This is a genomic window from Rhizobium sp. Rhizsp82, from assembly GCF_047325115.1.
GTDB lineage: Bacteria > Pseudomonadota > Alphaproteobacteria > Rhizobiales > Rhizobiaceae > Rhizobium.
The window spans coordinates 1,565,789-1,621,520 of sequence record NZ_CP168571.1 but is presented as its reverse complement, the minus strand read 5'-3'; the positions used below and the strand labels follow the sequence as shown (position 1 = coordinate 1,621,520).

Annotated in this window: 57 protein-coding genes (1 of these 57 only partly in view); 31 read left to right on the top strand and 26 right to left on the bottom strand. The window is 62.0% G+C overall.

Annotation, left to right across the window (positions count from 1 at the left end; all coding sequences use genetic code 11):
• The 4 genes in view from ACEN84_RS31735 to ACEN84_RS31720 are tightly spaced (at most 2 nt apart) and all read right to left on the bottom strand, a layout consistent with a single transcriptional unit that may run on beyond the window.
• Positions 1–176, bottom strand: the 5' portion of a protein-coding gene (locus ACEN84_RS31735; RefSeq protein ID WP_413711900.1) for an N-formylglutamate amidohydrolase. 571 nt of this gene lie to the left of the window's left edge; the window shows 176 of its 747 coding nt (coding positions 1–176); the start codon lies at positions 174–176; its stop codon lies off the left edge, out of view.
• Positions 177–178: 2 nt separating this feature from the next.
• Positions 179–1,498: a glutamine synthetase family protein gene (locus ACEN84_RS31730; protein WP_413711899.1), complete on the bottom strand. Its 1,320-nt coding sequence runs from the start codon at positions 1,496–1,498 to the stop codon at positions 179–181.
• Positions 1,495–2,139: an isochorismatase family cysteine hydrolase gene (locus ACEN84_RS31725; protein WP_130280084.1), complete on the bottom strand. Its 645-nt coding sequence runs from the start codon at positions 2,137–2,139 to the stop codon at positions 1,495–1,497. Before ACEN84_RS31725 ends, ACEN84_RS31730 begins: the two co-directional genes overlap by 4 nt.
• Complete coding sequence (locus ACEN84_RS31720) at positions 2,132–3,052, bottom strand: MurR/RpiR family transcriptional regulator (protein ID WP_130280082.1); 921 nt, start codon at positions 3,050–3,052, stop codon at positions 2,132–2,134. The genes ACEN84_RS31725 and ACEN84_RS31720 overlap by 8 nt, the downstream gene beginning before the upstream one ends.
• Positions 3,053–3,441: 389 nt before the next feature.
• Here ACEN84_RS31720 and ACEN84_RS31715 point away from each other — a divergent pair, with 389 nt between their 5' ends.
• From ACEN84_RS31715 to ACEN84_RS31685, 7 genes are all read left to right on the top strand, one after another.
• The gene (locus ACEN84_RS31715) at positions 3,442–4,425 is read left to right on the top strand and encodes an ABC transporter permease (protein WP_112712476.1); all 984 of its coding nucleotides are present in this window, start codon (positions 3,442–3,444) and stop codon (positions 4,423–4,425) included.
• 48 nt (positions 4,426–4,473) lie between these two features.
• Positions 4,474–5,490: a sugar ABC transporter substrate-binding protein gene (locus tag ACEN84_RS31710; protein ID WP_112712474.1), complete on the top strand. Its 1,017-nt coding sequence runs from the start codon at positions 4,474–4,476 to the stop codon at positions 5,488–5,490.
• Between the two features lie 73 nt (positions 5,491–5,563).
• Positions 5,564–7,687 (top strand): ABC transporter permease, encoded by a 2,124-nt coding sequence (locus ACEN84_RS31705; RefSeq protein ID WP_413711898.1) that lies wholly within the window; start codon positions 5,564–5,566, stop codon positions 7,685–7,687.
• Positions 7,684–8,730, top strand: coding sequence for a hypothetical protein (locus ACEN84_RS31700; protein ID WP_413711897.1), 1,047 nt, complete (start codon positions 7,684–7,686; stop codon positions 8,728–8,730). The genes ACEN84_RS31705 and ACEN84_RS31700 overlap by 4 nt, the downstream gene beginning before the upstream one ends.
• Before the next feature lies 1 nt (position 8,731).
• Positions 8,732–10,240, top strand: coding sequence for a sugar ABC transporter ATP-binding protein (locus ACEN84_RS31695; RefSeq protein WP_413711896.1), 1,509 nt, complete (start codon positions 8,732–8,734; stop codon positions 10,238–10,240).
• 17 nt (positions 10,241–10,257) lie between these two features.
• Positions 10,258–10,662 (top strand): carboxymuconolactone decarboxylase family protein, encoded by a 405-nt coding sequence (locus tag ACEN84_RS31690; protein ID WP_413711895.1) that lies wholly within the window; start codon positions 10,258–10,260, stop codon positions 10,660–10,662.
• A 147-nt stretch (positions 10,663–10,809) separates the two neighbouring features.
• Positions 10,810–12,108: an MFS transporter gene (locus ACEN84_RS31685; protein ID WP_413711894.1), complete on the top strand. Its 1,299-nt coding sequence runs from the start codon at positions 10,810–10,812 to the stop codon at positions 12,106–12,108.
• Here ACEN84_RS31685 and ACEN84_RS31680 read toward each other — a convergent pair.
• The 8 genes from ACEN84_RS31680 to ACEN84_RS31645 form a co-directional block, all read right to left on the bottom strand.
• A complete protein-coding gene (locus ACEN84_RS31680; protein ID WP_413711893.1) occupies positions 12,098–13,135 on the bottom strand; it encodes a LacI family DNA-binding transcriptional regulator in 1,038 nt (345 codons plus the stop codon). The two genes, ACEN84_RS31685 and ACEN84_RS31680, sit on opposite strands and share 11 nt — an antisense overlap.
• Before the next feature lie 81 nt (positions 13,136–13,216).
• Entirely contained in the window at positions 13,217–13,972 is a 756-nt protein-coding gene (locus ACEN84_RS31675) for a phosphodiesterase (protein WP_413711892.1), read from the bottom strand.
• Positions 13,969–14,790 (bottom strand): inositol monophosphatase family protein, encoded by an 822-nt coding sequence (locus tag ACEN84_RS31670; protein ID WP_413711891.1) that lies wholly within the window; start codon positions 14,788–14,790, stop codon positions 13,969–13,971. The genes ACEN84_RS31675 and ACEN84_RS31670 overlap by 4 nt, the downstream gene beginning before the upstream one ends.
• A gap of 15 nt (positions 14,791–14,805) precedes the next feature.
• A complete protein-coding gene (locus tag ACEN84_RS31665) occupies positions 14,806–15,849 on the bottom strand; it encodes a LacI family DNA-binding transcriptional regulator (protein ID WP_413711890.1) in 1,044 nt (347 codons plus the stop codon).
• Between the two features lie 9 nt (positions 15,850–15,858).
• The gene (locus tag ACEN84_RS31660) at positions 15,859–16,617 is read right to left on the bottom strand and encodes an ABC transporter permease (RefSeq protein WP_413712530.1); all 759 of its coding nucleotides are present in this window, start codon (positions 16,615–16,617) and stop codon (positions 15,859–15,861) included.
• Positions 16,618–16,697: 80 nt separating this feature from the next.
• Positions 16,698–17,522, bottom strand: coding sequence for an ABC transporter permease (locus ACEN84_RS31655; RefSeq protein WP_112712454.1), 825 nt, complete (start codon positions 17,520–17,522; stop codon positions 16,698–16,700).
• 58 nt (positions 17,523–17,580) lie between these two features.
• Entirely contained in the window at positions 17,581–18,714 is a 1,134-nt protein-coding gene (locus ACEN84_RS31650) for an extracellular solute-binding protein (RefSeq protein ID WP_413711889.1), read from the bottom strand.
• Between the two features lie 30 nt (positions 18,715–18,744).
• Entirely contained in the window at positions 18,745–19,875 is a 1,131-nt protein-coding gene (locus ACEN84_RS31645) for an ABC transporter ATP-binding protein (protein WP_413711888.1), read from the bottom strand.
• Positions 19,876–20,139: 264 nt separating this feature from the next.
• Between ACEN84_RS31645 and ACEN84_RS31640 the strand changes: the two genes are divergently transcribed.
• The 6 genes from ACEN84_RS31640 (at position 20,140) to ACEN84_RS31615 (ending at position 26,420) form a co-directional block, all read left to right on the top strand.
• Positions 20,140–21,174 (top strand): Gfo/Idh/MocA family protein, encoded by a 1,035-nt coding sequence (locus ACEN84_RS31640; RefSeq protein ID WP_413711887.1) that lies wholly within the window; start codon positions 20,140–20,142, stop codon positions 21,172–21,174.
• Positions 21,175–21,185: 11 nt separating this feature from the next.
• A complete protein-coding gene (locus tag ACEN84_RS31635) occupies positions 21,186–22,088 on the top strand; it encodes a sugar phosphate isomerase/epimerase family protein (RefSeq protein ID WP_413711886.1) in 903 nt (300 codons plus the stop codon).
• Positions 22,089–22,178: 90 nt separating this feature from the next.
• On the top strand, positions 22,179–23,438 hold the full coding sequence (locus ACEN84_RS31630; RefSeq protein WP_130280051.1) for an extracellular solute-binding protein: 1,260 nt from the start codon (positions 22,179–22,181) through the stop codon (positions 23,436–23,438).
• A gap of 66 nt (positions 23,439–23,504) precedes the next feature.
• Complete coding sequence (locus ACEN84_RS31625; RefSeq protein WP_112712442.1) at positions 23,505–24,413, top strand: carbohydrate ABC transporter permease; 909 nt, start codon at positions 23,505–23,507, stop codon at positions 24,411–24,413.
• On the top strand, positions 24,410–25,297 hold the full coding sequence (locus tag ACEN84_RS31620; RefSeq protein WP_413711885.1) for a carbohydrate ABC transporter permease: 888 nt from the start codon (positions 24,410–24,412) through the stop codon (positions 25,295–25,297). Before ACEN84_RS31625 ends, ACEN84_RS31620 begins: the two co-directional genes overlap by 4 nt.
• A 46-nt stretch (positions 25,298–25,343) precedes the next feature.
• Positions 25,344–26,420 carry an ABC transporter ATP-binding protein gene (locus ACEN84_RS31615; RefSeq protein ID WP_413711884.1) on the top strand — a complete coding sequence of 359 codons (1,077 nt, stop codon included), beginning with the start codon at positions 25,344–25,346 and terminating at the stop codon, positions 26,418–26,420.
• Positions 26,421–26,450: 30 nt separating this feature from the next.
• Here ACEN84_RS31615 and ACEN84_RS31610 read toward each other — a convergent pair whose 3' ends face one another.
• Together ACEN84_RS31610 and ACEN84_RS31605 are read right to left on the bottom strand one after the other, a co-directional pair.
• A complete protein-coding gene (locus ACEN84_RS31610; protein WP_413711883.1) occupies positions 26,451–27,482 on the bottom strand; it encodes an aldo/keto reductase in 1,032 nt (343 codons plus the stop codon).
• A 97-nt stretch (positions 27,483–27,579) separates the two neighbouring features.
• Positions 27,580–28,725: an alpha-hydroxy acid oxidase gene (locus tag ACEN84_RS31605; RefSeq protein WP_413711882.1), complete on the bottom strand. Its 1,146-nt coding sequence runs from the start codon at positions 28,723–28,725 to the stop codon at positions 27,580–27,582.
• Between the two features lie 322 nt (positions 28,726–29,047).
• Between ACEN84_RS31605 and ACEN84_RS31600 the strand changes: the two genes are divergently transcribed.
• From ACEN84_RS31600 to ACEN84_RS31590, 3 genes are read left to right on the top strand one after another with little or no spacing between them, the layout of a single operon-like run.
• On the top strand, positions 29,048–29,602 hold the full coding sequence (locus tag ACEN84_RS31600) for a MaoC family dehydratase (protein ID WP_112712434.1): 555 nt from the start codon (positions 29,048–29,050) through the stop codon (positions 29,600–29,602).
• Positions 29,603–29,608: 6 nt separating this feature from the next.
• On the top strand, positions 29,609–30,769 hold the full coding sequence (locus ACEN84_RS31595) for a CaiB/BaiF CoA transferase family protein (protein WP_413711881.1): 1,161 nt from the start codon (positions 29,609–29,611) through the stop codon (positions 30,767–30,769).
• Positions 30,766–31,896 carry an extracellular solute-binding protein gene (locus tag ACEN84_RS31590; protein ID WP_413711880.1) on the top strand — a complete coding sequence of 377 codons (1,131 nt, stop codon included), beginning with the start codon at positions 30,766–30,768 and terminating at the stop codon, positions 31,894–31,896. Before ACEN84_RS31595 ends, ACEN84_RS31590 begins: the two co-directional genes overlap by 4 nt.
• 54 nt (positions 31,897–31,950) lie before the next feature.
• Here ACEN84_RS31590 and ACEN84_RS31585 read toward each other — a convergent pair whose 3' ends face one another.
• Both ACEN84_RS31585 and ACEN84_RS31580 read right to left on the bottom strand, forming a co-directional pair.
• Positions 31,951–32,790: an amidohydrolase family protein gene (locus tag ACEN84_RS31585; protein ID WP_413711879.1), complete on the bottom strand. Its 840-nt coding sequence runs from the start codon at positions 32,788–32,790 to the stop codon at positions 31,951–31,953.
• A gap of 54 nt (positions 32,791–32,844) precedes the next feature.
• On the bottom strand, positions 32,845–33,630 hold the full coding sequence (locus ACEN84_RS31580) for an IclR family transcriptional regulator (protein WP_112712426.1): 786 nt from the start codon (positions 33,628–33,630) through the stop codon (positions 32,845–32,847).
• A 167-nt stretch (positions 33,631–33,797) separates the two neighbouring features.
• Here ACEN84_RS31580 and ACEN84_RS31575 point away from each other — a divergent pair, with 167 nt between their 5' ends.
• The 10 genes from ACEN84_RS31575 (at position 33,798) to ACEN84_RS31530 (ending at position 42,714) form a co-directional block, all read left to right on the top strand.
• A complete protein-coding gene (locus ACEN84_RS31575; RefSeq protein WP_413711878.1) occupies positions 33,798–35,108 on the top strand; it encodes a sugar ABC transporter substrate-binding protein in 1,311 nt (436 codons plus the stop codon).
• 122 nt (positions 35,109–35,230) lie between these two features.
• A complete protein-coding gene (locus ACEN84_RS31570) occupies positions 35,231–36,124 on the top strand; it encodes a carbohydrate ABC transporter permease (RefSeq protein ID WP_130280031.1) in 894 nt (297 codons plus the stop codon).
• Positions 36,125–36,127: 3 nt separating this feature from the next.
• A complete protein-coding gene (locus ACEN84_RS31565) occupies positions 36,128–36,994 on the top strand; it encodes a carbohydrate ABC transporter permease (protein ID WP_413711877.1) in 867 nt (288 codons plus the stop codon).
• A 6-nt stretch (positions 36,995–37,000) separates the two neighbouring features.
• A complete protein-coding gene (locus tag ACEN84_RS31560) occupies positions 37,001–38,098 on the top strand; it encodes an ABC transporter ATP-binding protein (RefSeq protein ID WP_413711876.1) in 1,098 nt (365 codons plus the stop codon).
• A gap of 16 nt (positions 38,099–38,114) precedes the next feature.
• Positions 38,115–39,227, top strand: coding sequence for a mandelate racemase/muconate lactonizing enzyme family protein (locus tag ACEN84_RS31555; protein WP_413711875.1), 1,113 nt, complete (start codon positions 38,115–38,117; stop codon positions 39,225–39,227).
• Between the two features lie 11 nt (positions 39,228–39,238).
• Positions 39,239–39,568: an L-rhamnose mutarotase gene (locus ACEN84_RS31550; RefSeq protein ID WP_130280023.1), complete on the top strand. Its 330-nt coding sequence runs from the start codon at positions 39,239–39,241 to the stop codon at positions 39,566–39,568.
• Complete coding sequence (locus tag ACEN84_RS31545) at positions 39,561–40,640, top strand: Gfo/Idh/MocA family protein (RefSeq protein ID WP_413711874.1); 1,080 nt, start codon at positions 39,561–39,563, stop codon at positions 40,638–40,640. Before ACEN84_RS31550 ends, ACEN84_RS31545 begins: the two co-directional genes overlap by 8 nt.
• A 4-nt stretch (positions 40,641–40,644) precedes the next feature.
• A complete protein-coding gene (locus ACEN84_RS31540; protein WP_112712410.1) occupies positions 40,645–41,100 on the top strand; it encodes a MaoC family dehydratase in 456 nt (151 codons plus the stop codon).
• Positions 41,101–41,104: 4 nt separating this feature from the next.
• On the top strand, positions 41,105–41,839 hold the full coding sequence (locus ACEN84_RS31535; protein ID WP_413711873.1) for an SDR family oxidoreductase: 735 nt from the start codon (positions 41,105–41,107) through the stop codon (positions 41,837–41,839).
• Positions 41,840–41,868: 29 nt separating this feature from the next.
• Positions 41,869–42,714 carry a fumarylacetoacetate hydrolase family protein gene (locus ACEN84_RS31530; RefSeq protein ID WP_413711872.1) on the top strand — a complete coding sequence of 282 codons (846 nt, stop codon included), beginning with the start codon at positions 41,869–41,871 and terminating at the stop codon, positions 42,712–42,714.
• 66 nt (positions 42,715–42,780) lie between these two features.
• Here the strand turns inward: ACEN84_RS31530 and ACEN84_RS31525 are convergent, their stop codons facing one another.
• Positions 42,781–44,682 (bottom strand): potassium transporter Kup, encoded by a 1,902-nt coding sequence (locus ACEN84_RS31525; protein ID WP_413711871.1) that lies wholly within the window; start codon positions 44,680–44,682, stop codon positions 42,781–42,783.
• Positions 44,683–44,979: 297 nt separating this feature from the next.
• Here ACEN84_RS31525 and ACEN84_RS31520 point away from each other — a divergent pair, with 297 nt between their 5' ends.
• Positions 44,980–46,119: a sensor histidine kinase gene (locus ACEN84_RS31520; protein WP_413711870.1), complete on the top strand. Its 1,140-nt coding sequence runs from the start codon at positions 44,980–44,982 to the stop codon at positions 46,117–46,119.
• A 3-nt stretch (positions 46,120–46,122) separates the two neighbouring features.
• Here the strand turns inward: ACEN84_RS31520 and ACEN84_RS31515 are convergent, their stop codons facing one another.
• Entirely contained in the window at positions 46,123–47,772 is a 1,650-nt protein-coding gene (locus ACEN84_RS31515) for an acyltransferase (protein ID WP_413711869.1), read from the bottom strand.
• A 17-nt stretch (positions 47,773–47,789) separates the two neighbouring features.
• The gene (locus tag ACEN84_RS31510; protein ID WP_413711868.1) at positions 47,790–49,058 is read right to left on the bottom strand and encodes an ABC transporter substrate-binding protein; all 1,269 of its coding nucleotides are present in this window, start codon (positions 49,056–49,058) and stop codon (positions 47,790–47,792) included.
• A 159-nt stretch (positions 49,059–49,217) separates the two neighbouring features.
• Between ACEN84_RS31510 and ACEN84_RS31505 the strand changes: the two genes are divergently transcribed.
• Entirely contained in the window at positions 49,218–50,270 is a 1,053-nt protein-coding gene (locus ACEN84_RS31505; protein WP_162708626.1) for a LacI family DNA-binding transcriptional regulator, read from the top strand.
• 41 nt (positions 50,271–50,311) lie between these two features.
• On the top strand, positions 50,312–51,610 hold the full coding sequence (locus ACEN84_RS31500) for a hypothetical protein (protein WP_413711867.1): 1,299 nt from the start codon (positions 50,312–50,314) through the stop codon (positions 51,608–51,610).
• Here the strand turns inward: ACEN84_RS31500 and ACEN84_RS31495 are convergent.
• The 5 genes from ACEN84_RS31495 to ACEN84_RS31475 are packed head-to-tail and all read right to left on the bottom strand — an operon-like array spanning position 51,607 to position 54,292.
• A complete protein-coding gene (locus ACEN84_RS31495; RefSeq protein ID WP_413711866.1) occupies positions 51,607–52,185 on the bottom strand; it encodes a hypothetical protein in 579 nt (192 codons plus the stop codon). The genes ACEN84_RS31500 and ACEN84_RS31495 overlap by 4 nt on opposite strands.
• Positions 52,175–52,738: a hypothetical protein gene (locus ACEN84_RS31490; protein ID WP_413711865.1), complete on the bottom strand. Its 564-nt coding sequence runs from the start codon at positions 52,736–52,738 to the stop codon at positions 52,175–52,177. The genes ACEN84_RS31495 and ACEN84_RS31490 overlap by 11 nt, the downstream gene beginning before the upstream one ends.
• Positions 52,735–53,322 carry a hypothetical protein gene (locus ACEN84_RS31485; RefSeq protein WP_413711864.1) on the bottom strand — a complete coding sequence of 196 codons (588 nt, stop codon included), beginning with the start codon at positions 53,320–53,322 and terminating at the stop codon, positions 52,735–52,737. The genes ACEN84_RS31490 and ACEN84_RS31485 overlap by 4 nt, the downstream gene beginning before the upstream one ends.
• A 31-nt stretch (positions 53,323–53,353) precedes the next feature.
• Positions 53,354–53,911 carry a DsbA family protein gene (locus ACEN84_RS31480; protein ID WP_413711863.1) on the bottom strand — a complete coding sequence of 186 codons (558 nt, stop codon included), beginning with the start codon at positions 53,909–53,911 and terminating at the stop codon, positions 53,354–53,356.
• 48 nt (positions 53,912–53,959) lie between these two features.
• Complete coding sequence (locus ACEN84_RS31475) at positions 53,960–54,292, bottom strand: DUF6665 family protein (RefSeq protein WP_413712529.1); 333 nt, start codon at positions 54,290–54,292, stop codon at positions 53,960–53,962.
• 161 nt (positions 54,293–54,453) lie between these two features.
• On the opposite strand from ACEN84_RS31475, the gene ACEN84_RS31470 reads away from it, so the two are divergent.
• Positions 54,454–54,705, top strand: coding sequence for a hypothetical protein (locus tag ACEN84_RS31470; RefSeq protein WP_130280004.1), 252 nt, complete (start codon positions 54,454–54,456; stop codon positions 54,703–54,705).
• Between the two features lie 15 nt (positions 54,706–54,720).
• Here the strand turns inward: ACEN84_RS31470 and ACEN84_RS31465 are convergent, their stop codons facing one another.
• Positions 54,721–54,891, bottom strand: a complete 171-nt coding sequence (locus ACEN84_RS31465; protein WP_162708622.1) for a hypothetical protein — start codon at positions 54,889–54,891, stop codon at positions 54,721–54,723.
• A 193-nt stretch (positions 54,892–55,084) separates the two neighbouring features.
• On the opposite strand from ACEN84_RS31465, the gene ACEN84_RS31460 reads away from it, so the two are divergent.
• A complete protein-coding gene (locus tag ACEN84_RS31460; RefSeq protein WP_112712372.1) occupies positions 55,085–55,291 on the top strand; it encodes a hypothetical protein in 207 nt (68 codons plus the stop codon).
• Here ACEN84_RS31460 and ACEN84_RS31455 read toward each other — a convergent pair.
• Positions 55,288–55,512 carry a hypothetical protein gene (locus ACEN84_RS31455; RefSeq protein ID WP_130280000.1) on the bottom strand — a complete coding sequence of 75 codons (225 nt, stop codon included), beginning with the start codon at positions 55,510–55,512 and terminating at the stop codon, positions 55,288–55,290. The two genes, ACEN84_RS31460 and ACEN84_RS31455, sit on opposite strands and share 4 nt — an antisense overlap.
• Positions 55,513–55,732: the final 220 nt, after the last annotated feature.

Sequence of the window (55,732 nt, the reverse complement as noted above, 5' to 3'; positions counted from 1 at the left end):
GCGCCAATATCCCAGGCGATATGTCGAACCAGCTCTTCGGATGGCAGTCCGAGATCGTTGAAAGCTTCCGGAATAAAGTTCGACGCATGCTCGCAGATCAGGACGATTTCCGACGTCCCGTCGATATTCAAGATTTCAACAGGACCGGGCCAGCCGGATTGGTCTGCGGTTCCCATCGTCAATAGGCCGCCCGATAGCTTGCGCAGATCGCCTCGTCGTCGAGCCCGTCGAGCGAGGCCATTTCAAACGCCTTCATCCCGACGAAGGTCTCCAGGAAGACCTCGGAGAACCACGATGTCACCACCGCATCGGACTTGAGAGCGTCCAATGCACCGGCAAGCGTCTCCGGCAGCCGGCGCAGACCTTTCTCGACGCGCTGTTCTTCCGAGAGCTCCTCCGGGTCGCCTGAATGGACCTGCGGGCACGGAAGGCCGGCGATCAATCCCTCAAGGCCGGCGCGCACGATTGCGGCGAGTGCGAGGTACGGATTCGAGGTCGCATCGGCCGCCCGATATTCGATGTTGAAGCTCTTCGCAGGGTCCTTTCCACCAAAAGTCACGATAGGGCAGATCCGCAAGGTAGCCTCGCGATCCTTGTCGCCGAGCCAGGTGTAGGACGAGCTCCAGTTGTGCGGCTTCAGGCGGTAGTATGATGATACGCTGGAGGCGGTCAGTGCGGTGATCGCCGGCAGATGGCGCAGCACGCCTGCACAGAAGGATCCTGCGGCCCGGGAGAGACCAGCCGGACCGGACGGGTCGTAAGTCGCCGGCTGACCATCGGCCCCGACGAGGCTGAAATGGATATGCACACCGTTGCCCACCGACGACGGTGATGTCTTCGGCACGAAGGATGCCTTCCAGCCGCGCGTGCGCGCAATTTCGCGTACAATTTCCCTGAGGACCACTGCCCTGTCCGCAGCGGCAAGCCCGTCGGACGGCGCGTTCGTTACTTCGAACTGATCCTCGCCATACTCGGAGATAATAACTTCCGGATTCAGCCCTGCTTCCTCGAGAGCAGCCATCACCTGCGAAGCGAAGCCGTCGGCGCGGCGCAATCCCGCGAATGACATCACATGTTCTTTGGGCAGTCCCGCGTCCAGCAGTTTGAACTCGTGCTCGAATGCCGCCACCAGCGTAAGGCCGGTCTTGGCTTTCAACTCGGCGAGAACATCTGCAAGCATAGTTCTTGTGCAGCAGGACCACGGGGAGCCGTCCAGCTCCACGAGATTTCCCGGCACCATATCGAACGGTGTTTGGGACCCCGTCTTGGCGGTCCGGTATCTTGCATTCGGATCAGGCAGCAATCGCAAGTCACCGGATGAACCCCATGGGTTCGGATGCGCAATCACGTTGAAAGGCGTCAGGGAAAGGTTGGCCTGCAGCCAGCCGACACCAGTCGCGATCGTCTTCTCGAACGTGTCGCTCGCGATAAACCGCCCACGCGTAACCGCGGCAATGTCTGTCGTGACGATCCCGGTCAGGTCGACATCGGTGCTCATGCCGCCCCCCTCACTGACAGGCGCTTGACCACGGTATCGGTGTCCGCAACCCAGCAGTAGCCACCGAAAGCCTTGAGCGCGGTATCGTGGCGCTCCTGCGAGGCGGCTGCGCACGCGTCGGAAACGCAGGTGACGTAATATCCGCGGTCGGCTGCATCCCGCACCGCCATGTCAACGCATTGGTCGGTCATGATGCCGGTGATGATCAGGTAGCGGATGCCGAGGTTCTTCAGGACGTAGTCGATATTGGTCGAGTTGAAGACGCCGGAGGACGTCTTCGGGATCAGAATCTCGTCATTCTTCGGGCCGAGATTTTCCGGCGGAAAGCCTTCGGGGCTGCTCGGCGGAATGTGGATCGGCGTGAGTTTGTGGTCCAGCGAGCGATCGCGGCCATCTTCCGTCAGGCTTTGGATGATCGTGTGGAGAACTTCGATCCCGTTCGCTCTTGCTGCGGCAAGCAGCCGCTCGTTGTTGGGGACCGTGACCGAGGCGGTCTGGCGGTAGAAATAGTGCTCGGGACCGCGCTCGGGGTGATCGGGGTCCAGCCCGGGCTCCAGCCAGATGCGCTGCATATCGACCAGCAACAGGGCCGTTTCACCGGCAACATAGGGTGCGTCGCGGCTCAGGAGTTTGCTAGGCATGGCTGGTTGTCCCTTTCGTGCGCTTGGGGCCGGGTTGTGACTTGGTTTCGCTTTCATCGCCGTCGACAGTCACGCCATTGCGCGCCCGGACAGCTTCGAGATTCTCGATGCGGCGGCGTGTGGAATCGTCGAGCGTCGACAGGATCTGGGCCACGAGCGCTTCGATCTGCGCGACTGCCGGAGCGAGCGTGTCGTAGGGAGATGGAACGTCCAGCGGACAGATGATCGTCACCTCCGCGTGCTCGGCGATCGGCGAGAGCCACTGATCGGTGAACAGGACGACTGTCGCGCCGCGATCGGCAGCCTGCGAGGCAAAGGCCACGACGTCGTTCTGGTAGCGTCTGTAGTCGAAGGCAATCAGCACATCGCGCTTGCCGTAATCGACCAATATGTCGAACGACGGCGCTGCGAGCGTGCCGATGTCGTGGACCCCGGGGCGGAGCTGCGACAGGTAGCCCGCCAGCATCCCGGCGATATGCCGGCTGAAGCGGCCGCCAACGAGGCCGACGCGGCCTTTGGATTCCATGATCAGCTTGGCGACTTTGTCATAGGTGTTGGCCGGCGTTGCGCCGACGGTCTTGTCTATCGTTTCCGAGACCGCGTGCAGATAGGCTTCCGCAATTCCCTGGGCCGCGTCGCTTGATCGCTTCGTCTCCATCATCAAAAGAGGCGAGTGAAGTCTTGCCTCCACTTCCGACAGGAGCCGTTTCTGGAGGTCGGGAAAGCCTTCGAACCCAAGTTTGACAGCGAGCCGAACGACGGTCGCATCGCTGACGCCCGCCTTTTTCGCCAGATTGCTTGCGGTGCTCAGTCCTGACGTCGGATAGTCCGCGAGCAGGATTTGGACGATCTTCTCTTCCGACGGCGTGAGGGTCAGTTTTTGATCGAGCAATAATGTCCTGACGTCCGTCACGTGACCTTCCCCCTATGCATTTCATTCTGCGAAATACACCAATATCTTTATATGTGAAAGATAAATTGCATCAATCCCACAGCTGGAGAGGGTGTAGGATGCCTTTCACGGTTCATCCCTTCTTTGGTCAATGAAAGCGTATTGACATAGCCGCCCGCCGCGGCCTAACGTTCTCGCAACGCAGCAAAGACTGCATGGGAACGCATCGTACTTCAATCGCTTGCCAGCTGTAGGTCCGCGTCGATTGCGGGTCTTTCGCCGGGAATTAGATTTCGCACGGCAGATGTTGCCGCCGAAAATCCTTCTCAGCTTCCGGCTGATTTAGCGATAGCGCGTTTTGACGAAGTTCCCTCGCTTCTGCAGGCTAATGGCGTTCTGAGGGATTGCATATGAAGCAGCGCGCATCGCGGAAATGGGCCTTGAGCCAAGAGATTATCGTGGCGGTTATTGCCGTGGTGATCTTCGCTGTCGCTTCCGTCGCTCTCCCGGGTTTCTTCACGACCGAGAACGTCGTTTCGATCATCCGCTCGATCTCCGTCCTCGGCATATTGGCGCTCGGCATGGCCGTGGTCATCATCGGCCGCGGGATCGATCTGTCGGCCGTTGCGGTCATGGCGATGTCGGTGGCGTGGTATCTGCAGATGCTCAACGACGGAACCTCCGGGTGGCTGGCCTTCGTCATCGTCTTGGGTGGCGTGATCGGCATCGGCTTGATCAACGGTTTTCTGGTCGCCTATGCGGATGTTCCCGCAATTTTCGTGACGCTGGCCAGTGGCTCGTTCGTCTTCGGCTTCGTGCGCTCGCAGTTGATCGCCCAGGATGCGGTTCCGGTGCCGGCGGAGAACTGGCTGCAGCTTTTCGGCGGCCTTCGCTTCTTCGATGTGCCGATCGAAGTTTTCATTTTTGCGGCGCTGGCTTTCCTTATCTTTCTTATTCTGCGCTACACCAAGTGGGGACGGTATGTTTACTACGCCGGCGACAACCCGATTGCCGCGCGCAATGCCGGCATGCCGGTCAGGCCGATGCTGGTCTTCCGATATGTGCTTTCGGCCCTCATCGCCTTTGTCGCAGGGCTGCTGACAGCCGCGAGCCTCCATTCGATCAATACGCGCGTCGTCAACTCGACCCTGCTCTACGACATCGTCCTGGTCGCCGTGATCGGCGGCATCGGACTGTCGGGAGGGAAGGGAAGTGTCCGCAACGTGCTGTTCGGGGCAGCCCTTATCGGCATCATGTTGAACGCGATGACCATCATCGACATCCCGCTGATCTACCAGAATCTGATCAAGTCCACGATCCTGCTCGTCGCCATCCTTATCGACGGGCTCCTCAATCCGAGAGACGAACAAACCGCCCAACAGGGAGATATCTGACGTCTCGAGGAAATTTCGAATTTTCCGTCAACACATCGGGGGACACCCATGAGGTACATGAAGGCACTTTTTGCGGCGGCGACCATCTCGCTATCCGTTTTCGCCACGGCAGCACCTGCGCAGGAAGATCCAGGCCCAGCCGCCTATTCGCAGGCGCTCAAAGGCAAGCGCGTCATGCTGGTCCCGATGGCGATGGGTTTCGATCTTGCACAAGGATGGTCGCACTACATCCAGAAGGAAGTTGAAGCCTTCGGCGGCGTGTTCGAGACACGCGATCCCAACTGGAGCGTCGAAGCCGGAGCTCAGGCGATCACCGAGGCCATCTCCTCCGACACCCGGCCGGACGTCCTCATCGTGCATTCGCCCGATCTCAATTCCTATGCCAGGCTGCTGAAGAAGGCGCAGGCTGCCGGAACCTATGTCGTGCTGATCGATAACCCTGCCAACTTCGCGGCGGATGCCTTCGTCGGAAGCGATTGGGATCGTCTCGGACAGCTGGAGGCCGAGGCCGTCATCAAGGGTTGCGGTCCGAATTCGTCGAAGAAAATCGGTCTGGTGCAGGGTGATCAGGTCAATGCCTCCAGCCTCTATCAGTACGCAGGCATCATGAAGGTGCTGGAAAAGAACCCCGACTTCCAGGTGGTCGCAAAACCGGACTCGAATTGGGACGCGACGACTTCGCGCAACGTGACCACGACGATGCTGCAGCAGCATCCGGACATTTGCGGCATCGTTGATTTCTGGGACGGCGATGCGACGGGTGCTGCCGCCGCAATCCGCGATGCCAAGCTTCAGGACAAGGTCTTTCTCGTCACGACCGGTGGCGGCGAAAAGGCGGCCGATTGCGACAACCTCGAAAACGGTACCTATGGCGCGGTGGTCATGACCGAGCTTCACAATCAGTCGCGCGATATCAACGCGATCATCAAGTTCCTGTTGCAGAGCGGTCAGCCGGCAGGAACCTCAAAGGCCTACATCTACACACTCGAGAAGGCGACAACCAAGGCGGATCTGAAGCCCGACAGTTGCTGGGATCTCAAAGCCCTCAAGGCGGCTGCGAACTAAACTCCTTCCGATGACGCGGCGAGGCCCCGGCCCGGGGCTTCGCATGATCTCTCCCTGACATCCCGGTCACATCATGACATTCAGAGAACGCCTGCAGGCGTGGCGCTACAACCTGATCCCGGATCATCTCGCCGGCGAAATTCTCAGCAAACGATGGACCGACAATGCGATACCTTTCATCGCGCTGGTTATCGTCGTCGCAGGTTTCGGCTCCGCGATTCCGGGCTTCTTCAAGATTAATTCGCTTCAGGATTCCACCCGCCAGCTCGGCGAGTTCTCGATTGTCGTCACCGGCTTGACGGTGGTGATGCTCGGGGGCGGCATCGATCTCTCGGTGGGCTCGATCTTCGCGCTGTCGTGCTTCGCCGCGGTCTCCGCGTTCTTCATCTTCGAGCAGCCCGTTTGGGTCGCCTTGCTGGCGTCGCTCGCAACCGGCGTCGCTTTCGGTGCGATCAATGGATATCTCGTCGGCTTCCTCAGATTGCGTGCATTCCTCACGACTCTCGTCACCTTCATTATTGGTCGAGCGGTCTACGATATCCTCGTCGTCAATTTCGCAGCCCAGATTCAAATGTCGATGGCGATGTCCGACGTTTGGGATTTCGTCGGCGATGGGACTGTGCTCGGGATTTCCGTATCGGTGCTGACGGCGATAATCTTCATCGCGATCACCCACATTGCGCTGACCCGGTCCAGGCCGGGATGGCATATCCTGGCTGTCGGCGGCTCGCGCCGCTCGGCGCATAATGCCGGTATCAAGGTCAAGCGCACGGTGTTTCTCACCTACGTCTTCTCCGGCTTATGTTCGTCGCTGGCCGGCTTCCTGATTGCCTGCCGGCTGAGCGGTGCGGGGCCGGGCACCGGGCTCAACCTCGAAATTCTTGCGCTCACGGCGGCGGTCGTCGGCGGCAATAGCCTTGGCGGCGGGCGAGGGTCCGTCATCAAGGGACTGATGGGCGCGATTATCGTGCTCGTCATGACGAACGGCCTGATCCGCCTCGGATACGGGACGGGCACGAACCAGATGGTGCTGGGCCTGATGCTCGCCGTTGCGGTGACGATCGATATCCGATGGCTGAAGAACCGTCACAAGGTCCTCAATGAGGTCTATGTCGCGCCTGTCTACCTGCGCATGGGCGAGGCTCAATCCGCGGTTCCCGGATCAGGCACGCCCTATGAAATGGATAATCGGCTGGCGCAGACGCAATATATCGGCCTCGGCGAGCTGGAGGGGCCGGAAGACGTCATCCTCGACGACGACGACAACCTCTATTGCGGAACGCGCCATGGCGAGATCGTCCGCTTCCTGGCGCCGGACTACGAACGATCGGAAGTCTTCGCTCACGTCGGCGGCTTCCCGCTCGGGCTCGCCTTCGACAAGGATCGCAACCTCATCAGCTGCGTGGGCGCGATGGGTCTTTACTCCATCGCTCCGGACCGGACCGTGCGCAAATTGACCGCGGAGACATCGCGGTCCTGGACTTCTGTCGTCGACGACGCCCGTCTGAGAGACCCCAACGACTGCGACATTGCTCCGGATGGCCGCATCTACTTTACCGACTCGACCAAGCGGTATGATGCGCACGACTGGGCACTGGACTCGATCGAGAACCGCGCCACGGGGCGCCTGCTTGTCTACGATCCGAAGAACGGCACGACCAAGACCCTGCTCGATGGGTATCGCTACACCAACGGCGTTTGCGTCGCCCACGACGGCAAATCGATCTTCTTTGCCGAAAGTTGGGCCTGCCGTGTTCATCGCTATTGGCTGGAAGGCCCCAAAGCGGGGACCGCGGAGTGCGTTATCGCAGACATGCCCGGCTATCCCGACAATATCAACCGTGCGTCCGACGGTACCTACTGGATGGCCTGGCTCGGGATGCGAACGCCGAGCTTTGATCTTGCGCTTCGTCACCCCGGCATGCGCAAGCGAATGACCCGCCGGCTCCCCCAGGACGACTGGTTGTTTCCGAACATCAACACCGGCGGCATCGTCAAATTCGATGAAACCGGTCAAATCCGGGATGCGATGGCGGACCTTTCCGGCGTCTCCCACCCGATGGTCACGTCCATGAGGGAGCACAAGGGCTACCTCTATGTCGGCGGCATCCTCAATAATCGCGTCGGCCGCCACAAGCTTGCCCAGGCGAGCTCCGACTGGACCGGACCGTCGTCCTATTGGGGGAGAGAGCCATGATGTTCGATCCCATCCTCGACTGGTTTCGCGGCAAGGCGGTGACAATTCCGCCGCTGGACGGCGCCTTCCGGCCGAACCAGGTTCTCGACGAAGCTCAGGTGGTCGCCACCTTGCCGTCAGCGGATAATGTTGCCGTCCACAATGGAGAGATCATCGTCTCTTCCGGGCGCTCACTCTTCTCGGTCGGCCATGGACGAGAGCCGCAACAGGTTCACGAGTATGACTCCGAGATCACTGCCACCTCCGTGTCCCCCGAGGCCGGTCTCGCCGTCGCCCTCGCATCCGGCAAGCTGATCCTCGACGGCAAGCAGCTGCGGCTGCCGGGCGAGATTTCTTGTATCACGGCACTCGCCTTTGCGCCCGACGGTTCGCTCTGGATTGCCAATGGAGCCGCAGGGATCGCGCCCACCGAATGGGTTCGGGATCTCATGGCGAAAGGCAGTTCGGGAAGCATCTGGACCATCGAGCCCGGCAACAACAAGGCGCGCAAACTGCTGGCCGGTCTGGCATTCCCGCTTGGCCTGCTGCCGGTATCCGGCGGCGTCGCGGTCTCGGAAGCATGGAACCACAGGATCCTTCGCGTCTCCAAGCATGGCGACACGGCAACCGTCATCGACAATCTGCCGGGCTATCCGGCGCGGCTTTCTTCGGCGCGCGACGGCGCGTGGCTGTCGATATTTGCTCCGCGCAATCGCCTGATCGAGTTCGTTCTGCAAGAGAAGAGGTATCGCGAGGACATGATCGCGACCGTTCCGCCGGAGTTCTGGATCGCTCCATCGCTTGCGTCCGGCGAGAGCTTTCTCGAGCCGCTGCAGTGCGGTGGCATCAAGACGATGGGGATCCACAAGCCGTGGTCGCCCAGCCGGTCGTATGGCCTGGTCGCCAAACTCGACGCCGCTCTTCGCCCCGTCGGGAGCTTTCATAGCCGGGCAAACGGCGTAAGGCATGGGACGACAAGCGCTGTCGAACACGAGGGGAGGCTGCTGGTCGCGTCAAAGGGCGGCGGCGTGCTTGTCTCCGTGGATGCAATGGAGATCGGATGAGATGAGTACAGCCGAAGACATCATCGTCCATCTTGAAAACGTCACCAAGGAATATCGCGGTGTTCCCGCGGTCAGGAATGTCAGTTTCGACCTTCGCCGCGGTGAAATCCACGCCTTGCTCGGCGAGAACGGTGCGGGAAAATCGACGCTGACCAAGATCATCGCCGGCGTGGTGGAGCGTACCGCCGGCGTCATGATCCATCGCGGCAAGGAGGTGAGCTACGGTTCGCCGAACGCTGCGTTGGATGCCGGTATCGCAATGGTGTTCCAGGAAACGAGCCTGGTGCCGTCCATGACTGTGGCGCAGAATCTCTATCTCGGGACGGAAGCGTTTCTCAATCGCCTTCGGGGGATCTATATCTCCGCCCAGCAGTTTCTCCAGTCGCTGAACTTCCCTGTCGATCCGACGGCGATGGTCGAGACGCTCGGGGCGGCCAAGAAGCAGATGGTGGAGATCGCGCGCGCGGTTCACCACAATGCCGAAGTGATCATCTTCGACGAGCCTACCGCGACACTCACGCCCGAGGAGAAAAGGCATTTCTTCGCCTTGGTGAGACGGCTGAAAGCGAGAGGCGTGTCGATCGTCTTCATCAGCCATGCGCTCGAGGAAGCCTTGATGACCGCCGACCGCATCACGATCCTTCGTGACGGTGAGCTGGTTGCTTCAGGCGATACGTCGGAATTCGACCGGGAGAAGATCATCGCCGCCATGGTGGGCAGAACGCTCACCGGCGAACTCTATAAGAAGCGCGATGCGTCGACCATCAGGAAGGCGGGAAAGAAGGTCCTGTCCGTCCAGGACCTCTCGATGAGCAACGTCGTCCGGAACAATTCCTTCTCCGTCTTTGAAGGCCAGATCACCGGCGTATTCGGCCTGATTGGCTCGGGCCGAACGGAGACGTTCAAAGTCATCTCGGGAATCTACAAGCGCGACTTCAAGCGTGGCGGCTCGGTCGAGCTGGATGACAAGCCGGTGCGCTACTACGTTCCGCGCGAGGCCGTCAGAGACGGGATCGTCTATGTGACCGAGGACCGCAAGAGCGAAGGCTTTTTCGAGACGATGTCGATAGCCGAGAATGTCTTCGGCGGGCTTCTTTCCGCCGGCCGCGAAAAGAGCAAGGTCATCAGCATGCGCGAAATGCACGACCTGGCGGCGGAGTGGACGAGCAAGCTTAATATCCGGGCAATCAATGACAACGCCCGGGTTGTCGAGCTCTCCGGCGGCAATCAGCAAAAGGTGGTGATCGGCAAGGGCCTGGTCCAGGAGCCGCGCATCGTGATTTTCGACGAGCCCACGCGTGGCGTGGATGTCGGCGCGATCGCCGAAATCCATCAGATCATCAACGAGCTTGCCGACCGGGGTTTGGCGGTCGTTGTCATCTCGTCCTACCTTCCGGAGATCATGAACCTCTCGGACCGCATCCTGGTCTGCCGCCAAGGGCGTATCGTCGAGGAGTTCTCGCCGGCTGAATCCACCGAAGCCAAAATAATGTATGCCGCTGTGCACTGATCTGAAAGGCGATCACGATGGCCACCGTCAAGCTTCTCACGGATGCCGAGGTCGCGGATATCCCCGCCGCCAAGGAAGTTTTTGATGACATCAGAGCGACCAGGAAATCCGACTTCATAAACAATTTCTGGCGTGGCCTGGCGAATGATCCGCCGCTGCTCAAACGCACCTGGGAAGGGCTCAAGGCCGTTATGGCGGTGGAAGGTGCTTTGGACCCATTGGTGCGCGAAATGATCTACATTGCCGTCTCGACCGCCAACGGATGTTCCTACTGCGTCCATTCTCACACTGCCGCGGCCAAAGCGCGGGGGATGACCCAAGCCCAGCATGCCGAGTTGATGGCCGTGATCGGACTGGCCGGCCAGACCAATCATCTGGTGACGGCGATGCAGATACCGGTCGATGACCATTTTCTTGCATAAGGGCTGACCGCAGCGCCGCTATCGCGCTCGAAGCCGCCGGAATTCCTATCCGACGTGCTTGCCATGTCTCCATTCGTTCAACGCCCGATTGATAATCCCCGGCCGGGCCATAAGTACCTGCTGAGACATCGCATTTGGAGACATCGCATGGTCAGCGAACGGGAACTGATTTCCAAGATCACCTGGCGCCTGATGCCCTTCCTCGGCATCCTCTATCTCATCGCTTACATCGACCGCCAGAATGTCAGCTTCGCCAAGCTGCAGATGGTCGGCGACCTCGGGATGAGCGAATATGCTTATGGCCTTGGGGCCTCGCTGTTCTTCATCGGCTATTTTCTCTTCGAGGTTCCAAGCAACCTGTTTCTCAACCGCCTCGGCGCGCGCATCTGGTTCGCGCGCATTCTGGTCTCCTGGGGCATCGTCACCATCGCGCTCGCCTATACGCAGAATGCGACGATGTTCTACATCCTGCGCTTCCTGCTCGGCGTCTGCGAAGCGGGCTTCTTTCCCGGCGTCCTCTACCTGCTGACACTGTGGTTCCCGGCCGATTATCGCGGCCGCATGGTCGGCCTGTTCATGATCTTCAGTGCCCTTGCCAATGCCGTCGGCGCGCCGCTCGGCGGCATGCTGCTCGATCTCGATGGGCTCTATGGCTATGCCGGCTGGGAATGGGTGTTCCTGGCGACTGGCGTTCCGGCGGTTCTCGCCGGTATCGTCACCTTCTTCTGTCTGCCTGATAATCCCGACAAGGCCTCGTTCCTCTCCACCGACGAGCGCAGCTGGCTGCATAACCGGCTGGAGAGCGAAAATGCCGGGATGGACAAGAATGCGGAGAACGGGTTCAAGGCGCTCGTTGACCCGCGCGTGATGTTGATGGCGCTCTGCTACGTGGCCTTTCCGCTGGCCGCCTATGGTCTCAGCTATTGGCTGCCGACCATCGTCCATGGCTTCGGCGTCACCAATACCGTCAACGGTTTCCTCAACATCATCCCGTGGATCCTCGTGGCGACCGCGCTCTATGCCGTGCCCGCCATGGCCGACAAGGCGGCGTCGAAGACGCCCTATATCGTCATTCCGGCCTTCATCGGGGCGGCCTGCCTGCTGCTGTCGGCACTGATCCCCAACAACACGCTTCAGTTCGCCTTCCTCTGCATCGCCGCTGCCGGCATTTTCGCGCCGCAGCCGGTGTTCTGGAGCCTGCCGTCGCGCTTCCTGAAGGGCGCGGGTGCAGCCGCCGGTCTTGCCGCGATCAACTCGGTCGGCAATCTCGGTGGCTTCGTGGCGCAGAATGTCGTGCCCTGGATCAAGGATGCGACAGGCAGCACGATCGCGCCGATGATCTTCCTGGCCGTTTGCCTGGCGGCCGGTGCCCTGCTGGTCTTCGTGGTGACGCAGCTGATCGCCCGCAAGGATCACGCCCATACGGACGGCGCGCTCAGGACGTGAGCGTGAAGGCGTCGCTTTCGCCGGGCACCAGCTCCAGCGGCCAGATCGTGTTGCGGGCGCCGCGCGGGTAGGTCTCAGCATAGGCGGGCATGGTTGCCAGCAGGGTCTCGGCAAGCTCGATGCCGAGATCGCGTAGCGACATGCGGAAGCAGGTGAGCGACGGCTGCAGGAAGCGGCCGCGCGGTTCCTCGCGGAAACCGATGATGGCAAGGTCGCGCCCGGGCACGACGCCGGCCTCGACCAGCCGGCGGTAGAGCCCGATCGCCATCAGCTCGTAGATCAGGATGATCGCCGTTGGCTTGCCGTCGAGCAGCAGCAGTTCGTGACCTGCCTGATAGCCGCCCTGTTCGCTGGATTTCACCCGGATCACCAGCTTCGGATCATACTTTATCCCGTGCCGCTCCAGCGCCTGGCGATAGGAATCGACGAAGATATAGCCGAGGTTGATATCGTTGGAGGGGGCGGCAATGGCGATGGTGCGATGGCCCTTTGCCACCAGCCGGTCGACGGCGGATGCCGCCACACCCTCGAAGTCCAGGTCGATCCACGGATAGTTCTCGCCCGAGGAGCTGCGCCCCAGCGTCACGAAGGGAATCTTCGCCTTGACCAGAAGGTCGATGCGCTTGTCGATCCGCTGCGTCGCCGAGATGATCATCGCGTCGACGACCCGCCGCGCCACCATGCGTTTCAGATATTCGTGTGGGTCTTCGTCATTCGGGCAGGGCAGCATGACGAGGTCGAGCTTGTGGCGGGCAAGCACGCTCTGCAGGCCGCCGGTCAGGCCGAGGAAGAAGTTGTCGCTGTTTTCGACCGTCTCCTTGCTGGACTCTATCATCAGGCCGATGACGTTGGTCGTTCCCTGGCGCAGGCTGCGGCCGGACTGGTTGGCGACATAGCCAAGTTCCTCGGCGGCGGCGAGAACCCGCTTGCGGGTCTCCTCGTTGACATCGGGCTTGCCGTTCAGCGCGCGCGAGACGGTCCCGATCGAGATATCGAGATGTTTGGCAAGCTGCCGGATGCCCTTCATGTCAGCCGATCTTCCTCCGCGATCGAAAACGTGAGGCTTCTTCTTGCCATAGGAAAACGTTTTCGGAAAGCGGAGCCGCTCTCAATGGGCGAACTGGTGAATGTGGACGATAAGGCTGCCGCGATCGGCGAGAATGATCGAGTACATCGGCGGTTCGAAGCAGTTGGTGGTGGTCGGCGAAACGAAGTCCAATGCCGTCTGGTGATTGGTGCTGCGCAGGATGGTGAAGGGGATGCCCTGCCAGTTCCCCGTCACGAGCCGGTGCAGATGCCCGGCGAAGATATGCCTGACATCGCCATGCGCCTTCAGCAGTGCAAAGAGCGGCTCGGGATCGAGAAGGCTGAAGACGTCGAGGGCCGGTAGATGCACCTTGTCTGCCGGGTGGTGCATGAAGAGATAGACTGGGCGGTCCTTCGCCTCCTCGAGCTTCTCCTTCAGCCAGGCGAGCCTCTTATCGCAGAGCCTGCCTGTCACCTTGCCGTCGTCCAGCGTGTCGAGGGTGATCACCCGTCCCTCGGGCAGATCGATCGCCGCTTGTGCGAAACCGTTCTTCGCCATCTGGCCGGGAAAGACGGTGGCGAAGTTTTCGCGGATATCGTGATTGCCGAGCAGCAGCCGGATCGGCAGCTTCGACCGGGAAACGCGTTCTTCGAGGATCCGGTAGGTATCCTCGCCGCCAGTCTCGGAGAGATCGCCCGACACGACGACGAGATCGGCATCCGCATGATGGGCTTCGACGTCGGCGAGGCAGGCATCCATGCGCGCGGCCGGATCGAGGCCGAGCAGGGTGCCGCCAGCCGGAACGAGGTGGAAATCGGAAATGTGGATGAGCTTCATGACCGGGCTTCCGCGTCTTCGAGGGAGCGCTCGACGAGCGCCAGCAATTCATCCCGCATCTGCGGGGCAGCGGCGATGACCGGGCCGCCGGTCAGCAATGTCCCGCCTTCGCCGGGGAAATCGGCTGTCCAGCCGCCGGCTTCGCGGATCATCAGCAGTCCCGCTGCGCAATCCCAGGCGTTAATATGCGGCTCGTAATAGCCGGCAAGGCGGCCGCAGGCGACCTGCGCCAGCATCAGCGCGCCGGAGCCATTGCGGATGAACATGCCGCCGGCTTCCAGCAGTAGCTGGACGAAGGCCGAGACCTGGCGCAGCGGAATGCGGAAATTGGCGCCGACGCCGAGCAACCCGGTCGAAATGCGGCCGGTTTGGCTGACTTCCATCGGGCGGCCGTTGAGCTGTGCCCCGGCACCCTGCCTGGCGACGAAGAGATCGCCGGTCGAGGGCTGGCAGATCAGCCCGAGCACCGTCTCGCTGCCGTGCATCACGGCAATCGAGATGCACCACTGGTCTATGCCGTGCAGGAAGCAGCTGGTGCCGTCAATCGGATCGACCACCCAGAGATAGCCGGAAGGACCTTCGCTGAGACCCTCTTCTTCGCCGAGCACGCCGTCATCGGGGAAGGCGGCGGCGATCCTGTCTCGGATCAATGCCTCGACCGATTTGTCGGCCTCGCTGACCACGTCCTGGCCATTCAGCTTCTGGCTGGTTTCCAGAGAGGAGAGGTCGCGAAAATAGGCAAGCGCCTTCGCGCCAGCTTCAAGGATCACCTCGCGCGCCAGCACGAAGCGCGGATCGTCGGGGAATTCGCAGGGCATCGGTATCTTTCTGGATCAGGGCACGAAGCTGTCGCGCACGACAAACTCGGGGATGACCCGTTCGTAGGCGGGGGGCAGATCGGGATTGGCGAGGCGCTTCTCCACCAGCTCGACGGCGCGCTGCGCCATGACGATCGGGTCCTGGCGGAAGGTGGTGAGCCGGTAGCTCAGCCAGGCGGCCTCCGGCACGTCGTCGAAGCCAATGACGGCGACATCATCGGGGACGCTGAGGCCGAGCGTGGTGCGGACATAGTCCATCAGGCCGAAGGCGATCTGGTCGTTGGCGCAATAGACGGCATCCGGATAATCGGTGGGGCTAGCGAAAAGCTGCTTTGCCGCAGCGATGCCGCTGTCATAGTCGGAATCCTTGCCGCGGCCGATCGCAACGCTGGCGCCGAGCGCCTCGGCTGCGGTCTTGAAGGCCGTCTCGCGCTCGGCAATGCTCGATGTCGCCGAGAAAGACGTGGCAACGGCAAGCTTGCGGCGGCCCTTCTCGAAAAAGGCGTTGGCGGCCTTGCGCGATGCCTCGGAATTGCCGGCGCGGACATGGTCGGCATCCGGCTCGGAGCGGCCGATGACGACGAGCGGCTGGCCGTTGCGATGCGCGAGCTCGAAGAAATTCGCCGGCGGCGAGCCGGAGAGGATGATCGTCGCCTCGGCGCGGTGGCCGATCAGCATCTTCTGGGCAGCCAGCATTTCCTCTTCGGTCTGCCCGGTATTGATCAGGATCGGGATGCTGCCGCGCTGGATCAGCGCCTTGGAAAGCGCGGCCGCCAGATGGGCGCGGAAGCCGACTTCCGGCCGCGTCGCGACGATGCCGACCAGCCGGCTCTGATTGGCGAGCACGCCGCGCGCAAGGTCGTTGACGTGGTAGCCGAGCTCTTCGGCCGCCTTCAGCACCCGCTCGCGGGTGGCAGGGGCAACGCTGGCGCCGGGCGTGAAGGTGCGCGACACCGCCGAGCGCGAGACGCCGGCAAGCTGCGCCACCTGTTCGGCGCTGACGAAGCGCATGCGCTCCTTGCGCTGGTTCTTGAGGTCGTTGGTTGGGCCGTCATTCATGGCAATCTCTCAGTGCCCCACACGCGATAGGACGTCTGCCTTCAGGAATCGCTCAACGATAAGCATAAAAACCAAGGATGGAATGAGCAGCAAGAGGGCGGTGATCGACGCGATCTGATAATTGCCGCCCGAACCTGCAGTATACAGCAGAAGCGGCAGCATGTTCACGTCAGGAGCGCCCACAAAATAGCTGCCGGTAAATTCGTCGAGGCTCTCGAGGAAAACGAAGATGGCGCTCGCCATCAGGCCGGGTGCGGCGAGCGGCAGCGTGATGTCCATGAAGGCGCGCATGGCGCTGGCACCGGCCGAGCGCGCCGCCTGCTCCAGCTCCTTGTCGATCGCCGAGAAGGCTGCCGTCGCGATCCAGACTGCGTAGACGAGACCATGCGAGGCGTGGACGAGGACGACGCCGAGGATCGTGCCGTTGAGGCGGATCTCGTAGAAGATCCGGGCGACGTTCACATAGACGGTGAGATTTGGAAAAGCCTGTGGAATGAGGAAGGCGAGCAGGATCAGCGCCCGGAACGGCAGCTTCAGCCGCGCCAGTGCATAGCCCGCCGGGATCGCCAGCAGCAGGGAAACGACGACGGTCAGCACCGCGACGATCAGCGAATTCGTCAGCGACTCGACCGCGCCGCCACGCGGGGCGAACACCTTCGCCCAGCTGCTGAAGCCATATTGCAGCGGCAGGCTGTGCGGGAAGTACCATTTCTCCGCGACCGTCCAGAGCAGCAGATTGGCGAGCGGCCCGAAGATGAAGAAGGCCATCAGCCCGAAGATGATGGCGCGCGGGATCCACCAGAGCGCCGAGAGCGGGTGTGATTGCGTGGCGGATAGCGTTGCGGTGCTCATGCGCGCTCCTTCAGGCTCTGGCGCAGATAGATCCAGGCAACCGACGAGGCGAGCACCAGCGACACAAGGCCGAGCGCATTGGCCACACCGTAATCGCCATAGGCGTTGACGCGGAAGGCGATATCGGCCGTCAGCATCGTCGGCGACTGGGCGTTGATCATCAGCGGCACAGACAGGACCGACATCATCGTCACGAAGGAGAGGATGAGGCCGACGGTCAGCGTCACCGACACCTGTGGCACGAGGATTTCAAAGAGGACGCGCAGTTTCGAGGCGCCGAGATTGCGGGCGGCCTCGATCGTGTCGCGGTTGACGGATGCCATGGCTCCTGCGACCAATAGCGCCACGAAGGGCGTCTGCTTCCAGACGAAGGCGATGACGATGCCGCGCCAGTCGAGATAGCTCTGTGCATCGAGCGGCGTCAGCAGGCCGAGACTGATCAGCGTGCTGTTCATCAGGCCGCTCTTGGCAAGGAAGGTGCGCAGGATCTGGCCGACGACGATGAAGGGAATGAACATCGGCCAGCGATAGAGCCAGCGCAGGATGGCGACGGCGACCGGGTGCTCGCCAAGCGTCAGATAGCCGCCGATGGCGATCGACGCGAGGCCGATGAGGATCGTGGAAATGGTGATGATCACCACCGAGAAGACGATGTCTTTCGTGTAGAGATCGAAGGTCTTGTAGAAATTGTCCCAGCCGAACCCGCCGCCTTCGATCCTGAAGGCGCCGACCGCCGACATGACCAGCGGCAGGATGAAGAGGAAGGCGATCACCGCCAGTGCCGGCAGCACGAGCAGGAGACCGAGCAGGCGTCTGGACATCGTTCGACCTCGCTTCGGAAAGAAACTCCCCGCCGCTGACGGCGGGGAGCCAAATCGCTTACTTCACAGACTGCTCGTAGGCTTCGAGGATCGCCGTGTTGTACTGGGCAATCGGGAAAGGCTTGCCCTTGGTGGCGAGATCTTCAGGCGTGATGTCGACGAACAGCTTGTTCCAGGTGGCGTCGTCGAGCTTCGGCTTTACGAACTGCGCGTCGATGCCCGGATACCAGTTGAACTTCTTGACGATGCCGTCGGCCTGGACTTCCGGGCTGGTGGCGAGCGCGATGAATTTCTCGGCGAGTTCCTTGTGCGATGCCTTGGCCGGAACGACATAGTGCATCGGCTGGCCCGGCATGCCCGGAGCCGGCAGGACGAGCTTCAGCTCGGGCGGCAGCTGGCCGTTGGCCTGCCAGGAGTAGAACATGTCGACCCAGACCGGGCCCATGGCGATTTCGCCGCGCGACAGGAGGTCGAGCGTGCCGGCATTGCCCGGCGTCAGCGTCGCGTTCTTGGTGAAGTCGGCGAGGCTCTTGAAGGCGTCGCCCCACTTGGCGGTTTCGTCCTGCTTGAACGGACCGGTCATCAGGTTGTTGGCATCGCCGCCGCCGAAGGCGTAGATCCAGCCCATGACGAAGCTGACGCCGGAAGCGCCGCCCTTGATGCCGTTATAGCCGAACTGCTTCGGATGTTCCTTGGCCCATGCGGCGAGCTCGGTGTAGCTCTTCGGCGGGTTCGGAACGAGCGTCGGGTTATAGGCGATTGCCGTCTGGCTGTTGAACATCGGCATGACATAGCCGTCGACGTCGGAGCCGAGGGCGTTCTTGGCGTTGTTGCGCGAGACGAGCTTGCCGGTGTCGATCGCGCTGCGATACTTTTCGAGATAGCCCTTCTGGACCATCGGGCCGGCGAACTTTTCGTGGACGACGGCGACGTCGATATCCCAGTTGGCGGTGTTGGCGGCCTGCTGGGCGTCGAAGCGCTCGAGGATCTTCTGCGAGCCGGCATCGCCGGGACCGGTGCCGACGGCACGGACAGTGTTGCCCGGGTAGGTCTTTTCAAAGAGCGGTCCGAGATACTGGTTGATGTAATCGACCATGTTCTGGTCGCCGGCGGTTGCGACGGTCAGCTCATCGGCCTTGACCGGCAGGGCGGCGAGGGCGACGGCGAAAGCTGCATAGGTCAGTCTTTTCATGAGTGCTCTCCAGGGTTCAAAGGAATAAAGTCATGCGTGGGCTTTCCCAGCCGCGGACCGGGAAATGGAAATGGCCGGGTTGGACTCCGGCGAATTGAAGAGGAAAAGCGCGTCCGGCCCGACATGGACCTGCACGCGGTCGCCGGGCTCGAAGGCGCGCGGCGCATCGGCCATGATCTCGCGATCGCCAAGCCGCACAGAATGGCGCCAGTGGCCGCCGGGATAGCTGACGGCGGTGACTTCGCCGGTGAAGGTCATGCCAGGGGCGGCAATCGGCGTATCCATCGGCAGGAGCTGCGCGGCTTCCGGGCGAAAACGGGCTTCGACCGCGCCGGACTGCAGCTGACGGCCGAGAAGTGCTACGCTGCCCGCGGCATTCGCAGGGCCCGCGGCGATATGGAAACTGTCGCCCTGCCGGCTGCCTTCCAGAAAGAGCACGTTCTCGGCGCCCATGAAGGCGGCGACGAAGGCCGAGGCCGGACGATTGTAGACATCTTCCGGCGTTCCCTGCTGGGCGATCTCGCCGGCATTCAGGATGACGATCCGGTCGGCCATGACCATCGCCTCTTCGCGGTCGTGCGTGACGTGGACGGCGGTGATGCCGAGGCGCTTCTGCAGCGCGCGCAATTCGTGGCGCACCGTCAGGCGGATGCGGGCGTCGAGATTGGAGAGCGGTTCGTCGAGCAGCAGGATCTCAGGATCGACCGCCAGCGCGCGCCCGAGGGCGACACGCTGGCGCTGGCCGCCGGAGAGCGCTGCCGGTTTGCGCGCTCCGAGCCCATCGAGACCGAGAAGTTTCTGCATGGCATTGACCCGCTCGGCGATCGCTGCCTTGGCGACACCCTTGAGCTTCAGGCCGTAGCCGATGTTCTGCGCCACCGTCATGTGCGGCCACAGCGCATAGGACTGGAAGACCAGCGCCATGCCGCGCTTGTCCGGCGGCATATAGGTCACGTCGCGCTGGCGCACCGAAACGGTGCCGGAAGAGGGGGCGATGAAGCCTGCCAGAACGCGCAGCAGCGTGGTCTTTCCGCAGCCGGAAGAGCCGAGCAGCGCCACGAATTCACCGCGCTGGATGCTGAGGTTGATATCGTTCAGAACCTTGGTGTTGCCATATCTGCAGGCAACAGAATTCAGTTCCAGAAACGCGTCCTGGTTCATCGTGTCTCCTCCCATTGCACGGCTGTGCAATCCGATCCCGAGCTTAGTAGAATGTTTGTTTAACAGCCAGATGACATGGCGGATTTTTTTGTGCTGCAGCGCAATGCAAAGCCGGCTAAGGCCACGTTTATGCTCATGTTTTCCGCAGCATTTTCTCTAAATTAAGCCTGTCTTGACAGCAGGAAACGTTTCTGAATACTATCGTAAACGTTTACGGGATGCGTTTTCGGAGGATGGTTGAAGACGCGCCACGGGAGGAAATCAGTGAAACTGAATGCCGTTCTCTGCGGGTGCGGAGCTATGTCCAAAGGCTGGCTGCGCGCGATCAAGGAAACGCCGGCGCTGGCCGATGCGATCGCGATCAAGGGTCTCGTGGATCTCAACACCGAGGTCGCGCAGGCGCTTGCCGCCGAGTTCGGTCTCGTTGATGCGGTGATCGGCACTGATCTCAACGACGTCATCGCGCAGACCAAGGCCGATATCGTCTTCGACGTCGTCATTCCCGCGGCCCGCTCTGCCGTCGTCTCCGCAGCGCTGAAGGCAGGTTGCCACGTGCTCAGCGAAAAGCCGATGGCGACTTCACTGGCAGAGGGGGCTGCCCTGATCGATCTCGCCGCCGAGGCCGGCAAGGTCCACGCGATCATCCAGAACCGCCGCTTTATCTCCGGGGTGCGCCGCATGCGCCGCTTCGTCGAGAGCGGAGCGATCGGCGATCTCACCGGCATCCATTGCGACTTCTTCATCGCCCCACATTTTGGCGGCTTCCGCGAGGAGATGGACAATGTCCTGCTGCTCGACATGGCGATCCACACTTTCGATGCGGCGCGCTACGTCGCCGGCAAGAAGCCGCTCGCCGTCTATTGCGTCGAGAAGAACCCCAAGGGATCCTGGTACCGCCATGGCGCTTCGGCCAATGCCACTTTCGAATTCGCCGATGATGTGGTCTTCACCTATCGCGGCTCCTGGTGCGCCGAAGGCAAGCGCACCAGCTGGGAAAGCGAATGGCGCCTCGTCGGCTCAAAGGGGATGCTCACCTGGGATGGCGCGGAGAATTTCAGCGCCGCCGTCTCCGGCGTCGAACCCGGTTTGCTGCATGGTTTCACGCCCGTTGAGGTTCCCGGACCGGAGCATGACGAAGAGACGCACGGCCATGCCAGCGTGATCGCCAGCTTCATCGAGGCGATCCGCTCGGGCAAGCGGCCGGAGACGGCCAGTTCCGACAACATCAGAAGCCTTGCCATGGTCTTCGGCGCCATCGAGAGCGCCAGGACGGGTAAGCGCGTCGAAATTTCAGCATAAGGAATGAGAACGTGAGCAACCCCGCAAAGTCCATCCGCATCGGCACCATGATCAGCGCCTCGAGTGGCGGTGCCGCCGAGCGCATCGGCCAGATCGCCGGCATGGGTTTCGAAAGCTTCGAGCCCTTCTTCTGGCAGACGACGAATGGGCAGGATCTCGCCGAACTCGGCAAGCGCTGCAAGGATGCGATCGGCGACCGCGACATCACGATCTCGACGCTCGGGATGTTCGGCAATCCGCTCGAGGAAACCGAGATCGACCTGCAGACGCTGCAGGGCTGGAAGGATTGCATCGACAACGCCCATCATTTTGGCGCCACCTGCGTGGCCGGCTTTACCGGCCGCATCCGCGGCAAGGTGCTGACCGACAGCCTGCTGCGCTACAAGCAGATCTGGAGTGAACTCGCCAAGCGCGCCGCCGACAAGGGCGTCAGGATCGCCTTCGAGAACTGCGCCATGGACGGCAACTGGGCGACCGGCGACTGGAACATTGCCCACAATCCCGATGCCTGGGAACTGATCTTCAACGAGACGCCGGATGACAATATCGGCCTCGAATGGGAACCCTGCCACCAAATGGTCTATCTCATCGAGCCGCTGCCGCAGATCCGCAAATGGGCCTCGAAGATCTTCCACGTCCACGGCAAGGACGCAACGATCCGCTGGGATGTCATCAAGGAACACGGCATCTTCGGCAAGGAAAAGTTCGTCTTCATGCGCACGCCGGGCTTCGGCGACAGCAACTGGACCGACATCATCTCCGAGCTTCGCCTCGCCGGCTGGTCTGGCTCGATCGATATCGAAGGCTGGCACGACCCGGTCTATCGCGATGCGCTTGAAATGACCGGCCAGGTCCATGCGCTGAACCATCTGAAACATGCCCGGGGCGGCGATTTTGTTGCCGATCCCGGCTGAGTGACCTATCGTGCGGTGTGCCGGCGGGGAGGCCAGGCGCGACGCTAACGTGACAGCTTTCGCGGCACAGCCGCTTTTTGGGAGGAAAGTATGAAAGCGATATCAAGACTTGCGTTCGCTCTCGGCGTCTCGATGCTGATATCAGGCACCGTGCATGCCGAGGACAAGACCTTCAAGATCTGGTGGTATGAGGACGCGGCGAGTGCTGCCGGCATCACCTGGAAGAAGGCGCTTGAAACCTTTCAGGAAAAGCACCCCGACGTCAAAGTTCAGTTCGAACTGAAGACCTTCGACCAGATCACCAAGTCCGGCACCATGATCCTCAATTCGGCCGAAGCGCCGGATCTGATGGAATATAACAAGGGCAACGCCGTTGCCGGTCTCGCCGCATCGCAGGGCCTGCTGACCGATCTCGGAGACGTTGCCAAGCAGCGCGGCTGGGACAAGGTTCTCTCCGATGCCAGCAACCAGCTGAGCCGCTATGACGAGAAGGGCATCTATGGCAACGGGCCGCTGATCGGCGTTGCCAATTACGGCGAGTTCGTCTCGGTCTTCTACAACGAGAACATGTTCAAGGAAGCCGGCGTCGAAGTGCCGAAGACGCTGGAAGACATGGAAAAGGTGATGGATGTCTTCGTCAAGAAGGGCATCACCCCCATTGCCGAAGCTGCCAACGACTATCCGGCGCAGCACCTGATGTATCTCTTCGCGCTGTCGAAGGCGGATGCGAAGTGGGTCAACGATTTCCAGGCGATCCGCGCGCCGCTCGACTCGGCTCCCTTCGTCTATGCCGGCCAGAAGCTGCAGGAATGGGTCAAGAAGGGCTATATTTCCAAGGATTCGACCGGCCTGAAGGCGCCTGACATGGCGAACCTGTTCGAAACCGGCAAGTCGCCGATGGTGGTGACCGGCACCTGGTATGGCGCCCAGTTCGGCGCGATCAAGAACTTCAAGGCCAGCCAGTTCCTGTTCCCGGGCAATGTCATCTCGCCGGCCTCGACGGGCAACATCTGGGTCGTTCCGAAGAACGCCAAGAACAAGGACCTCGCCTACGACTTCATCGACATCACGCTGTCGAAGGACAACCAGGCGCTGTTCGGCAATTCCGGCGGTCTGCCGATCGCTGCCGATCCGGCCATGGTCACCGATCCCGTCGGCAAGATCGAGGTCGAGCTCTTCAACAAGCTGGTCGCGCAGAACGGCCTCGGCTTCTATCCCGACTGGCCGGTCCCCGGCTATTACGACGTCATGCTGAAGGCGACGCAGGCAGTCATCGGCGGTTCGGTCACTCCCGAAGAATTCGCCGAGCGCCTGAAGGAGCCCTACGACGAAGTCCAGGGCGACCAGTAACAGATATGCCGCGACCGGCGGGGCGCTCTGGCGCCCTGCCAATTCTCGAATGACGCTGGAGGAAATATGTCGGGCGCATCCTCGGACGCACAGCCGGGCAGGGTCTATTGGTTCTACCTCATTCCCGGAATGCTTGGCTTCGTCACCATCATCCTCGTCCCCTTCGTCATGAATCTGATGATCAGCTTCACGACGTGGAAGGGCATCGGCATCCCGAAATTCGCCGGTCTGCGCAATTACGAGCGGCTGCTGACGGATGACACGTTCTGGCATTCGCTGGTCAATACGGCCGCCTTCGTCTTCGCCATGGCGATCATCCCGACGGCGATCGGGGTGCTGCTTGCGGCACTGCTCTTCGACTATATCAGCTCGCGCTTTTCCAATGCGCTCGCCAGCTTCTTCCGCGCGGGCTTCTATCTGCCGCAGATCCTGCCGGTCTCGGCCGCGGGTATCCTCTGGGGCTGGATGCTGAACCCGTTCGGCATCGTCAACGCCATGCTCGATGCCACCGGTCTCGGAAGCCTGAAGCAGAACTGGCTCGGCGAACCGCAGCTGGCGCTATGGGCGATCATGGTCGTCATGGTCTGGCTGCAGCTCGGCTATTGCCTCGTCGTCTTCATGTCGGGTCTCGCCCGCGTCGATCCCTCGCTGCAGGAAGCCGCCGAACTCGATGGCGCCGCCTGGCTGCCGCGCTTCTGGACGATCACCGTTCCGCTTCTGAAGCCTGAGATTTTCGTGGTCGGCCTGACGACGACCATTGCCGCGCTCAAGGTTTTCGCGCCGATCTTCGTGCTGACTTCGGGCGGGCCTGACAACGCCACGATGGTGCCGTCGCAGATGTCCTACCACGAGTTCTTCGCGACCAACCGCGTCGGATATGGTGCGGCCATCACCACGGCGCAGATGCTGATGACCCTCGTCATCTGCTTCATCTTCATCCGCATCCAGGCACGCCATACGGAGAATGACCGATGAGTGAAGCGGCGATCGCGCTCGATACCTCCAGCAAGGCGGCACACGCGACATCGGCAGGATCCATGTATGGACCGTCGCGCTGGTGGGTACTGGCTGCCATCTCCTTCGCGCTCATCCTATTCCTCTGCCCCTTCGTGCTGGCCTTCACCAATGCGATCAGGACGCCTGAGGATTACGGCACCTGGGGTCCGCTGGCTTTCCCGCGCAGCTTCGATCTGACGGCACTCAAGACCTTCTGGAACAATGTCGATTTCACGCAGAAGCTGATCAACAGCACGATCATCAGCGCATCGACGGCCGTCATTGCCGTGCTGCTGAGCCTGCTCAATGCCTATGCCTTCGGGATCGGCCGGGTGAAGGGCAGCAAGTATATGCTGACCATCCTGCTCGTCGGCATCATGATCCCGCATGAATCGCTGGTCTATCCGATCTATTATCTCTCGAAGGCGGTCGGGCTTTTCGACACGATCTGGTCCGTCATCATCGTCTTCTCGGTGCTGCAGAGCGCCTTCGGCACCTATCTTCTCTCCTCGGTCATGACCGCCTTTCCGCGCGAGATCATCGAAGCCGCCGAAATGGACGGCGCGACGCCGTGGAAGATCCTCTGGACCATCGTCGTGCCGATGCTGATGCCGACGCTCGCCGTGCTCGCGACCTTCTTCTTCATCTGGACGTGGAATGAGTTCCTGCTGCCGCTGGTGCTCTTGGTCTCCAACTTCAACCAGACGGTCTCTGTCTCCATGGGCGTGCTCAACGGGCAATTCGTGCAGACGCCGACGACGACAGCCGCAGCCGCCCTGCTGGGCATTGCGCCGACATTGATCTTCTTCCTGATCTTCCAGCGCACCCTGACGCGCGGCATCGCGGTGGGGGCCGTGAAATGATGGCAATGACAAATCCGCTCTTCGTTCCAATCACAGGTCGCCGCGCATGAACCAGGATATCCAGATCGAGCTTTCGGGAATCGAGAAGCATTACGGCGCCTACCACGCCCTCAAGAATATCAATCTGACGATCCCGAAGGGGCAATTCGTGGCGCTGGTCGGCCCCTCCGGCTGCGGAAAGTCGACGTTGCTGCGCTCGCTCGCGGGGCTGGAACGGATCACCGGCGGCACGATGAAGATTGCCGGCGACGTGATGAACGACGTGCCGCCGCGCATGCGCGACATCGCCATGGTGTTCCAGTCCTACGCGCTCTACCCGCATATGACGGTGGAGCAGAACCTCACTTATTCGCTGCGGATGCGGAAGGTCCCGAAGCCCGAGGCAAAGCGCAAGGCTGAGGAAGTGGCGGCGATCGCCGGCTTGAGCGGTCTCCTGGACCGCTATCCCCGCCAGCTTTCGGGCGGCCAGCGCCAGCGTGTCGCGATGGGCCGCGCCATCATCCGCAATCCCAAGGCCTTTCTGTTCGACGAGCCGCTTTCCAATCTGGATGCTGCATTGCGCGTCTCGATGCGCAAGGAAATCCGCGCCTTGCACGACCGGCTGCATGCGACATCGGTCTATGTCACGCATGACCAGATCGAAGCCATGACGATGGCTGACCATGTCGTCGTCATGCGCGACGGCATCATCGAGCAGCAGGGCAAGCCGCTCGACCTCTATGACCGGCCGGCCAACAAGTTCGTCGGCGGATTCATCGGCTCACCGGCAATGAATTTCGTTCCGGCCGTCGTCGGTGAAGACGGACGAAGCCTGGTCCTGGATTTCGGCACGGTGAAGCAAACCATCGCCTCCGGCCACCAGCTGCAGCCGGGCCTCAAGGTGACGGCAGGACTGCGGCCCGAACATCTCGGCATTACCGGCCAGGGGCAAGGTACCTTCGACGTGCCGGTCGCCTTCGTGGAATCGACGGGCTCGTCGACCTTCGTCGCGACGGCAACCACGCCGGAGCTGACGATCGTCCAGACCGGCCGCAGCGGCGCGCATGCCGGCGAAACCATCGGCGTCACCGTCGATCCCGCCCATCTTCATCTTTTCGACGAAACGAGCGGCGTCAGGCTCTGACGCCGCTCTCAATCTTCAGTGAACCGGGCTTCAGCGCCCGCCTTCCATCTTGCGATGGCGCTGGTTGGTACCGTTGACGCCGTAGGGATATTGGCCGGGCGTCGGCGCGCTGATGTCGGTCAGGCGCTGCGTTTCCTCATCCGAGAGCGTCAGCTTGGCGGCGCCGAGATTGTCGGCGAGCTGCTCCGTGGTGCGGGCGCCGAGAATGACCGAGGTGACGGCCGGGCGCGCCGCGACCCAGGCGAGTGCAACCTGCGCCATGCTGACACCGCGTGCCCTCGCGATTTCCTCGACAGTGGCGATGATATCCCAGGTGCGCTCTTGCGCATTGCGGGCCTCATAGGCCTCGCCGCCACGCTTCGGGTTTTCACCGAGACGTGTGGCACCGGTCGGCATCTGGTCGCGCTTGTATTTGCCGGTCAGCCAGCCGCCGCCGAGCGGCGACCACGGAAGCAGGCCCATTCCGGCATCCTGGCAGGCGGCGACGATCTCGAGCTCGATATCGCGCATCAGCAGATTGTACTGCGGCTGCAGCGTGACCGGGCGCGTATAGCCCTGCGCCTTGGCGATCTCGGAGGCCTTGGCGATGTGCCAGCCGACATAGTTCGAGAAGCCGTAATAGCCGATCTTGCCGGCCGAAACGGCATCGTCGAGGAAGCGCAGCGTCTCCTCGATCGGCGTCAGCGCGTCCCAGGCATGCATCTGGTAGAGATCGATATGATCGACGCCGAGGCGTTTCAGCGAGGCATTGAGCGCGGCATGCAGATGCTTGCGCGACAGGCCGATATCGTTGGGTCCTTCGCCCATCGGGAAGCGGCCCTTGGTGGCGATCACGGCCTGCTTGGCCTCCGTAGGCCGGGCCTTCAGCCAGCGTCCGGTGATCTCTTCGGAGACGCCGGCGCTGTAGACGTCGGCGGTATCGATGAAATTGCCGCCCCAGGCGAAATAGTCGTCGAGCAGCTTGTGCGAAGTGGCTTCATCCGACTCCGCGCCGAATGTCATGGTCCCGAGGCAATAGGCGGTCACGATCGTGCCGCTCGGGCCGAGCTTGCGATAATCCATTGAAAATCCTCCATTTCAAAAGACATGGCAAGCTACCGCGCCGTGCCGTCACACACAACGCTTGCTCTCTCAATCGTGAACGGCTGGAGGGGCCGGATTAGCGAAAACGGACGTTCGCGCGGGTCAGCTGATCGATCGACGAGCAGCCCATCAGCTTCATGCCGCGCTCAAGCTCGGCCTGCATCAGCGTCAGCGCCCGTTCCACCCCGGCCTGGCCGGCACCGGCCAGCGGGAAGAGATAGTAGCGGCCGAGGCCGACGGCCTTGGCGCCGATGGAAAGAGCCTTCAGTACATGCGTGCCGCGCTGCACGCCGCCATCGATCATCACGTCGATCTTGTCGCCGACGGCATCGACGATTTCAGCCAGCTGGTCGAAGCCGCTGCGCGAGCCGTCGAGCTGGCGGCCGCCGTGGTTGGACAGAACGATACCGGTGCAGCCGATATCGATGGCGCGCTTGGCGTCCTCGACGGTCATGATGCCCTTGAGGCAGAACTGGCCGCCCCAGGTCTTCACCATTTCGGCAACGTCGTCCCAGTTCATGGCGGGATCGAGCATCTCGGTGAAGTAGCGGCTGATCGACATGGTGCCGCTGCCCATGTCGACGTGGCTGTCGAGCTGCGGCAGCTTGAATTTCTCATGCGTGAAGAAATTGAGTGCCCAGCCCGGCTTGACGGCGAATTGCGCGATGCCCGCGAGGTTCAGCCGAAAGGGGATGGAGAAGCCGGTGCGCTTGTCGCGCTCGCGGTTACCGCCGGTGATGCTGTCGACGGTCAGCATCATCACCTGCACGCCCGCTTCCTTGGCGCGCGCCATCATCTCGCGGTTGAGGCCGCGGTCCTTGTGGAAATAGAACTGGTAGACCTGCGGCGCGCCGCTGATCCGCCGCGCTTCCTCGAGGCTCACCGTGCCGAGCGAGGAGACGCCGAACATCGTGCCGAACTTGCCGGCGGCACGCGCCACCGCGCGCTCGCCCTCGTGATGGAACAACCGCTGCAGCGCCGTCGGCGAGCAATAGACCGGCATCGCCAGCTGCTGACCCATGACCGTGACCGACATATCGACATTGCTCACGCCACGCAGAACGCTCGGCAGCAGATCGCAGCTTTCGAAGGAGGACGTGTTGCGCCGGTAGGTCACCTCATCGTCTGCCGCGCCATCGATATAGTTGAAGATCGGGCCGGGAAGGCGGCGCTTCGCGAGGCGGCGGAAGTCGTGGAAGTTATGGCAATCCGTAAGGCGCATGTTTTGGACCAGAATCTCGTTGTCGCAGGGCTCTGCTTGCTTGGGATCGATCGGCGGCGCATCCCACTATGGATGGGGTTACGCTGCCCTGTTTCAGGACTTTGGCGCGGCGCGGCTGAAGATATCAAGGCCGCTACCGCGTTTATACACATGGATGCGGCGCGGTCGACGAATCTGCGGCTCTCATTCTCTCTCTCTGCCTCCCAGCGCTCGCGGCATTCACGCCGCGCCTTCTGTCTTGGCACAAACTTACGGGACTTGCAAAGATCACTCATATGTGAAAATGATCTTCACATAAGAAAACTCATTGCCGGGAGGAGGCATGATCGTGGGCCAGGAGCCGACAGTCGGGATTTCGTCCACGCATCCGTCGGACATGCCGCAGGCGCATGCCGATCTGCCGGTCTGGAATGCCGAAAACTGGTTCTATGAGGACTGGCCGGAGGGCCAGAAGATCCGCTCGCTGCGCCGCACGATCGGCGAGAGCGACAGCCACCTCTTCAATGTGCTGGTGACCGACATCCATCCCTATGTGCAGGATCAGATGTTTGCGGAGAAGGAAGGCGTCTTCGGGCGCCGGCTCGTTGCCGGTGCCTTCGTCTTCTCGGCCGGGCTCGGGCTTGTCGCCACCAACTGCGTCAACGCCTTTTCCTACGGCTACGACAAGCTGCGCTTCATCAAGCCGGTCTTCATCGGCGACACGATCTACACGATCCGCACCAACCTCGACAAACGCCCCCGCTACAAGGAGCTCGGCCTGATCAGGGCGAGCTACGAAGTCTTCAAGGGCGAGGGCGAACTGGTGCTCTACTGCGAGCACCTGCAAACCGTGAAATACAGGAACCCGGCCGATTTTGCCGGCCAGACAGAAAAGTAAGATGCAATGACGCAATCCAGCGATCTTCCCCTGAGCGGCCTTGTCGTCGTCGACATGAGCCAGTTCCTCTCCGGCCCCTATTGTTCGTTGCGCCTGATGGATCTCGGTGCGCGGGTCATCAAGATCGAGCGGCCCGACGGTGGCGATCTCTCGCGCCGGCTCTATCTCAGCGACACGGAAATCGGCGGTGACTCGACGATCTTCCACGCCATCAACCGCGCCAAGGAAAGCCTGGCGATCGACCTGAAGAACGAGGCCGACCTGAAGGCGCTGCGCACGCTGCTCCTGAAGGCCGACGTGCTGATCCAGAACTTTCGCCCCGGTGTCATCGAGCGGCTCGGCCTGCATTATGATGCGGTGAAAGAGATCAACCCGCGCCTCGTCTATGCGTCGATCAGCGGCTATGGCGAGGAAGGCCCCTGGGTGAAGCGTCCTGGCCAGGATCTTTTGGCGCAATCGCGCTCCGGCGTGATGTGGCTGAATGGCGATGAGGACCAGGGACCGGTGCCGTTCGGTCTGGCGATCGGCGATATGCTCGCCGGTGCCGCCGCCTGCCAGGGCATCCTGGCGGCCCTCGTTCGCCGGGGGATCACCGGCAAGGGCGCGCATGTCGAGACCAGCCTGCTCGAAGCGCTCGTCGACTTCCAGTTCGAGGTGCTGACCACGCATCTGAACGATGGCAAGCGGCTGCCGAAGCGGTCGAATTTCCGCAGCGCCCATGCCTATCTCGCCGCTCCCTACGGCGTTTACGCAGCTGCGGACGGCTATCTGGCGATCGCCATGACGCCGATCCCGAAGCTTGCCGATCTCCTGGAGATGCCGGAGCTCGATCGCTATCGCGACGATCCCTCGAGCTGGTTCCAGCAGCGTGATCTGATCAAGGAACTGATCGCCAGGCGTATTGCCACGAAGACCATCGACGAGTGGCTGGCGATCCTGGAGCCCGCTGATATCTGGTGCGCCAAGGTCCTGAACTGGAACGAACTGATGGAGAGCGACGGCTTCAAGTCGCTCGACATGTTGCAGACGGTGACCCGCGAGGACAACGTTTCCATTCTGACCACCCGCTCGCCGCTCCGCGTCGATGGCGCCCGGCCGGTCTTTCATCGCGCTGCGCCGCGTATCGGAGAGCATAGCGCGGCCATCCGCGAGGAGTTCGGGCTATGAGCAAAATCACGCTGAAGGGAATGACCTGGAACCATCCGCGTGGCTACGACCCGATGGTTGCCTGCTCGCTGCTGTTCGAGGAGCAGACGGGCACTGCAATCCATTGGGAGAAGCGGTCGCTGCAGGACTTCGAGACCTATCCGGTCGAGGAACTGGCGCGCGCCTATGACCTGATCGTCATCGATCATCCGCATGTCGGGCAGATCACCGGCGAGAAGTGCCTGTTGCCGCTCGATGTGCCCGGCCGCGAAGCCGAGCGCGAAGCCTTGAAGAAAGGCAGCGTCGGCGCCTCCTATCCGAGTTATCTCTGGGACGGGCGCCAATGGGGCTTCCCGATCGATGCCGCAACGCAGGTGCAGGCCTACCGTCCGGACAGGATCGAAAAGCCCGCGGCGACCTGGCAGGAGGTTCTCGAGCTCGCCCGAAAAGGGCAGGTGCTGCTGCCGCTCCGCCCCCCGCATACGCTGATGACCTTCTACACGCTGTCGGCCAATCGCGGGCATCCATGCCGGACGGAAGCCGGTCAACTGATCGATCCCGCCGCTGGCGCCGAGACGGTCGAGATGATGCGGGAGATTGCTGACCGCATCGATCCCGAATGTTTCGAGATGGATCCGATCGCGGTCTTCGAGCGCATGGCGCTTGCCGATAGCGCGATCGCCTGCGTGCCGTTGATCTACGGCTACATCAATTATTCGATCCGCGGTTTCCGGGAGAGCCTGATCAAGTTCGCCGACATTCCAGTCGCCGGAAATCTCGGTCCGGTCGGTTCGGCGCTGGGTGGCACCGGCATTGCGGTTTCGGCCTTCTCAAGCCATCCGCAACAGGCGCTCGACTTCGCCTACTGGATCTCCGGCGCCGACATCCAGCGCAGTCTCTATACGAGCTCAGGCGGTCAGGCCGGGTATGCAGCGGCGTGGGAAGACGACGCGGCGAATGCGGCGACGGCGGATTTCTACCGCGGTACCCGCGCCACCCTCGAGGGTGCCTGGGTCCGGCCCCGGCACGACGGCTACATGGCGTTCCAGCAGCGGGGATCGGACAGGTTGAATGAAGGCCTGAAGGGGAAACAGAGCGCAGCCGTTATCGTCGCCGATCTGAACAGGCTCTTTGCAGAGAGCTTCTGAAGCCCTGCTATCGTGGCGCCCGGTTCCGTGTCCGGCAGCGAGCGCCACGTCCTGTTAAGCGAGATTCCAGAGCTTCCTGGCGTTGCCGGAGAAGACCTTCGTCCGCTCGCTCTCGCTATTGGCTGAAAACAGCGCATGGGTCGTCGCGACCCAGGTCGAGAGGCCGCCGCCCAGCGTGCAGACCGGCCAGTCGCTGCCCCAGACGAGGCGATCCCAGCCAAAGCTTGACGTGACATGCTCGACATAGGGCCGCAGCGTCTCGACGTCCCAGGTCCCGGCATCGGCATAGGCGACGATGCCCGAGACCTTGCAGATGACGTTCGGCCGCTTGGCCATGTCCCGGATGCCGTCGTTCCAGGCGTCGTATGCGCCGCTGCTGATCGCCGGAACGCCGCAATGATCGAGGATGAATTGCACATCCGGCGCCAGATCGACGAGCGCCATCGCCCGCGTCATCTGATGCGGCAAAACGCAGAGGTCGAAGGTCAGGCCGGTGCCCGACATGCGCTTGATGTTTTCGCGAAACAGGGCGCCTTCGGAGAGATCGTCCGGAACGACGTGGAGAACGCGCCGGAAGCCCTTCACGAAGGGATCGGCCACCTGACGCTCAAGATAGGCCGCGAAGCCTTCCTCCTCGGGGCGGCAGGAGGCGATGACACCGCGGATCAGATTGCCGTCGCCCTGCGAAAGCTCACGGACGACGTCCGTCTCCCGCTGGATTTCGCCGGGATAGACGTCCACTTCCATATGCAGCGCCGCATCGATGCCGCAGCGGCGGGCTTCCGTCGCATAGGTGCTGTAGAGGAAGTCCTGATTGAGCGCCGGGACGCCGGAGAGCCAGGGATAGTTCAATTTCGACTTGTTGATCAGGTGCAGGTGGGTGTCGATAAGCAAAGCGTCCTCCCCGTTTTGCGGCTTATGCAGAGATCATTCAGGTAAGAAATAGGCCTAGAACTTCACGTTGACATCGGATCCGACGAGCAGCGACAGCTGTTCCGCCGTCTTCTGCAGGTGGGTGATCGTACGGGTGATGTCAGGTGCGCTCGGCGCGTTGACCAGCGCGATATAGGGGCAGGTGAGAGCGGCGATGCCGCGTCCGTCCGGTCCCAGGATCGGTGCCGAAAGGTTATAGACGCCGGCCGTCTGGGCGCTGGCCATCATCTCGTAGCCCCGCTCGCGGATTTGGTCGAGCCGCTCGTAGAATTCCGGCGTCAGCCGCGGGTCGTCCTTGCTGCGCACATGCTCGGCGATCATCAGTTCGCGCTCTTCGGCATCCCGGAAGGCCAACAGGACATGGCCGGAGCCGGTGTCGAACAGGTTCACATGCGAGCCGACGCGGATCGAAATGCCCCAATAGTCAGGGGCTTCCTGCTGAGCGATGACAACGGCATAGCCGCGGTCGAAGACGGCGAGATGGTTTGCCTGCCGGCTCTTCTGCGCCAGATCGCGCATCAGCGGCGTCGCGAAGGAGGCCAGGCGGCGGGTCGGCGCATGCAGCTGCGACAGGCCGAAGAGCTTCAGCGTCAGCGCAAAGCGATCGCCTTCCAGCTTCGTCACATAGCCACGGCGCACCAGGCGGTCGAGCATGCGGTAGAACTCGTTCGGGCTGCGGTCGAGCCGCTTCGATATTTCCGCCTGCGTCAGGCCGTCCTCGACGCTGGCCAGCAGTTCCAAAATGTCGAGACCCTTGTCGAGCGCCGGGGCGCGGTAGCGGTCTGCGTCATCCATGTCCATGTGCGATCTCCCATGAATGATAGTTGCATATACGCAGACGGACCATTCGAGAAGGGAAAGTTCCGCTTGACGCAGGAACTTTCTTGTCGTTTGTATATAAACATAAAACTCATATGTGAGGAGAGTCGGCGAGCTTGAACAAGGTCGCCGTTGTGGAGGAGAGGAATATGAAAAGATTGATAGCCAGCCTCGCGGCTGGGATTTCGCTATTTGCATCCGTGGCCAATGCGGCCGATCTGCCGGGCAAGTTCGAAGGCGTGACCATCGATGCCAAGCTGATCGGCGGCCAGCAGTACGAGCCGCTCTATGCGCGCATCGCCGAGTGGGAGAAGGAGACCGGCGCCAAGGTCAACGTTCTCTCGAAGAAGAACTATTTCGAGCTCGACAAGGAAATGAAGTCGGACCTGGCTTCCGGCGACGTCAAGTGGTGCGTCGGTTCCAACCATTCGTCCTTTGCGCCGATCTACGAAGGCCTCTATACCGACCTGAAGCCGCTTCTGCCGGCCGATGAAATCGCCAAGTTCGTTGACTCGACGATCTCCGCTTCGACGATCGACGACAAGCTGGTCATGCTGCCGCGCGCCCAGTTCGACGTGTCGGCCATGTATTACCAGAAGAGCCTCTATACCGACGAAGCCAAAAAGAAGGCCTTCAAGGAAAAGTACGGCTACGACCTGACGCCGCCGGACACCTGGAAGCAGGTTTCCGACCAGGCGATCTTCTTCTCCAATCCGCCGAATTTCTTCGGCACGCAGTTCCCCGGTAAGGAGGAGGCGATCAACGGCCGCTTCTTCGAAATGCTGGTCGCCGAGGGCGGCGAATATCTCGACAAGGACGGCAAGCCGGCCTTCAACTCGGATGCCGGTGTTCGCGCGCTCGACTGGTTCGTGAACATGTACAAGGCGAAGGCTGTTCCGGCCGGCACGACCAACTACCTCTGGGATGACCTCGGCGCCGGCTTCGCCTCGGGCACCGTGGCGCTCGATCTCGACTGGCCTGGCTGGGCTGCTTACTTCAACGACCCGAAGAACTCGAAGATTGCCGGCAATGTCGGCGTGATCGTCCAGCCTGCCGGTTCTTCCGGCAAGCGGACCGGCTGGTCTGGTCACCACGGCTTCTCGGTCACCGAAGCCTGCGAGCACAAGGATGCGGCGGCCTCGCTCGTCTGGTTCCTCACCAATGAGGATTCGCAGAAGATCGAAGCTGCCAACGGTACCCTGCCGACCCGCAAGGCGGTCTGGGATTGGGATATCCAGCAGGCTGCAAGCGACCCTTACAAGAAGGAAGCTCTCGGCGCCTTCCAGGAAGCCATGAAGCATGCCTTCCCGGTTCCGCGCACGCCTGAATGGATCGAGATTTCCAACGCGGTCTATCCGGAACTGCAGTCGGCCATCCTTGGTGACAAGACCTCCAAGGAAGCTCTCGACGCTGCCGCCGACAAGGCGACCAACATCCTCAAGGACGCTGGCGCTCTCTGAGCCTGTCATAACAGGTCCCGCATCCGGAAACGGGTGCGGGGCTTCATTTTTGGAAGACCGGAGCTTCTTGCAGGCTCCCTCCTGCAGTCCAGGCGCCGGATATGGCGTGGACAGGTCGCTCGATGTTCAAAAAAATTCCGACACCCATTCTTCTGCTTCTGCCGGCCATCATCGTGCTGGCGGCAGTCGTCTTGGTTCCCCTGCTGCTTTCGCTTTATTCCAGTTTCACGCCGTTCCGGCTGACTCGGCCGCAGACGCTCTACGTCTTCGTCGGCCTGCGCAACTACATGCGCATCCTCACCGATCCGGTGTTTCTCGCCGCTTTCGTGCGCACCGTCGTACTGCTGACGATCGCGCTGAATCTCGAAATGCTGCTCGGTCTCGGCCTGGCGCTGCTCGTCAACAAGGCGACCATGGGCCAGCGCGTGCTGCGCACCATGATGATGTTCCCGATGATGTTTTCGCCGGTGCTCGTCGGCTTCCAGTTCAAGTTCATGTTCAACGACAATGTCGGCCTGATCAACAATGCCCTGCAGGCGCTGGGGCTGACCGACAACGCGATCCCGTGGCTGATCGACGGCAATCTGGCGCTGTTTTCGATCGTCGTCGCCGAGGTCTGGTCGTCAACGGCGGTCTTCGCGATCCTGATCCTGTCAGGGCTGCTCGCCATGCCGCAGGAGCCAGTCGAGGCCGCCCGCGTCGATGGCTGCACACCCTGGCAGACCTTCCGCTATGTCATCTGGCCGTTCCTGATGCCCTTCGCCTTCATCGCCATGACGATCCGCTCGCTCGACGTCGCGCGCGCCTATGACATCGTCAAGATCATGACGGATGGCGGTCCGGCGCGGCGCACCGAACTGCTCTGGACGCTGGTCGGCCGCACGGCCTATGCCGATGCGCAAATGGGCCTTGCCAATGCCATGGCCTATGTCTCGATCATCCTGTCGATCGCCTTCACCGTCTATTTCTTCCGGAAGCTGGCGCTCGCCCGCACCCAAATCGGCGCGGAGTGGTAAGCCATGGATCTCAACGCACAACAACGCCTGCGCCGCCGTATCGGCCGTGTCCTCTATCTGATCGGCCTCTTCCTGGCGATGCTCGTCATCTGCCTGCCGGGCTTCTGGATCGTGCTCAGCTCGCTGCGCCCGCCGGTCGAAATCATGGCGAAACCGCCGGTCTGGATTCCGAACGAGCTGTCGCTGGATGCCTACCGCGCGATGTTCTCCGGCATCGGCAAGGGTGGCATTCCGATCTGGGACTACTTCCGCAACTCGCTGATCATCTCGATCACCTCGACGGTGATCGCGCTGGCGATCGGCATGTCAGGCGGTTACGCCTTCGCGCGCTTCCGGTTTGCCGGCAAGTCCGCGACCTTCCTCGGCCTGATGCTGACGCGCTCAGTACCGGGTATCGCGCTGTCGCTGCCGCTCTTCATCGTCTATTCGCGCATCGGCATCATCGACACGCATTTCGGCCTGATCCTGACCTATGTGGCGCTCAACGTGCCCTTCACGATCTGGCTGATCGACGGCTTCTTCCGCCAGGTGCCAAAGGATCTGGCGGAAGCCGCGCAGATCGACGGCTGCACCCGCTGGCAGGCCTTCTGGAAGGTCGAGTTTCCGCTGGCCGGTCCCGGCATCGCCTCGGCAGGCATCTTCGCCTTCCTCACCTGCTGGAACGAGTACGCACTCGCCTCGCAGCTGACGCGCTCGGTCAACTCGAAGACCCTGCCGGTCGGCCTCCTCGATTACACGGCGGAGTTCACCATCGACTGGCGCGGTATGTGCGCGCTCGCGGTCGTCATGATCGTCCCGGCGCTGGCGCTCACCTTCATCATTCAAAAGCATCTCGTATCCGGCCTGACATTCGGCGCGGTCAAAGGTTGATTTCCCATGGCTCAGGTCTCCCTCAAGAAACTCGTCAAGCGCTACGGCGCGCTCGAAATCGTCCACGGCATCGATCTTGATATTGCCGACAAGGAGTTCATCGCGCTCGTCGGTCCGTCCGGCTGCGGCAAGTCGACGACGCTGCGCATGGTTGCCGGTCTGGAGCCGATTTCCGGCGGTGACATCGAAATCGGCGGCCGCGTCGTCAACGATCTGGCGCCGCGCGACCGCAATATCTCGATGGTCTTCCAGTCCTACGCGCTCTATCCGCATATGAGCGTGCGCGAGAACATGGGCTTCTCGCTGAAGATCGCCAAGGTGCCGCAGCCCGAGATCGACCAGCGCGTCAACGAGGCCGCGGCGATCCTCAGTCTCGAAGCTCTGATGGACCGCCGCCCGGCACAGCTCTCCGGCGGCCAGCGCCAGCGCGTCGCCATGGGCCGCGCCATCGTGCGCAATCCCGAGGTTTTCCTGTTCGACGAGCCGCTGTCGAACCTCGACGCCAAGCTGCGCACGCAGATGCGCACCGAGATCAAGAAGCTGCACGCCAAGGTGCAGGCAACGGTCATCTACGTCACCCACGACCAGGTGGAGGCGATGACGCTCGCCGACCGCATCGTCATCATGCGCGATGGCTACATCGAGCAGGTCGGCACCCCGGATGAAGTGTTCAAGCGTCCGGCAACCCGCTTCGTCGCGGGCTTCATCGGCTCGCCGCCGATGAACATTCTCGATGCCACCGTCGATGGCGACAGCGTCGTCTTCGCCAACGGCGATCGCCTGCCGCTGCCGGCGAAATTCAAGAGTGCGGTGACGCAGGGCCAGAAGGTCACCTTCGGCCTGCGCCCCGACGATCTCTTCCCGACCGGTCACGGCCTGGTCACGGGAAGTGCATCTGAGGTCCACGAGGCGAGCCTCCCCGTCAGCATCACCGAGCCGCTCGGCAACGAGACGCTCGTCTTCGTCGAATTCGCCGGCCGGGAATGGGTGGCGCGCATGCTCAATCCGCGGGCGCTGGCGACAGGCGAGCAGATCAAGATGAACTTCGACCTGTCACAGGCGCATCTGTTTGCAGCCGATACCGGCAAAAGCCTGGCAATCTGAGGGGGAGGAGAGAGACATGGCCCGCATCGAGAAGATTGAAATCCGCATGGTCGACCTTGCTCCCAAGGTCAAGCGTACGGATGCCATCCAGAGCTTCGTCAGCCAGGAAACCCCGATCGTCGTGATCACCGATTCCGACGGCGCGACCGGCATTGGTTACAGCTACACGATCGGCACCGGCGGGTCGTCGATCATGCGACTGCTGTCTGATCACCTTGTCCCGCTGCTGATCGGCGAGGATGCGGATTGCATCGAGGCGATCTGGCACAAGATGGAATTTGCGACGCACGCGACGACGATCGGTGCGATCACCGCACTGGCGCTTGCCGCCGTCGATACTGCTCTCTGGGATCTCCGGGCCAAGAAGCAAGGACTGCCGCTGTGGAAGCTGGCGGGCGGCGCCAAGGATAGCTGCCCGCTCTACACCACCGAAGGCGGCTGGCTGCATATCGAGAAGGAAGCGCTGGTCGAAGACGCGCTGCTGGCGAAGTCGAAGGGCTTTTCCGGCTCCAAGGTGAAGATCGGCAAGCCGCATGGCGCCGAAGACTATGCGCGCCTTTCGGCGGTGCGCGCCGCTGTCGGCGACGGCTTCGAGATCATGACGGATTGCAATCAGGGCTTCATGGTCGATGAAGTGATCCGCCGCGCCGCGCGCCTCAAGGAACTCGACCTTGCCTGGATCGAGGAGCCGCTGCCGGCTGACGATCTCGATGGCCATATCCGCCTGTCGCGCTCGACTGCGACGCCGATTGCCGTCGGCGAGTCGATCTATTCGATCCGCCATTTCCGGGAATATATGCAGAAGGGCGCCTGCTCCATCGTCCAGGTCGATGTTGCCCGCATCGGCGGCATCACGCCCTGGCTCAAGGTCGCGCACGCTGCCGAGGCCTTCGATATCCCGGTCTGCCCGCACTTCCTGATGGAGCTGCATGTCAGCCTGGTCTGCGCGGTGCAGAACGGCAAATATGTCGAATACATTCCGCAGCTCGATCAGCTGACCACCAAGGGCATGGAGATCCGTGACGGCCGCGCGATCGCGCCGTCCGAACCGGGCCTCGGCATCAGCTGGGATTGGCAGGCGGTCGAGGCTCGCTCGATCAAGGAATTCACCCGAGAGTTTCGCGGCTGAGGAGAGTGGCCATGCAGCGCATGGGAATGGTTGTCGGGCTGAAGCCCGAGAAGATCGCGGAGTACAAGGCCCTGCACGCGGCCGTCTGGCCGGAGATTCTGGCGCTGATCTCCGAATGCAACATCAGCAACTATTCCATCTTCCTGAAAGAGCCTGAAAACCTGCTGTTCGGCTACTGGGAATATACCGGCGACGACTTCGACGCCGACATGGCGAAGATGGCGGCGCATCCGAAGAACAAGGAGTGGTGGGCCGTCTGCATGCCGCAGCAGCAGCCGCTCGAAACCCGCAAGCCGGGCGAATGGTGGGCGATGATGGAGGAGGTCTTCCATCATGACTGAGGCCTTCGATCCAAGCCGTCTGCGGCAATCATGGCCGCGCCCGGCCAAGCCCCGCCCGATCGTCATTTTCGGCGCCGGAAGCATCGTCGGCGACGCGCACCTTCCGGCCTACAGAAAGGCTGGCTTCCCCGTTGCCGGCATCTTCGATCCCAATCATGCCAAGGCGAGCGCCGTTGCAGAGCAATGGGGCACGGTCGCCTTCGCCTCTGAAAACGAAGCGCTCAAGACCGAAGGCGCGATCTTCGATCTGGCGACCCCGCCCGCCGCCCATGCCGCAATCCTGTCGAAGCTGCCGGAAGGATCCTTCGCGCTGCTGCAGAAGCCGATGGGCAGCAATCTGCAGGAGGCGACGGAGATCCTGTCGCTTTGCCGGTCCCGCGGGATACAGGCCGCCGTCAATTTCCAGCTGCGTTTCGCGCCGATGATGCTGGCGCTGAAGGATGCGATCGCCGGGGGACATCTCGGCGAGGTCGTCGATTTCGACGCCTGGCTGGCGCTGGCGACCCCGTGGGGTCTCTGGCCGTTCCTGAAGGGCCTGCCGCGCATCGAGATCGCCATGCACTCGATCCATTATCTCGATGTCGTCAGGGACCTGCTCGGCAATCCGCTCGGTGTCCACGCCAAGACCATCGGCCATCCGAACCATGAGGTGGCGCAGACGCGCACCGCCGCGATCCTCGACTATGGCGACAGGATCCGCTGCGCGCTCTCGATCAACCACGATCACGATTTCGGCCGCCGGTTCCAGGCCTGCGAATTTCGTATTTGCGGAACGCAGGGTGCTGCCTACCTGAAGCTCGGCGTCAATCTCGACTATCCGCGCGGCGAGCCGGACGAACTCTGGATCAAGGCCGATGGCGTTACCGATTGGGTCTCGGTGCCGCTCGAGGGAACCTGGTTTCCGGATGCCTTTGCCAATCGCATGGCAAACCTGCAGCGCTTTGCCTCCGGCGAAGACGATGCGCTCATCGGATCCGTCGAGGACGGATGGCAGACGATGGCGCTCGTCGAAGCCGCCTATCAATCGAGCGCGAGCCCGGCGACGCCGCTGAGCCCGCTGCCGAAGGAGTGATCCCGTGTCCGAACAGACCATCCATTACGAAGACTACGCGCTGAACGCCGTTCGCACGACGACGGGACGCACGATCACCGAGACCGACTTCGTCGTTCATGCCGGCCATACCGGCGATTTCTTTCCGCATCACATGGATGCCGAATTCGCCAAGACGCTGCCCGGCGGCCAGCGCATCGCCCATGGCACGATGGTGTTCTCGATCGGCGTCGGGCTGACGGCGACGCTGATCAACCCGGTCGCCTTCTCCTACGGCTACGACCGCCTGCGCTTCGTCCGCCCCGTTCATATCGGCGATACGATCCGCACCCGCGTGACGATCTCCTCGAAGGAAGACGATCCGAAGCGACCGGACATGGGCCGCGTCGTCGAGCGTTGCGAAGTGCTGAACCAGCGCAATGAAGTCGTGCTCGCCGCAGACCACATCCTGCTCGTCGAGCGCAAACAGAAACAGGGATAGAACCATGACACAGGATTTGGCCGGCAAGACCGTTCTGATCACCGCCGCAGGGCAGGGGATCGGCCGGGCCTCGGCGATCGCCTTCCATCAGGCCGGTGCCACGGTGCACGCGACCGATATCAATACCGAGACGCTGGCGCAGCTTAGCGCCGAGACCGGCGTCGCCACCCACAAGCTCAACGTCCTCGACGAAGCGGCAGTCAATACCTTGGTCGCCGAAATCGGCCGGGTCGACGTGCTCTTCAATTGCGCCGGTTTCGTCCATGCCGGATCGATCCTCGAAATGAAGGACAGCGATCTGGAATTCGCCCTCGACCTCAACGTCAAGGCGATGATCCGCACCATCCGTGCGGTGCTGCCCGGGATGCTGGAGCGCAAGGACGGCTCGATCATCAACATGGCTTCGGTCGCCTCGAGCATCAAGGGGGTGCCGAACCGCTTCGCCTACGGCGTCACCAAGGCGGCCGTCATCGGCCTCACCAAGTCGGTCGCGGCCGATTATGTGGCGCAGGGCGTCCGCTGCAACGCCATTTGCCCCGGCACCGTCGAGAGCCCGTCGCTGCAGGATCGCATGAAGGCGCAGGGCGATTACGAGACGGCACGCGCCGCCTTCATCTCCCGCCAGCCGATGGGACGCTTGGGGTCACCGGAGGAGATCGCCGAGCTCGCCGTCTATCTCGCCGGCGCCACCTACACGTCCGGCCAGGCCTACGCCATCGATGGCGGCTGGACGATCTGATTTCCGGAAGACAACAGAATGGAAGCATCATGAAATTTCTTCGTTACGGTGAAGCCGGCCAGGAAAAGCCCGGCCTTCTCGATGCCGGTGGCACGATTCGCGATCTCTCGGGCCATCTGGCCGATCTCTCCGGCGCAGCCCTGAACCCCGATCGCCTCGCCGAACTGTCGCGCATCGATGCGAGCACGCTGCCGGCGGTCGACGGCAATCCGCGGCTCGGCGCCTGCGTGGCCGGTACCGGCAAGTTCATCTGCATCGGTCTCAACTATTCCGACCACGCCGCCGAGACCGGCGCCACCGTGCCGCCGGAGCCGATCATCTTCATGAAGGCGACCTCCGCCATCGTTGGTCCCAATGACGATCTCCTCATCCCGCGCGGCTCGGAAAAGACCGACTGGGAAGTCGAGCTCGGCATCGTCATCGGCAAGACCGCGAAATATGTCAGCGAAGCCGATGCACTCGATTATGTCGCCGGCTATTGCACGATCCACGACGTCTCGGAGCGCGCCTTCCAGATTGAGCGTTCTGGCCAGTGGACCAAGGGCAAGTCCTGCGACACGTTCGGTCCGACCGGTCCGTGGCTGGTCACCAAGGACGAGGTTCCCGATCCGCAGAACCTCGGCATGTGGCTGAAGGTCAATGGCGAGACGATGCAGAACGGCTCCAGCAAGACCATGGTCTATGGCGTTGCCTATCTCGTCTCCTATCTCAGCCAGTTCATGTCGCTGCACCCGGGCGACATCATCTCGACGGGCACACCGCCCGGCGTCGGCATGGGCATGAAGCCGCCGCGCTATCTCAAGGCAGGCGACGTCGTCGAACTCGGCATCGAAAAGCTCGGCAACCAGCGCCAGGCCGTCAGGGCGGACATCTGACAGCTCCAGGCTGCCGGTGAGCAAGAGGCGGGGCACGAGCTCCGCCTCTTTCATTTTAAGAAGATGTCAGATCGTCGTCTGCAGCCCGAGTTCGACGACGCGGCCGGATGGCAGGCCGAAATAGTCGGTCGCATTCCCGGCATTCTGGGCGAGAACGATGAAGAGGCGGTCCTGCCAGAAGGGCATGCCGCCCTTCTTCGACGGCAGGAGCGTCCGCCGCGACAGGAAGAAAGAGGTCGACATGATGTCGAACTTCAGGCCGAGCTGGCGCACGAGCACGAGCGCGCGCGGGATGTTCGGCGTCTCCATATAGCCGAAGGTGATAATCAGTCGGCTGAACAGCGGATTGAAGCTCTCGAGGAAGATCTTCTCGTCATCAGGCACGAACGGCGTTGTCGCGGTGATGACGCTGAGGATGACGTTCTGTTCGTGGATCACCTTGTAATGCTTGAGGCTGTGCAGCAGCGCCGTCGGCGCACCCTCGACATCGCTGGTCAGGAAGATCGCAGTGCCGGGAACGGTCGGTGGCCGCTTCTGCGCGAGACGGTCGATGATCGACGCGAGCGGGATCTCGTCTGCCCTGGTGCGGGCAATCAGCAGACGGCGCCCCGCCATCCAGGTGTACATGATCAGCCCCATCGTCGAAGCGACGGCAACCGGCACCCAGCCGCCATCGGCGAACTTGGCGACATTGGCGATGAAGAAGCCGCTGTCGATGAGGAACAGCGGCACGACGACGGCAGCGGCGGTTATCGGTTTCCAGTTCCAGATGCGGCGCATGACCACGAAGAGCAGCACGCTGGTGATCACCATCTCGCCGGTCACGGCAATGCCGTAAGCAGCCGACAGCCCACTCGAATTCTTGAAATAGAGCACGAGCGCGACGACGAAGATAAACAGGAACGAGTTCACCTGCGGCATGAAGATCTGCCCGGAATGGGTCTCCGAGGTGTGCAGGATCTGCAGGCGCGGCAGCAGATTGAGGTGCATCGCCTGGCGCACCAGCGAATAGGCGCCCGAGATCACCGCCTGGCTGGCAATGACCGTCGCGGCGGTCGCAAGGCAGACCATCGGCACGCGGGCCCATGGCGGATGCATGCCGAAGAACGGGTGCGCGGCCATCTCAGGATTGGCCAGAACGAAGGCGCCCTGTCCGAAATAGTTGAGCAGCAGGCACGGAAAGACGAGGCAGAACCATGCCATGACGATCGGCTTGCGGCCGAAATGGCCGAGATCGACGTAGAGCGCCTCGGCGCCGGTGACGGCGAGGAAGACAGCGCCGAGAACGGTGATCGTCAGGCCGACATTGCTTGCGGCATAGGTGACCGCGTGAACGGGGTTGATGGCGCCGAGGACGGCCGGATCGTCGAGGATATGAATGCCGCCGCTGATGCCGAGCACGGCGAACCAGAGCGCCATGACCGGGCCGAAAACGGACGCCACGCCGCCGGTACCGAAACGCTGGACGAAGAACAGGACGGCGATGATCGTCAGGGTGATCGGCACGATCCAGTCGGACAGCGCCGGTGCCACCACCTGAATGCCCTCGACCGCCGACAGCACGGAAATCGCCGGCGTGATGATCGCGTCACCCAGGAACAGCGAGGCACCGGCGACGCCAAGCACGAGCACCCAGACCGGACGCCCGGCAAGGCTCTGGCGCGCGAGCGTCATCAGGGACAGCGTGCCGCCTTCGCCTCGGTTATCCGCCTTCAGAACGAAGGTCACGTATTTGACGGTGACGACGATCGTCAGCGCCCAGACGATCAGCGAGAGGATGCCCAGCACGTTGTCGCGATGCGATCCTGATCCCGCCGTCGCATGCAGCGCCTCTCTGAAAGCATAGAGCGGACTGGTGCCGATATCGCCATAGACGACACCCAAGGCTGCCAGAACGAGCGCGGGCAGACCATTTCGGGTCTCGTGTCCCAGCTCGGGATCTTCGGATCGCAATTGCGGGAATGTCAACGAAGGGGTCCTGTTTCGAGCTTCGTGTCAGCGAAGCAATGGCTGCTGCCTTGCGGCGATATGATTGATATCGGCAAACGCCTGATGTGCAAAGCTTCGAGACGGTCCATACACAATCAGCTTTCCAACGCCGTGGCCGGATTTTCGTTGCGTCGCATGCGCCGGTTGCGGCAATTTTGGAGGGCGATATCTTTGAAAATATAAATCGATCCGGTTGTTAGACGTATCCCATCAAAACCTGTAGGATGCCACCTTGAGTGGTCGAGAAGCGGCCGCCGGCCCCGGAAGGAGGCCGCTATGACACCCCTGGATTACACAGATCAGCAAGCGACGCCGCTCGCCGTCCTGACGCACGCGATTGCGCAGCTTGCCGGCGCGCGCGACGCCAGCCATGTCGTCGGGATCATTCGCGCCACCGCGCGCAGCATGATCGGCTGCCAGGGCATCGCGGTGATCCGGAAAGAGGATGACCTCTGCCACTATATCGAAGAGGATGCGATCGGCGCGCTCTGGAAGGGACAGAAATTCCCGGCATCGGCCTGCGTCAGTGGGTGGGCGATGGCCGAGCGCAAGACGATCGTCATTCCCGATATCGACCACGAGGACAGGGTTCCGCGGGAGCTCTATCAGGACACGTTCGTCCGGGCGATCGCTATGACGCCGGTTCGGCCGCAGGATCCGATCGGTGCGATCGGCGCCTATTGGGCGGCGCCCTATCAGCCGACGAGGATGGAGATCGAGATTCTCGAAGCGCTGGCAAGTGCGGCGGCAACGGCGATCGAAAACGTCCGGCTGATCGTCGCGCTGTCAGGCGCGCTGGAGGAAGCGGAACTCGCCCGCGATGAGCTGCGCCACCGGGTCAAGAATGCCTATATGGGTGCGCAAAGCCTGGCGAAGCTCTCGATAAAGGGCGAAGCCGCCGACGATCTCGTCGGGCGTATCCAGGCCCTTTCGCGCGCTCATTCGCTGCTTGACGAGCGCATGTCGCGGGATGCCAGCATCGACATCCGCGATCTTATCGAGATCGAGGTCGAGCCCTACAGGAAGACGGCGCCGGGGCGGATCGTGCTCAGCGGCCCCTCGATGGAGATCGACAGTACCCGGGCCGTGCCCTTGGGGCTCTCTATCAACGAGCTTGCAACGAACGCGCTGAAGCACGGCGCGCTGTCGATCGAATCGGGCACGGTCGAAATCACATGGTCGCGGAATGGCGAGGCCATTTCTCTCTCGTGGATCGAGACGAATGGACCGCGCGTTGGAAATATCGGCCGGACCGGGGAGGGATCGGGCCTGCTCGCCCGCCTCGTCGAGCGCCAGCTTCGCGGCACGCTGGAGCATATTTTCGATCCCGCGGGTGTCCGCTGCCGGATTGCCTTCCGGCAGGGCGAGCATCCGCGCGTACCGGTGGGCGTTTCCCTCCCGGTGGCCGGTAAGTAGCGCCTAAAGCCCGAGACCGACGGTTTCGGTGCGATGGACACCTTTGGGAACGAAGGCAAAGGCGCCAGCAAGCCCGAGATAGTCGGCGGCGAGATGAACGACCGAGAGCCACATCTCGGTGCCCTGAAGGCTAGCCGGGCTGCCGTCGGCAAAGGCAAAACCCTCGCCATCCTGCCATCGATCAAGCGCTCTTACGATAATCTTGCGCGCAATCTCTTCGCCATCGCCGCGCCGGTAATCGGTCTGCCGCGCGATCAGCAGCAGTGGGTGGATCGTGTCGAGGAGATTGCACGCGGTGTATTTGGCGCCGGTGAAACCCTCGTGATTGCGGTAGTTCAGCAGCACCGTTTCGAAGGATGCCTGCGGGTTCGGAAGCGGAACCCCGAATTGCGCATAGGTGCCGCGGGTCAGGCGGTAGAAGCCGTTGACCGGCTGCAGCCAGCCTTCGAGCGTTGTGGGCTCGCCCCAAAGGCCGGTCGCCTTGTTGATATGTCGAGTGAGCCAATCGAAGAGCGCCTGGCGCGGTTGCTCGACGTTGAAATAGCGGGCGTTGAAATACATCGCCGTTCCGATCGCGTCGACGACGCTCCCGGCACTCCAGGCCGATGTCTTCCAGGGCAGAGCTGAAAGCCACCGGTCGAGCTCGTCCGCATCGATCTGCACCGCCTGGATAGCCTGGCGCGGACGCGATCCGAGCACTTCGAGCGCATATCCGACGGAAAGGACGTTATAGAGTGCCTTCGGATCTTCCCGGAGCGGACGATCCCGCGGTGTATTCTTTTCAGGGAAGAGACCGGTCTCCTCGTCCTGCAGGTCCTGCAGAAGCTCGATCGTCGCCGTCGTATCGAGGCCCGGCGGAAATGCCCCGAACCCTGCGGCAATCTCGATCGCATCGTTGAGATGCCGGGCGGCCGGGCGGCTGATGCCGTCGGCTTCCAGCGATTCATAGACTTCGGCGGTTTTCCAGCGCCCGAGAATTTCGGGCCATTGCGCCTGCGCCTTGCTGCCGAGCTTCTGAAGCCGGTCCTCGACGCCGCCGGAAGCGGACAGGCGGGAGGGGGCGCCGCGCTTGCGGATGACGCGCGCGGGCACGCCGCCGGCAATCGACATCGGCGGGATCTCGCCGGCGACGACGGCGCCCGCGGCGATCACCGCGCCGCTGCCGATGATTGCGCCGTCAAGAATGACGGCATTGGCGCCGATCCACACATCGTCGCCAATCGTGATGCCCGTGGTCGTCACTTTCTGGCGGTGGATCGGCAGGCTGGTGTCATCGAAGCCATGGTTGAAGCCGACGATCGATGCATGTGATGCGATCCTGACACCGTTGCCGCAGGCAACTTTTCCGGAGATGCAGGCATAGGGGTTGACGGTGCAATCGTCGCCGAACGTGATGTTGCCCCTGACCAGCGCATGGCCGGCAATCCAGGACCGCTCACCCATCTTGAGCCTTTCGGTGAAGATGGCGGCATGCTCGGCAATGTAGGCCGTCTCCGCCAGTTCAGCGCCGCACGCCCTCTGGAGCGCCGCCTTGCGTGCCAGATGCGCCGGATGAAGCAGGTCGCCGGCCACATGTTCCCAGGGAAGGAACTGCAGCCGGCGTGCTTCATCCTCTTTATCCACGGCCGGGTTCGGATTGTTTCGCTGATCCATGATCGTCCCGTTGCGGTCTAGCCGCCCAGTATGCGCTTGCCTTCCGACATCAGCTGCTTGCCTGCGTCGGACGGCGAGATCTGCTCGAAGGCCAGGCTGTCAGCCGTAGCCGTCAAAACCTGCTGCGAAAACTCCGCTGCCCCGATCGGGATGGCAGGTGGATATGGCCCGACCCGGTCCTTCAGCGAGGCGATATAGTCGATCGTCTGCTTCGAGATCTTGTCGCCGGTCGCCGCCACGTCACCCTGGATCTTCGTATTCACGGGCACGCCGCGCTCGGTTCCGAGCGCATGTCCGGCATTGGTGTCATTGACGAAGAAGTTGATGAACTTGGCCGCCGTCTCTGGCGATTTCGACCAGGGTGAGATCGACCATAGCGTCGAGGGGCGGTAAAACAACCCCGAAGGGCCGCCGGCATCCTGTACCGGAAGCGAACCGATCGACATCTCGGATTTCGCAAGCGCGCCGTAGCCGGCAAGCTGGTTGGAATAGGCAAAAGCCATGACGGCATTGCCGCTGGCGATCGGGTTCGTCTCGATATTGCCCTTGTCGAGCGCCTGGATGTCGGCGGTGACGCATGCGCCCGCCTTGGCCATCTGGTCCCAATAGTCGAACCATTCGATGGCATCCGCCTCTTCGAAGCCGAGATGTCCGTCCTGCGTGAACAGCGTCTTGCCGCGCTGGCGCAGCCAGACCTCGAAGACGAAGCTGTAGCGCGCGCCGTTGCCGACGGCGAAGAGATTTCCGGAACCCGCCGCCTTCTTGAAATCGGTGCAGATCGTCTTGAATTGCTCCCAGGTGGTGGCCGCCGTGGGCCCGGGGACGCCCGCCTTCTCCAGGGCAGTCTTGTCGACGATGAGCGCGGCGGCGTTCAGCGATGTCGGTATGCCCGTCAGCTTGCCGTCGACCGTTCCGAGATCGAGGGCGCCGGGCGAGAAATCCTTTGAGGCGATGATGCTGTCGTGGAACGGTGAAAGATCGAGCGTCGCGCCGCGGCGCGAATAATCGGCAAAGGTCACCGGTTCCAGAGCGAAGACATCGGGCACGTTGCGGCCGGCGACCATCGTCGCGAGCTTCACCCAATAGTCCGACGTGGCGACCTGCCCGACGAATTTCGCGTCAGGAGTGGCGGCTTCGAACTGCTTGATGACCTCGCCGGTCCGTTTCGCGCGATCGGGGTTTCCCCACCAGAAGACCCGCAGCGATTCTTCCGCCGCCATGGCGCGAGGAATGTCGATGACCGCTGCCGCGAGTGCGCTTGCGATAAATTCCCTTCGTCTCAGCATCTTCCCCTCCCAGGTCAATGCCGCCCGCTTGATGCGGCGACGGGGCAACGATAAACGAAAATGTGATGCAGAAAAGAAAAATTTCGTACAGAACGAAAATTTCTTCCTCTCTGGTGAAGGGCGCTTTTCTCGTGCTAGATGGAATGCGAGGAGAGCCCGATGTCACGCAGATCGAGAATTGCCGATATTGCCGAAGCCGCCGGCGTTTCGATTGCGTCGGTCTCCAAGGCGCTCAACAACCGCTCCGGCGTCGGCAACGAAAGCCGCGAGCGCATCCTCGAAGCGGCCGCGCGTCTCGACTACCGGCACAGGAACAATGACCTCGCCGAGGCCTTTCCCTCCGGCCTTGCCGTGGTGACGACGGCGGCGCTCTATCTCAATTCGAAATTCTACGAAGGCGTCATTCAGGGCGCGCTCGATGCGGCGCGCGAGGCCGGCATCGATGCCAAGGTCAATCTGCTGACGCCCGATATCGAGACCGGAAGCGTCAATGTCGAGAACCTGCTTGCGGCCGAAGGCGCGTCCCTTCTGCTCGTCGGGCTCGATCATCCCGTCCTCATCGAGCAGGTCGTCAGAAGCAGGGCGCCGGCTGTCATCGTCAATGGTATCGACCGGACGATGCGGATCTCCTGCGTCTTGCCGGATAACCGTTCGGCCGGATGGCTGGCGACGACGCGGCTCCTGTCGGAGGGGCATACCGAGATCGTTCATGTCAGCCGTCTGTTCAGGACCTCGCTCAAGGAGCGCTTCGACGGCTTCCGCGATGCCATGCAGGAAGCGGGCATTGCGATCGATCCCGAACGGCATCTGTTCGACCTGACGGCCGCCGGCATTCTCGAGCCGGATACCTCCAAGGCCCTGATCGAATCCATGCAGAAGGGCCGCTTCGAGAAGGCAACGGCTTTCGTCTGCAGCAACGACATCATGGCGCTCGGCGTGGTCGATGCGCTGCGCGGGCGCGGCCACAGTATCCCGCGCGATTTCTCGGTCATCGGCATGGACGACATCTCGATTGCCCAGCACAGCAACCCGCCACTGACGACGATGAGGATCGAGCGCGAGGAGCTCGGACGCGTTGGCTGGGAAATCCTGAAGGAAAGGGCGCTGAACCCGGATGCCAGGGTGCGGCGCGTGGGGATGTCCGTCAGGCTCATCGAGCGCGCCACCGTCGGCCCGCCGCGCCACTATCTCCGTTCCTCGCCAAATCGATAGGTGGGGTGGCGTTTTCCAGTGTGCTGGTTAGTATCAGAGACATGACCGCGCTCGTTCAGGACAGCACTTCGCCGGTGCGCCCGCTCTTCCGGCTTCCCTCTCTCACACTTCGTCTTCTGTGGCGGTTCTGGCCGCAATTGATGGCGCTCTGGCTGGTCGGCGTTATCGGCAACGCTGTATTGAACGAGATCGCCGTGATGCTTGGGCGATTGAATGGCATCGCCGGCCTGTCGATGCTCGCCTTCGTCGTTCTCCTCAAGCTCGTGATCATCGTCGCCCTGTTCCAGACGGTAAGGCCGGGTCTCCCCGCGCTCGATGCCGCTTCGCGCACTGCCGAGGCGCGGCCGGAGAGGGCGAAGGGTTCGGATGCCGGAGCTTCCGGCTTCACCTCGGCTTTGGCGCTGACGCTCCTGCCGTTCTTTGCCTACTACACCGCCTGGGGCCTGCTCGGCGATACGATCCGCGAATATTCGAAACTCTCCTTCGACCTAACGATGTTTGGCGAGGACGCCAATATTCTGGAGTTTTCGACAAGCACCTGGCTCATCGCCTCGGTTGCCATCGCTTGGGCGGTGCGCCGGTTTGCCAAGGCGATGCACAAGCGCTCGAAGTCGCCGGTCTGGCCGCTGGTGATCGTCGTCTGCGACGCCAACTGGGCGTTCATCGGTCTCTATGTGATTTCAAGCTGGGAAGACGAGATCAGGGCTTGGGTCGCTCACCTGCCGGAGGCAATCGGCCAGTTGTTTGCCGCGCTCGACCCCATCGGAAACGCGATCGCCGCGACAACCTTTCCGCCGACGGCGGAAGCGGCGTCGATCAGCACCTATGATCAGATCCGCAACCTGTTCTTCTATGCCGTCTATCCGGCAGTGTGGCTGACGCTCGCCGCAATCATCTACGGCTATGACATCAATGGCGAGCGGCCGATGAGCGAGGGGCGCATCGCCCGGATCGTGTCGCGCTGGGACGGGCTTCCGTCCTTCATCCGGGACTTCATTGCCCATTTCATCGCCGGGACGGCGAAGCGCTACAGGGCGCTGGCGGAAGGCATTGGGCTGGCGATCGGCTCCGGTCTCGCCTTGGCCCTCAGCGTCATTGTGCTTTACCGGGTGCTGGATTGGGCGGCTGCCTGGGCCTGGTATGGAACTGCCAATCTCATCGGTCCCCACGATCTTCACACCTGGCAGATCATCTCGCAGGGGATATCGCTGTTTCTCGGAAGCCCGAGCGCGCCCGGGGATGTCGGCGTTCTCGTCGTCCCGGTGAAAATCTGCCTGCTTGCCGCTGCGCTCGAAATCGGCTTCGCGCAGGGCCGCGAGTGGCGGCGCAGCGCCAGCTAGTTCTGCTGCAAGCCGAGCGGCAGGGCCAGAGCCTCCGGCCGCGTCGATGCAAAACTCAGCCTTGCCTGAAGCGACTGCGCCGCGCTGGCGGGGATCACGAATTTTTCCTCGATCTCGACCTCGGCATCCCTGGCCGGCGGCTGGCGGGACGCTGCTGCGCATCCCTCGACCGGCTTTGCCTGCGGATCGAGCGTGCGGCTGATCGTGTCGGAGGAGATGAAATCGAGCGGCGCCCACTGCCGGCCGCTGCCGTCGGTCAGCGACATCGTGCAATCGAACCAGCCATCGCCGATCTCGCCTTCCGCCTTTGCAGCGAGGCGAACGATCAGCAGCCGCCTTTCGCCGGGAAAGGTCACCTTGGTATCGCGGCCATCGCCGATCAGCCGGACCTTTTCAAGTCTCCAGAGGGCACCGGCATAGGCCTTCTGCTCGCTATTCTCGCGAATGCTGAGCTCGTTGCGCTGCACATAGTCCTCGATATTGCGCCAGGCAAACACGCCGTAGCTGGCAACCAGCAGGACCGGAAGCGCGCAAATGGACAGCAGACGGAAGCGGCGTTCGGTTCTAGAGGCCATTTTCGCCGATCTCCGCAATCTTGCGTGTCTCGATGCCGTTCTGATCGAGACGGATGTGGATCTCCGCGTCGAGCTGCGGTCCCGGTTGGCGCGAGACGATGAGGGTCATGTCAGCGGTTTCCTCTTCCGGCATCTCGAAGATGAAGAGGCCGCTGGCCGGAAGGCCGGGCTGCAGCGTCTTGTCGCTGAAAAGCTGCGGCGCGCCATCGGCGCGGTGGGTCTGCCGGTAAAGCCGGCCGGAGGCGCCCTCGATCGCCGCGGCGCGGAGCGGCATGGTCTCGTGCTTCGTCTCGGCATCGGCGGTGACGATCACGAAAATCCCTTGCGTATTGAGCGACACCGGACTGCCATATCGCTTGAAGGCGAGGGTTTTCGCCCGCAGGACCTTGTTGGCCTTGAGGCTGAACGCGTCGCTTTCGACTGTCTGGCGCTGCGGACCGAAGGTTTCGAGCGGGCCGGTCAGCACGGCATAGGACGGCGTTGTCGAATGCAGAAATGCCAGCACGGCAAAGGCGGCGATGACCAGCAACAGCGATGTCAGAAGCCGTATCATTGCGCCGCTCCCTGCTGCGAAAGCGGCAGCTCGACCTTGGCGACGTCGCTCGTCGGAAACCACCCGGGCGCCGCATAGAGATTGTCCTTCGCCTTGTAGGTGGTTCCGGCAATGGTGAGGCTCAGCCTGTCCGGCAGTTTCTGCGAGGCCGGCACCTGCCAGACGACAGCGATCTTCTCGGGCATCAACGGCTGGAGATCCCAGAGCGTTCCCCGATCACGCGTCAGGTAGAATTGCGGCTCCGGCGCATCCGCCAGATCCGGCCTGATCGTTCTCCTGTAGAGGTTCGAGCTTTCCTCCGTGATATTCTCCAGCGCCGCTTCGACGACAAGCGCCTTCTTGCCGTCGGGGATGCGCGAGCCGTCAGGCATTTCGCTCGAAATTTGCGCCGAATAGAGCGTCACATTCCACTGGCCGCTATCGACCGATGTGCCCGGCGCGACCGTCGCAATCTCGCCCGCCGTCCGCGCCTGATAGAGCGACAGGCCGAGCGAAAGCGCTGCGGCCGCAAAGCCGCCGATCCCGGCAATGAGCTTTGCCGTGAACGCCTTTCTCGCTTTCTGACTTCTCGATGGCTGCTTCATGCGTCAATCGGTTCGCGCTTGTCAGGCGCTCTCACCCCACAAGCTTCTTGGCCCAGACTTCGATCTCGTCTCCGCTGCCGAGATCGGGCTGCACCAATCCGTCGATCATGAAGGTGGGCGAGACATGGATGCCGTTCTGGCGGGCATATTTGGCGTGCCATTTGATCTCGCGGTCGAGATCGGCGATCGCGAAGGCTTCGGCGAGCTGGAGGCCGCTGTAATTGGCGATCCGCTTGAGGATGTCGTTCGGCGTCGCGTCCATATTGGGGCCGCCGGCGTGGTGGGTGAACTCGAATTCCTCGCGGTGATCGCCGACGGCCGCGAGCACTTTTCTGGCGCTTTCCTTGCCGCCCTCAAGCGTCGATGCCGCCAGAATGGCGCGGACGATGACACCGGAAAACATGTGCCAGGGCTGGGACTGCAGGCGGATCTTGATGGTGATGCGATCCTCTCCGGCAAGTTTCAGCAGGTCGTCGAGCTTGCGGAACGCCTTGACGGAATAGGGGCAGGTCGGCTCCAGAAAAGCCTCGAAGATCCGCTTTCCGTTGCCCCATTCCAATGGGTCGGCTTTCCAGTTCGTCATGCTCATCGTCGATGTTCCTCGGGATTGATATTTCGGGATCGGTGGGGCGGTCGGCTATCGCCGCGGGGCTGCGCCGAGACGCGCAAGCACGTGGTTGGGAATGCCGTAACGCTGGATGACATCGCGGGTGTTGCGCAATCCGCAAATGTCGCGCTGCACGAAAAGCGCCCAGACGGCCTGCGCTGCCGTATCGACGAGCTGCTCGCGCTCGGCTACCGGCACGCCCTTCTCTTCGGCTGTCATGAGGGAACAAAGAGCCTGCTCGACGGACAATCCCTGGCGGCCAAGCGAACTCGCGCGTTCAGCCGCCAGCTCATATTCGAGGACGCCCAAGCCGGTCTCGGCCAAGTTCGATGGGTTCAAGCTGCGGGGTGCGCGCATTGTCAGCCAATCAAATATGTCATCGCTATCCAAGGTCTTACACCATAGGCAGGCGAAAACGGAACCCTTGAACTGACGCTAACGAGAGATAGCTGACCATTCACAGGCGGCAGTCATGAAGTCGCCAAACTGATGGTTAATGCTGACGTCAAAGCGAGGAGGTAAGCGTGTCAGTCACTGATGATCGCTATGTCGAGATAACGACCCATCTGCGCTCGGCGCAGTCGTTTTGTGACTTCCTGTCGAAGGGAGGCACCGTTCGCGTCGCCCAGTCCGACGGCGGTGCTTTCAAGGATGTGACCGCCGAGCTTCTGTTGCGGCAGCAGAATGAGGTGCAGCGGCTGAAGCAGGTGCGCAGAACCCTGTTCCCCGATCGCGCCGACGAAGATTTCCAGCCGGGCCTCTACAGCCACCACTGAAATGATTTCCACCAATCAGGCGGCGAGCGGCTCCCGCTGCTTGCCCTTGCTGCCGAGCTGACGATTGCGGTCGTTGGCAGCGGTTTCCAGAACCTTGGCAAAGTCGCCCAGGCTCACCTTGTCGGCGCGCAGCAGCAGCCGGATCAGCGGATCCTTCAGGGCTTCGGACATCGTCAAATCTTGCATGATTATCTCCATCTTTGCGAAGGAGATTACCACCGCTCTGTAAAGGCGGCATGTCGTGCCGGTGGCAAAACTAAGGCAAGGACATCGAAGATTTAGGACGACTACAAAGTCTAATCAGTAATTTCTCATATAATATTTACGAATTGACGCGAAATTAGACAGAATCTCAAAGTCGATCTCTGGTGAGGCTGTCGTGTTTGTTGTGTCGATTATAGATGACGGCGACGAGCGGAACTTTGTTGCTACCGATCTTCGTGTTGATCACGGCGATATCCTCATAGAGGCTGGCGGCGTTCGCCACCTCTTCAGATTGGCCGATGTGATCGACATCGTCCCGATCGGCAAGGAGCGGGCCGAGATCGCCCGCAGCCCCGCCTTCCGTTGCCGCCTGGTCAGCTAGCGCTGCCGTCTGAACTCGACGGTGATCACATTGTCAGGCTGCGTCTCGATCTGCGGCGCCACGAATTCTTCCTCGGGCTCCCGCGGACCATCCCTGACCGCGATCAACTCGCGCAGGTCGCGAATCGTGCGGTGCTGAAAGGCCACGACCTTCTTGTAGAAGTCGACGATGTCCTGATGTTCTTTCTGGGTGATGAATTGCTTTTCCAGCCGCTCGCTCATGGTGAAAGGCTCCTCTTCTAGTCTGCAAACGAGCGAAGCCGGCGCACGTTCCGTCCTTCGAAAGCCTATGGTTAGCAAAGTGTTGCGCCTCGACGCGGGGCTGTTGCCGGGAGGAGACGGCGAGGCTGACGCCGCCGATATTCGGCTGCGGTTTGGTCGATTTCGCTTGAGCCGGGCGACGCGGGATGACTAGATCGGGCCGTTTCCAGCCGGTGATTTT

Bases quoted from the DNA above. Each gene is read 5' to 3' on its own strand.
- ACEN84_RS31590 (WP_413711880.1), top strand. From the start codon at position 30,766: ATGAGCAAAATCACGCTGAAGGGAATGACCTGGAACCATCCGCGTGGC.
- ACEN84_RS31665 (WP_413711890.1), bottom strand. From the start codon at position 15,849: ATGAATGACGGCCCAACCAACGACCTCAAGAACCAGCGCAAGGAGCGC.
- ACEN84_RS31500 (WP_413711867.1), top strand. From the start codon at position 50,312: ATGACCGCGCTCGTTCAGGACAGCACTTCGCCGGTGCGCCCGCTCTTC.
- ACEN84_RS31465 (WP_162708622.1), bottom strand. From the start codon at position 54,891: ATGCAAGATTTGACGATGTCCGAAGCCCTGAAGGATCCGCTGATCCGG.
- ACEN84_RS31605 (WP_413711882.1), bottom strand. From the start codon at position 28,725: ATGCGCCTTACGGATTGCCATAACTTCCACGACTTCCGCCGCCTCGCG.
- ACEN84_RS31485 (WP_413711864.1), bottom strand. From the start codon at position 53,322: ATGAAGCAGCCATCGAGAAGTCAGAAAGCGAGAAAGGCGTTCACGGCA.
- ACEN84_RS31480 (WP_413711863.1), bottom strand. From the start codon at position 53,911: ATGAGCATGACGAACTGGAAAGCCGACCCATTGGAATGGGGCAACGGA.
- ACEN84_RS31565 (WP_413711877.1), top strand. From the start codon at position 36,128: ATGGATCTCAACGCACAACAACGCCTGCGCCGCCGTATCGGCCGTGTC.
- ACEN84_RS31610 (WP_413711883.1), bottom strand. From the start codon at position 27,482: ATGGATTATCGCAAGCTCGGCCCGAGCGGCACGATCGTGACCGCCTAT.
- ACEN84_RS31655 (WP_112712454.1), bottom strand. From the start codon at position 17,522: ATGTCCAGACGCCTGCTCGGTCTCCTGCTCGTGCTGCCGGCACTGGCG.
- ACEN84_RS31650 (WP_413711889.1), bottom strand. From the start codon at position 18,714: ATGAAAAGACTGACCTATGCAGCTTTCGCCGTCGCCCTCGCCGCCCTG.
- ACEN84_RS31575 (WP_413711878.1), top strand. From the start codon at position 33,798: ATGAAAAGATTGATAGCCAGCCTCGCGGCTGGGATTTCGCTATTTGCA.
- ACEN84_RS31705 (WP_413711898.1), top strand. From the start codon at position 5,564: ATGACATTCAGAGAACGCCTGCAGGCGTGGCGCTACAACCTGATCCCG.
- ACEN84_RS31615 (WP_413711884.1), top strand. From the start codon at position 25,344: ATGAACCAGGATATCCAGATCGAGCTTTCGGGAATCGAGAAGCATTAC.
- ACEN84_RS31690 (WP_413711895.1), top strand. From the start codon at position 10,258: ATGGCCACCGTCAAGCTTCTCACGGATGCCGAGGTCGCGGATATCCCC.
- ACEN84_RS31505 (WP_162708626.1), top strand. From the start codon at position 49,218: ATGTCACGCAGATCGAGAATTGCCGATATTGCCGAAGCCGCCGGCGTT.
- ACEN84_RS31710 (WP_112712474.1), top strand. From the start codon at position 4,474: ATGAGGTACATGAAGGCACTTTTTGCGGCGGCGACCATCTCGCTATCC.
- ACEN84_RS31545 (WP_413711874.1), top strand. From the start codon at position 39,561: ATGACTGAGGCCTTCGATCCAAGCCGTCTGCGGCAATCATGGCCGCGC.
- ACEN84_RS31530 (WP_413711872.1), top strand. From the start codon at position 41,869: ATGAAATTTCTTCGTTACGGTGAAGCCGGCCAGGAAAAGCCCGGCCTT.
- ACEN84_RS31725 (WP_130280084.1), bottom strand. From the start codon at position 2,139: ATGCCTAGCAAACTCCTGAGCCGCGACGCACCCTATGTTGCCGGTGAA.
- ACEN84_RS31620 (WP_413711885.1), top strand. From the start codon at position 24,410: ATGAGTGAAGCGGCGATCGCGCTCGATACCTCCAGCAAGGCGGCACAC.
- ACEN84_RS31630 (WP_130280051.1), top strand. From the start codon at position 22,179: ATGAAAGCGATATCAAGACTTGCGTTCGCTCTCGGCGTCTCGATGCTG.
- ACEN84_RS31495 (WP_413711866.1), bottom strand. From the start codon at position 52,185: ATGGCCTCTAGAACCGAACGCCGCTTCCGTCTGCTGTCCATTTGCGCG.
- ACEN84_RS31600 (WP_112712434.1), top strand. From the start codon at position 29,048: ATGATCGTGGGCCAGGAGCCGACAGTCGGGATTTCGTCCACGCATCCG.
- ACEN84_RS31555 (WP_413711875.1), top strand. From the start codon at position 38,115: ATGGCCCGCATCGAGAAGATTGAAATCCGCATGGTCGACCTTGCTCCC.
- ACEN84_RS31560 (WP_413711876.1), top strand. From the start codon at position 37,001: ATGGCTCAGGTCTCCCTCAAGAAACTCGTCAAGCGCTACGGCGCGCTC.
- ACEN84_RS31675 (WP_413711892.1), bottom strand. From the start codon at position 13,972: ATGAAGCTCATCCACATTTCCGATTTCCACCTCGTTCCGGCTGGCGGC.
- ACEN84_RS31660 (WP_413712530.1), bottom strand. From the start codon at position 16,617: ATGGCCTTCTTCATCTTCGGGCCGCTCGCCAATCTGCTGCTCTGGACG.
- ACEN84_RS31490 (WP_413711865.1), bottom strand. From the start codon at position 52,738: ATGATACGGCTTCTGACATCGCTGTTGCTGGTCATCGCCGCCTTTGCC.
- ACEN84_RS31595 (WP_413711881.1), top strand. From the start codon at position 29,609: ATGACGCAATCCAGCGATCTTCCCCTGAGCGGCCTTGTCGTCGTCGAC.
- ACEN84_RS31680 (WP_413711893.1), bottom strand. From the start codon at position 13,135: ATGAAGGGCATCCGGCAGCTTGCCAAACATCTCGATATCTCGATCGGG.
- ACEN84_RS31670 (WP_413711891.1), bottom strand. From the start codon at position 14,790: ATGCCCTGCGAATTCCCCGACGATCCGCGCTTCGTGCTGGCGCGCGAG.
- ACEN84_RS31535 (WP_413711873.1), top strand. From the start codon at position 41,105: ATGACACAGGATTTGGCCGGCAAGACCGTTCTGATCACCGCCGCAGGG.
- ACEN84_RS31700 (WP_413711897.1), top strand. From the start codon at position 7,684: ATGATGTTCGATCCCATCCTCGACTGGTTTCGCGGCAAGGCGGTGACA.
- ACEN84_RS31580 (WP_112712426.1), bottom strand. From the start codon at position 33,630: ATGGACATGGATGACGCAGACCGCTACCGCGCCCCGGCGCTCGACAAG.
- ACEN84_RS31625 (WP_112712442.1), top strand. From the start codon at position 23,505: ATGTCGGGCGCATCCTCGGACGCACAGCCGGGCAGGGTCTATTGGTTC.
- ACEN84_RS31645 (WP_413711888.1), bottom strand. From the start codon at position 19,875: ATGAACCAGGACGCGTTTCTGGAACTGAATTCTGTTGCCTGCAGATAT.
- ACEN84_RS31550 (WP_130280023.1), top strand. From the start codon at position 39,239: ATGCAGCGCATGGGAATGGTTGTCGGGCTGAAGCCCGAGAAGATCGCG.
- ACEN84_RS31685 (WP_413711894.1), top strand. From the start codon at position 10,810: ATGGTCAGCGAACGGGAACTGATTTCCAAGATCACCTGGCGCCTGATG.
- ACEN84_RS31515 (WP_413711869.1), bottom strand. From the start codon at position 47,772: ATGGATCAGCGAAACAATCCGAACCCGGCCGTGGATAAAGAGGATGAA.
- ACEN84_RS31695 (WP_413711896.1), top strand. From the start codon at position 8,732: ATGAGTACAGCCGAAGACATCATCGTCCATCTTGAAAACGTCACCAAG.
- ACEN84_RS31730 (WP_413711899.1), bottom strand. From the start codon at position 1,498: ATGAGCACCGATGTCGACCTGACCGGGATCGTCACGACAGACATTGCC.
- ACEN84_RS31715 (WP_112712476.1), top strand. From the start codon at position 3,442: ATGAAGCAGCGCGCATCGCGGAAATGGGCCTTGAGCCAAGAGATTATC.
- ACEN84_RS31520 (WP_413711870.1), top strand. From the start codon at position 44,980: ATGACACCCCTGGATTACACAGATCAGCAAGCGACGCCGCTCGCCGTC.
- ACEN84_RS31570 (WP_130280031.1), top strand. From the start codon at position 35,231: ATGTTCAAAAAAATTCCGACACCCATTCTTCTGCTTCTGCCGGCCATC.
- ACEN84_RS31510 (WP_413711868.1), bottom strand. From the start codon at position 49,058: ATGCTGAGACGAAGGGAATTTATCGCAAGCGCACTCGCGGCAGCGGTC.
- ACEN84_RS31455 (WP_130280000.1), bottom strand. From the start codon at position 55,512: ATGAGCGAGCGGCTGGAAAAGCAATTCATCACCCAGAAAGAACATCAG.